The sequence below is a fragment of the Epibacterium sp. ABZ3_068 genome, from assembly GCF_056159265.1.
This window is the reverse complement of the sequence record NZ_JBSWUV010000001.1, coordinates 397,467-453,597: the sequence shown is the minus strand read 5'-3', so window position 1 is coordinate 453,597 and position 56,131 is coordinate 397,467. Positions and strand designations below refer to the sequence as shown.

Below are 56,131 nucleotides of genomic sequence, written 5' to 3'. Positions count from 1 at the left end.
ACCGCGTCCAGGAACAGAACCGGGCCAATACAGGCTGGGAAATCGGAAGTTTGATCAGTCATATCGCGCTTATACCTATGTTCTGTGGCAGCTTCTCTTCAAGATGTGCGGGGCGTTCAGCCCTGAAATTCAATTCATCAACGCTGGTTTTACGATTTTCTGACGCAGGTCGGGCCGTTGTTCTTCGGCTTTTGTATTCTGAAATATATTTGTTTTCAAATGGTTGAGGTGAGTTTGCTCGCAGGCAAACAATTTGCGTGGGCAGTTTTGTTAACTGTTTTACGAATGAAAAACAGAACAATCTGCCGTATAAGCCACTCGGGGACGATTCGAGGGATGCACGGTCTTCACATGTGGGGAGGTTCACATGGCGAGCAAAAGGCGGGGCATACCTAAATTTAACTGCTGTTGAATAGGCTCGGAACCAGCGCGTTTCGTGCTGGGACCAATTTGTATGTCTCAGCACTTTGTGTTGAGTTTTCGCCCTTGTGTTGCGGCGTGCCTGTCTTGCACGTCTTTCTGGGCTGTTTGGGTAACGAGTGACCGATGATGTGCCAACGGGGATGGCACCGGAGGGCACAAAGGGAAGAGAAATGCGCGGTGCGATCATGATGGCAGCCAAGACAGGCAATGGAATCCCGTAATGGGGTATGCGGATGGGGATCGTGACTGGTCAAAGCCATCTGTTGTTCTGGGGCTGGTCCAGCTCTGGCGCGGATTGCAGGCGATACCGGCTTTTGTTCAGGCCCGACTACGCGCTGCAGCGCCGGACCAACTGAGCCTGCGGCTGGTGGTCGCCTCTTTGTGCGTCAGCTCTGTCCTGTCGGTCTTTGCGACATGTGTGCAGGTCTATAGCGCCTATGAACGCCAGAAACGTGACACGTTGAATGTGTTCGTGCATGTGGAACAGATCTTGCAGCGCCAGCTTGAACATGCGCTCTGGAAGTTCGATTTCGATCAGGTAGAGGTCATTCTGGATGCGCTTATGGCGCATAATGAAATCAGCCATGTGGCGGTGGTGTCTCAGACCGGACACAGCTGGATGCGGGGGGCGCAAAACGTAAACTCCGAAGTCGGAAAATTCGAGCTTTCGGTGACCAATTCCAACGGGAGCAAGGTTTCAGTTGGCCGGATGATTGTCCATGTGACGCTGGACGCCGTGTGGGGCCGGGTACAGGCGCAGTTCTGGACGCTTTTGATTTCGAACATGACTAAAGCCTATATCGGGGCGGGGATCATGCTGATTGTGGTACACCGGTTGTTCATTCGTCATTTGCGCCAGATTGCAGCGCATGTTTCACGCTCCAAACCGGTTGATGCGGGCCACCAATTGCGTCTGGACCGCAAAACCCGGCCCCGCCAGGACGCGCTGGATCAGATCGTGGACGCTTTCCACGGTCACGAGGCGCGGGTGGCGGAGTATGTTCAGAAGCTGGATCAGGAAATTGCACATCGTGAGGATGCCCAGCGTCAGGCCGAAATCGCCGCGCAGGCCCGGACCCAGTTTTTGGCGGATATGAGCCAGGATATCCGCACCCCTATGAATTCAGTTCTGGGGCTGTTTCAGATGATTAAGTCCAGTGAGGACGTACCCCTGCGTCACCGCGAGCAGGCGGATTTTGGCCATCGCGCGGCGCATCAGCTGAGCGGGCAGCTGGTCAATATGCTGGATCTGTCGCGTCTGGACAGCAATGATATTGTGCCACGTGAAGCGTCGACCGAGGTGCGCAGCCTGGCGGCCGACTGGCTGGCGGTGGCGCGGGCGGCCGTGCACCGGCGTGAGAAGCAGATCGAAGTCTGTCTGGAGGTGGATCCGTCTTTGGCGGCGCGTTACTTGATGGATGGGGAACGGGTCAGCCGGATCGTGGAATGTTTGACCGATAACGCGGTGAAATTCAGTGACAGAGGCTGTATCACCCTGGAGCTGCGCCCCGTTCAGGAGGCCGGTCTTTGCGCTGGGGAGGTCCCGGGTGCGGGGCTGGAACTTCTGGTGCGTGATTGTGGTCCTGTTATTTCCTACGAAGACCGCGAAGTCATCTTTCAACGGTTCACCCGGATCGAAGATCACCTGTCGCGCAAGGCGGGGGGCGCGGGGCTTGGCCTTGCGCTGGCACGGGAACTGGCAGTTTTGATGGGTGGCACCTTGACTGTCCGGGACTGTGAACAGGCGGGTTTCAATAATGAGTTCCGTCTGAGCTTTCCAAATCTGTCTATTGTATAACCGGGTAGTCGCCGCAGGCAGTGCCGGTGATCTTCTGCGGTGTTGGTGCGGTCGTACAACAGACTTGTTTTCTGTGGTGTTGCCACTTTTGTTTCGGAGGTCCGGGGTGACGTCCCTTTGCCAAGCGCAAGGGGGCGAGCCTGTTTTTGGGACCGTGCAAACCTCAGAATAGACCCAAAGGGACAAAAGCTGGGCCTCGGTGAGAATCGTCTGGCGTAGCGCGGCTGCGGCCCTGCGAGGCAACTCGTTAAAATGCAGGGGTATACTGACGCTAAAACACTGAACTCATGCAATTTTACCAAAACATGAGAGATAAAGTTAAGCCTACATAAATGTCTTGTTTTTAATGCGTTCCGGCGGAGTTGCGGCAAGAATAAGGCAGCTTTGCCGCAATTGCCCCTTTTCCGCCGCATTTCCGTCACAGGTCTTGCCGAGCCTTTGAGGGCCCAGATGCGCTGCGCTTCACTCGCGGCGATGAGTCAGAACGACGCTTTTCTGTATCAACCACCTGCCAAGGGATCGACATCCGTGCTGCCCCAAACCTGTGCCACTCCGTCTCAGCCAGAGACCGCCCGCATAACCGACGATGTCGTGGCGCTGCCCTATGGCCACAGTCTACTGCAGGGGCAGTACCGGATTGAGCGAGAACTTATGGCTGGTGGTTTTGGCATCACCTATCTGGCCCGCGACAGCCTAGATCGGCAGATGGTGATCAAAGAGTGCTTTCCCGCAGGGTTTTGTATCCGGGAGGGCGCCAAGGTGGCCACGCATTCGCCGTATCGGGCCAAGTCCTTCAAGAATGTGCTGCGTCATTTCCTGCGCGAAGCGCAGTGGCTGGCGCGGGCCAAGCACGACAATATCGTCACCGTGCATCAGGTGTTCAAGGAAAACGGCACGGCCTATATCGCGATGGACTACATTGACGGCTGCGATCTGGTGACCCTGCGGGATGAGAACCCCGCGCGGCTGGATCAGCGGTTGATATCGCATCTTCTGGAACAGGCTTTTCAGGCTCTGTCGATGTTGCACGATCAGGGCATGTTGCACCGGGATATCTCCCCCGACAATTTCCTGATTGACGGGCAGGATCATCTGACTCTGATCGATTTTGGTGCGGCCAGCGGAATGGATGGGGAGGCGGACACCGCTCTGGGCGCGATGCTTTCGGTCAAAGACGGCTATTCCCCGCACGAGTTCTATCAACCTGATATGCCGCAACGGTTTTCCAGTGATCTTTACGCGCTGGGGGCCAGTTTCCATTTTTTGGTAACGGGGAGGCCGCCGGTTCCTGCGCAGGAGCGTCTCAAGGCGGTGACAGCGGGATATGAAGACCCGTGCCCGCTCCTGGAAGCGGGAGACTGGCCCTTTGCGCCGGAGTTCTTGCGCGCCATCGACAAGGCGATGTCGATCTTGCCGGGCATGCGGTTTCAATCGGTTTCGGAATGGGCCGAATGCCTGCCGCAGAACCTGGGGGCAGCAGCTGCAGATGCGCCTGTTGATACGGGACTGTCGGCCGATGGGGTACAGGGGACAGAGCCGCAGCCCGTTCAGGTGCCAGAGGCCGCGATCTCAGATCTGGTTGCCGCGACCAACCGGAATTTGACCCCTCGGCCCGCGCCCGCAGAGCGGCGGGCTGCGGCACCTGCAAAGCGGCGCAAACATCCGTCCCAGATGGTGGATATTTTCGGGAACCCGATTGGCGATGTGGACCGCTGGCTGGAGGCGCAGGACACTTTGGCGCGCGGACAGAACAAGGACGCGGACGCCCATTTTGAGCCGGGATCGGTATTGGGGGCCAAGCCTGCGGGGCAAGCCACGCCCAAGGGAGAGAGCAAAGCCCAGGCACAGGGTCAAACCGCCGGATGGGCGGATCGCGTGGCGCGGATCTGGGGCAGTGACAACCGGCTGAGTGCCGTGACAGCGAATGGAAAGACCACATGAAGTTCATCAAAGACATTATTGGCGAGAAACGAGAGCAAGGTCCGATGAGCCTGCCACAGAGTGGTGCTGCGGCACCGGAACGGGACATGTTGACCACAATTCTGGCGGAGACCCGTGCCAACACTCAGCCGCCTGCGCCATTGCAGCTGGATGCGGCTGCGCGGGTTCATGAGGCAGGAGAGCCGACCCCAGCGCGAGAACCTGTGCGGGAACCTGCGCCAGAACCAGTTACAGCGCCCGAATCCTTGGCCCCGTCAACGGCGGGGCATGATGCGTTAGAGTCGTTTTTAGCAAAACAGGACAGTGCGGTGGCAAAACAGGACGGTGCCGCGGCGGAAGCGGCGGCGGCTCGTATGTCGCGTCCTGTCAACGCGCGCCCCCGGTCAGCGCCCGCGCCGATGCCTGAACCCCAGCCCGTGGACATGCAGGCTCCCGAAGAGACCGCGGATCAACGGGGCCTGCCTGAAGCTGAGGCGGCGCGGCCGGATGGGGTGGAGCGCCCCTACCGGATCTTTACGCGTCGCAACCGCACCAAGATGTTGCAACTGGAGGCCGCGGCCAAGGCGGCACATGTCGCCCGAGAAGAGCGCGCGTTCCCGGACGCGGACAGGTTCTCGGACGCGGACAGTGGGGAGCCGGAAGAGGCCGATCCTTGGGATGCTGGCCCGGATGAGTTTTTGCATGTGCGCAGCGTTGCAGCTGCTGCCGAAGAACCGATGGTTCCAGAAGAGGAACTGAATGATCTCGAAGATGTCCTGTCACCAGAGCTTGCGACGTTTCCCTCGGATTTTAGCTCGCGCCGAGGGCAACGCGACCCGCATCAGGCCTCGGGACAGGCCTTGGCGCCGGATCCGCAAATGCTGGTCACGGATCCGGCGTCCACATCCATGACGCAGGATGTCGCCAAAGTCGCGGCAGCCGAAAATCCGCAATCCTGCGATCTTGAACCTGTGACGCGGGGAGACCCTGATAGGGGGCCATCCAAGCCTGATCCTTCCAAGCCTGATCCTTCACTGGGCGCGCCTTTCCCGGAGCCCGCTTTTGCGGATACCGCGGCGGCGGCCGGGGTGGATCTGGGCGAGGCGGATCTGGGCCTGCCGACGGGCCTTCCAACGGGGAGGGCAGGACGTGTGAAAACCCGCCTTCTGGGGTTCGATGGCGATGCGGAGGTCGGCGATCCATTTGCCCAGAACGGCCCATCCGGAGAGTGCGGGGTATCGCAATTTCCGGTGGGCTGGCTGGTTGTCGTCGAAGGGCCGGGGCGCGGCGCGGGGTTTACCCTGTTTGCCGGTGTCAGTGTCATTGGCCGGGGAGAGGGGCAGACCATACGGCTGGATTTTGGGGACGGCAGTATTTCGCGCGATCAGCATGCGGCAATTGCCTTTGACCCGGAACAGCAGGGATTTTTCATCGGCCACGGTGGCAAAGCCAATCTGGTGCGTCGCAACGGGCGCCCGGTTCTGAGCACCGAAGCTCTGGCTGCCGGTGACCTGATCCGCGTCGGAGAAACCACATTACGGTTTGTGCCGCTGTGCGGGCCTGACTTCTCTTGGCAGGGCGGGGCGCATCTTGATTGATCTGGTGTATGATACGGCCACAGCGCTGAGCCAGGGGCGGCGGGACCGGCAGGAGGATGCCGTGGTGGCCGATTTTCAGGCGGGATCCAATCTGGGGTTTGCGGTGCTGTCGGATGGTATGGGCGGCCACGCAGGCGGAGATGTCGCCAGCAAGATCGTGGTGACCGAGGTATTCGCCGAGCTGAAGCTGCGCAGCGGAGATCGGGAGGCGTTGGAGGCGGGTATCGCGCCGGTCCTGCATGAGGCAGCCGAGGGCGCCAATGCGTGCCTTGCGCAATATGCCGAAGCGGATCCTGCCCGCACAGGGATGGGGGCCACGCTTTTGGCTCCGGTTATTCTGGGGCGCAAGCTCTACTGGATCTCTGTTGGTGACTCGCCCCTGTTTTTACTGCGGGACGGCCGTTTGCGCCGTCTGAATGCCGATCACTCTATGGCCGCGCGACTGGATCAGATGGTGGCTGCGGGGCGGATCAACCCGGAAACCGCACGCAGGCATCCGGATCGTGCCTGTGTGACGTCGGTTCTGGCAGGGCGTGATATTTCCGAGGTCGATTGTCCGGCAAAGCCGCTGACCCTGCGCCCGCGCGACGTTATTGTGGCGGCCAGTGATGGGCTGATGTCTCTGGACACCATCGCATTGGAGCGGATTTTGACACGCCATGCGGACTGCCCGGCCGCCCAGATCGCCCAGCATCTTCTGGCCGAGGTCGCGGCCATCGGGCTGGCGGAACAGGACAATCTGGCGTTCTGTGTCATTCGGGTTCTGCCGCCTCTGGTGCCCATCTCCATGAGCCCGCCGGATGAGACCCTGCAGTTGCCCCATGCGCCGCGCAAGACCTTCCGCCGCCGCAAGACCACGCTGGTCGCCGCTGCCCACCATCAGGGCGGTCAGTTGAATTTTCACAGCCTATCCAAGAGGTCTCAGTGACCCAGACCGCATTACCATTACCCGCTGCCGCTGTTTCCCTCGAACCGCCGCAGTTTCCACAGGACGAAGAACCGGGGCTGGACGCTCAGCTACAGGCTGCTTTGGCCACGCCTGGCCATTCTCCGGATCTCTTGCGTACGGGAAAGCGCGTGCTGGAGAGGCTGCAGCGCCCCGTTCAGGTTGTGGTGATCGGCCCCTCAGGCAGCGGCAAGTCCACCGTGATCGACATGCTCCTGGGCACACGGGTTCAGGGCGGTGTGTCGGGGCTTGCGCTGGTGGAAGTGGCCTATGGCGCGGCTGCCGAGGCCATTTTCGAGGACCGCGCAGGCGAAGGAGCTTCGGTGCCCGGTTATTTGGGGGACTATGAGGTTCCCACAGGCACGGTCAGCGGGCGGCAATTGTTGCCCCATCCGCTGCTCAGATCCATCACCCTGACAGAGATCACATTGGCGGGGGATCTGGCCCAGCAAAAGGCGATCCTGCAGCATGCTGCCGATTATGGCGATGTGATCCTGTGGTGCAGCCAGGCGTTTGAGGCCGGGGAACAGGCGCTGTGGGCCAGCGTGCCGGAGGGGAAGCGCGACAGTGGATTTCTGGTTTTGACGCTGGCCGATCAGCAGATCATGCGGGGAACGTTGAAAGAGAGCGTGACCCGGCTGGTCCCGATTGTAGAGGACAGCTTTCTGGGCCTTTATCCGGTGGCTGCGCGGCAGGGGCTTCAGGCCAAGGCTGGTGTTGGAGACGGCGATGCGCAGCTGTGGCGCGCCAGTGGTGGACAACGTCTGGCCGAGGATCTGCGCCGCCGCGTGGCGCAGGGAAGGGCCGCGACGCAGGATCAGGCGGAGGCTTTGGTGTGGCAGCTCTCGATCCCTGCACAGCAAACCGCGCCATCTGACGCGACCACAGCTCCGGCGGCGGGACAGCCGCCGCGTCCCACCGAGAAACCGTCTTCGGCGCGGGCTGTAAGCGATCCGAACAGCGCAGTTCTGGGGCGGGCCCTGGCGCAGTTGCAGGGGCAGGCCGAGGCCATGTTGAAAGAGGCCGGTGACGCTCCCAAAAGCGCGGCGGTTCTGGATCAATGTCTGTTGGCGGTGCGGGACATGGCGGAAACCCTGCTGACCGCCCCCCAAGACAGCCCCGGCCTGCAGGCCGCACGCGACGCCAGTCAGGACGGCGAAGAGATGTTGATGCTGCTGCAGCTGGAACAGGATGAAGACGCGGCGGTTGATGCGGTGACCTTGCTGCTGCAACTCAGAAAAGAGCTCGCCGATCCGCCCGTCGGCACTGCGCAGGAGGGGCGCGCATGACTGTGGCACGTCCGTTTCCAACCGATACCGCAGCCCCACAGACCGGCGCGGCGCCCCATGTGGCAGACCCGGGCCCGCAGGAACCTGCAGACATTCGCGCGGCCTCGGCTCCCGGAAATCTTGGCGCAGGTCTGGAGCCTTTGGCCAATCTGGCGCGGCAACGCCAGAAGCTGATGGGCGCCTTGGCCGATATTCATGCGGTCTCAGGCGAGAGCACGCAGCGCGCGCTGGGGCGGTTACAGGCCGAGCTTGCCGCCTATGAACCCGCTGTCACCGTGTTGGGGCAGGTGAAATCAGGCAAGACTGCGCTGGTCAATGCCATGGCGGGCTGGTCGGATCTTCTGCCCAGTGATGTGAACCCCTGGACCTCTGTTGTGACCTCGCTGCATTTGTCGCCAGACGCTGCGCGGGCGGACACCAGTGCGCGGTTCCAATTTATGACCGAGGGTGAATGGGATCGTCTTCTGACCAAGGGTGGCCGTATCGGAGAAATGGCCGGTCGCGCCGGTGCCGAGAGCGAATTGCAGAAGATCCGGGAACAGATCGAAGCCATGCGCGACCGGTCACGCAAGCGTCTGGGGCGCAAGTTTGAACTGCTGATGGGGCAGGCGCATGATTATGGCTATTTCGACAAGAACCTGATCGAACGCTACATCTGCCTGGGTGATGATTTCGAAGATGAGGATCAGCCGGGGGAGGAGCAGGGGCGTTTTGCCGATATTACCCGTGCGGCGGATCTGTATCTGAACAGCGGCATCATTCCGCACCCTTTGTGTCTGCGGGATACGCCTGGGGTCAATGATACCTTTATGATGCGCGAACAGATCACCATCCAGGCGGTGCGGGACAGCCGGATGTGTGTGGTGGTTCTGTCAGCGGGGCAGGCGCTCACCTCGGTGGATCTGGGGCTTATTCGGATGATCGCAAGCCTGGACAGCCGCGAAGTGGTGATCTTTGTAAACCGTATCGACGAGCTCTCCGATCCGGCCAACCAGATCCCCGAGATCGAGGCCGCCATTCGCGAAACTCTGCGCACACATCATGGACCGCAAGAGGCCGAGATCCTCTTTGGCAGCGCTTTCTGGGCCAATGCCGCGCTGATGGGACAGCTGGAAAACCTGCCCAAGGCCAGCTCGGCTGCGCTCCTGAACTGGGCCGAGGCCAGCGTGAAATCCGGCACTGCGCAGATCTCAAAAGGCCCGGCACAGGATATGGTCTGGCAGCTGTCCGGCCTGCCGGGACTGCACCATGCGTTGGGCAGCCGGATCCAGCGCGGAGAGGGGGAGGCGGTACTGACCCGGATTGCCACTTCGGCCCTGACGGTGGCCAGCGGACAGGAGGCCGCCCATGCCATCCGTGTACAGGCCCAACGTGGCAAGGGGGCGCAGACCGCGCAGCTGTCCGGGTTGACCCCGGATGCGGTGCGGATGACCTTTGAAACCCTTGCGGACCGTCATATGGACGCGCTCGAAGAAGAGCTGGACGCGGTGCTGGCCTCGTATCGTGACCGGGCTGATCGGGCGCATGCCACTTTTGTGGACCGGGCAACACGTGCCTTGATCGAGCATCTGGAACAATGGGGCGAGGACAGCGTTTGGGAATATGACCCGGCGGGCCTGCGTCTTTTGCTGCGCACCGCCTATTCGGTGATGTCGAGCCGCCTGCAGGCGGCGGCAGAGGCGCGGTATCAGGCCGCGGTGCGCGATGTGGCAGGCCTTTTGCACCAAGGGTTCGGCAGCGCGGTTGAAGGCGTGCAATTGGCCCTGCCGCAGGTCCCGGATGTGGCGGCTCCGGTTGCATTGGGGCAGACGATTGCGCTGGATTTCAACGATGGCTGGTGGTCCAGTTGGTGGCGGCGCACACGGGGGTATCGGGCATTTGCCAATCGCTTCCGCAGTTTGATCGTGGCCGAGACCGAAGATTTCATGGTTCAGCTGAAATCCGTGCAGGTTGCGGACACACGGGCGCATTTTCTCGCAAGACTGCAAGGATTTTTTGACGAACAGCGCGATATTCTGGCGGAGATTACCGACGCACAGGGTGCTGACCTGCGGGCGCGCTTTGCCGATGAGGGGCTGGAAGCGCAAAGCCGGGCCAGCCGGGCGGCGTTGGATGTGTTGAAAACCTATGCCACCTGATCTGTCCGGTGTGCTGACAATTGGAGCTGATATGCCTGTATCCCAACCTACCGGACGAAAACCGCGTTTGGCATTGATGGGCGAATTTAGCGCCGGCAAAAGCACGCTGACCCATCTGTTGGTGGGGCTGGAACCTTTGCCGGTCAAGGTCACAGCCACCCGTCTGCCGCCGGTCTGGATCAGCCACGGGCCTGTTTCGGCAACGGTTGTTGGTATGGACGGCGGTGAAACTGCCATCGACCTGTCCGAGATCGAAGACGTGCCGCTGGATACCACCGCGCTGATCCGCCTGACCCTGCCTGCCGAGGCTTTGGAGCTGTGTGATCTGATCGATATGCCGGGGATTTCCGATCCCAATATGCCGACCGAAGTCTGGCGCGCCCTGATGCCCGAGGTGGATGCGGTCATCTGGTGTACCCATGCCACCCAGGCCTGGCGCCAGTCCGAGGCTGCTGCCTGGGACAGCATTCGTGAAGGGCTCTCGGGGCCTTCGACCTTGTTGGTGACCCATTTCGACAAGCTCCAGAATGAACGCGATCAGGCGCGGGTTCTGAAACGTGTCATGCGCGAGGCGGGGGAGCGGTTCCAGTCGGTTTTCCCAATCTCCCTGATGCAGGCGATTGAGGCGGGCGACGATGTAGAGGCCTGGCAGGCCAGCGGTGCGGATGCCTTTGTCGAAAGCCTGATTGAGCTTTTGGTGCGCTGGAGCGATCCGGACCCCGCAGGCGCAGCCGCCAAGCCGCAACCCAGCAAGGCCGAGGCGCTCGCCCTGGAAGCGGCCCGCGATCGCGGCAAGACGCAAGCCCCGCAGCCTGAGGCCTTGATCGAAGGTCGGGTGGTGCCGCGACGGGTCAAACGGGAACGGCGCAGCGAGCGCCCCGAGCGCAACGCAGTTGCTGCAAACCGGCGTGCGCCAATGGTTCCGCGCTAAGGCGCTGAGGTTTGAATGGAGAAGACGGATCAGGTTCCAAACGTAGAGTCCAGCCCCGGCGCAGGTGCTGAGGAAAGGGTCGCCCCTGCGCCTTTGAAGGGGTTGGCGGACGCCTTGTCGGCGTTGCGTGCCAGTGATCCGGGCTGCCTGTTGGCGGGGTATGGGGATCTGGGGGCGCAATTGGTATTGCGTGTGGACCCGGCGGGCGCGCGTCCGCAGGAGGCTTTGGATGAGTTATGCGCCCAGGCATGTGTGGCCTATAGGATGGTGGCAGATGCCGGATTGGGTGCGGGACATGAGCCAGTCATCGCGCTGGTCCCCGGAGAAACCCGGTTGTTTCTGCGCAATGGTACAGGTGAAGCCGCGGATGAGGCGGCCCTTGTGGTCTGTGATGGAATTGGCGCGGCAGAGCGTTTGGGACCGGCGGTGCAGGACATCTTGCAACAGTTGTCTGAGGACGGCGGTGCCCCAGACCCGCTGGCCCGGCCGCCGAGGGGGCGTTGATGCGGTTCAACCCTAAAACGGCAGCGCTGCGCCCCACTGAGCAGTTGCAGATGGGGGGCGGACTACCTGATGAGCCTCCCCCCGCCTTGTTGTCCCGGTTGGAGCGTCTGGCCGGGCGTTCCGCGGGGGCAGGCCAGGATGTGGCCGCGGGCGGATCCGCGCTGGAGCAGATCCTCGCTGAAATTGATGACATTATGTTGCCGCGCGAACTGGTGGTCTATGGGGAGGGCGGGGCTTTGGCGCGTCTTGTGATTTCCCAGCGCCGTTTGGTGGGGCTGGCGCTGATTGAAGGCTGGCGCGGGGATCTTCTGGACGGTTTGAGGCGGCTTTTGGTGCTGTGCGGCGGGGCTCCTGTGCAGTTTCAGCGTTACGTTACCCAGGCACCAATTGGCGCGGAGAGCCTTTCGACTGATGCCATCAGGCGCCGACTTGCGCCCTCGGCGGAGCCTTGCGGCACTCCGATGGAGCGGTTTGCGGCGACGGTTGCTCCTTTGGCGGCGGCCTGGCTTCAGAATGGTGAAACGGGCCAGGAGGCGCTTTGCGGAGAAAAGGATGCGCAGGAGATGTTGCGCGTTTGGGCAGCGCAGGTGCCGCACCTGCAAGGGCTTGGCGCGCGCCCGGATGCCATGATCCTGCCTGCATCCGGCGTCTTTCCTGATCACAGGCTGTTGGTTGCGCGGGCGGCACAGGCGCGTTTTCTGGCCCTGTTTCCCGCGCCCGCGTTGGCAGAGGTTGGAACGCTCTGGCAGGTGGCATTTGGGGGCGCATGTGACCACCCTCCAAGGGGGCGTTAAACAGCGCTGTGGCTTGACCCTGCTTGACCCTGGGGGCCAGATACGGCAGAGGGGCCACCAGCCCGAAAATTCAGCCAACCCCAGGATGTTTGCCCGATGTCAGACGATCAAAAGCCCACCGCCGCAGAGAAACACGCCAGTGGTGCGCCCTGGCGTAATTTCTATGGGCGCATCAAGGGCAAGCAGCTGAAACCGGCACAGCAGCGCTATCTGGAAGAAGATCTGGCGAGCCTCAGCCCGGGGCCTGTGGGATGGGATGAGAACCCGGATCGCGCGCCGCTGGATCTGAAGACCCTGTTCGGAGAGCGGGACGTTTGGCTTGAGGTCGGATTTGGCGGTGGTGAGCACCTGGTACATCAGGCCCGTTCAAACCCGGATGTGGGTATCATCGGCGCGGAACCCTATATCAACGGGGTTGCGATGTTGCTGGGTAAGATCCGAGGGGTGAAGGCTGACAATATCGCTGTGCATCCGGGGGATGCACGGGATCTGATGGACGTGTTGCCAGCACAGTCTATTTCGCGGGCGTTTCTGCTTTACCCTGATCCGTGGCCAAAGGCGCGCCACCACCGGCGGCGGTTTGTAACACAAGAGCATCTGGAGCCTCTGGCACAGGTCCTGAAGCCGGGCGCGATTTTCCGAGTGGCCACAGATATCCCCGACTATGTGCGTCAAACCTTGGAAGAGGTTCCGCAGGCCGGGTTTGAATGGCTGGCTGAGGGACCGAGTGATTGGCGGGAGCCATGGGCGGACTGGATTTCGACCCGCTATGAGCAAAAGGCCCTGCGCGAAGGGCGGACCCCTCATTATCTAACGTTCCGCCGCCTCGGCTGACGCTGTTTGCCCATGGACGTGGCCTGCTTTCAAAACCTGGTTATGGAAAAGTCAGGCAGGTGCTCCCGTGCGTCTGATCTGCTTTTGTAAAAGCATCTCATCCCCTTGGGCCGGGCAGGGCCGCGCCGAAGGCGCGGCCCTGCCCGCATCGCGACGCGCAACGCGCGGCGCAAAACCTCTGGAATAGGATGGATTTCAAACCTGCGCTGCACGGGGGCGTGGACGCGCCGCTTGTCATGCGGTAACAGCAGATCAACGCAGTTCACGAGGAAGACCCAATGTCCGGACACGGCACTCCCATCCCGATGACCTCCCGCCGCGCAGGCCCTCTCAAAGGTGTGGCCGAGGTGCCCGGGGATAAGTCGATTTCCCACCGCGCCTTGATCTTGGGCGCTTTGGCGATCGGAGAGACTCGCATCACAGGTCTTCTGGAAGGGGAAGATGTGCTGGACACAGCCAAGGCAATGCGTGCCTTTGGGGCAGAGGTCACGGATCACGGTGGCGGCGAGTGGTCGGTCACTGGTGTGGGCGTGGGCGGTTTTCAGGAGCCGGAGACTGTGATCGATTGCGGCAACTCCGGCACAGGCGTGCGGCTGATCATGGGGGTCATGGCGACCCAGCCGATCACCGCCACTTTCACCGGGGATGCGTCCCTGAACAAGCGCCCGATGGCACGTGTGACGGATCCCCTTGCCCTTTTTGGAACCAAGGCCGTGGGCCGCGAGGGGGGGCGTCTGCCGATGACGCTTGTTGGCGCGGCTGATCCGGTCCCTGTGCGCTACGAGGTTCCCGTTCCCTCTGCGCAGGTGAAATCCGCGGTGTTGCTGGCAGGTCTGAATGCGCCCGGCAAAACAATCGTGGTCGAGAAAGAAGCCACGCGTGATCACAGTGAGCGGATGCTGGCAGGCTTTGGTGCTGAGCTCACCGTGGAAGATACGGATGAGGGGCGTGTTATCACGCTGACCGGTCAGCCTGAACTGAAACCGCAAGTGATTGCCGTTCCGCGTGATCCGTCATCGGCGGCGTTTCCGGTATGCGCCGCTCTGGTCACTCCGGGTTCAGACGTTCTGGTGCCGGGCATCGGGCTCAACCCGACCCGCGCCGGGCTGTTTACAACATTGCGCGACATGGGGGCTGATCTGACCTATGAAAATGAACGCGAAGAAGGTGGCGAGCCAGTTGCAGACCTGCGTGCGAAATTCTCTCCCAATATGAAGGGGATCGAGGTTCCGCCGGAACGTGCCGCCTCGATGATTGACGAATATCCGGTGTTGTCGGTGGTCGCGGCCTTTGCGACGGGAACCACCATGATGGCGGGGGTAAAGGAGCTGCGTGTCAAGGAAAGCGACCGCATTGACGCGATGGCGCGCGGCTTGCGGGCCAATGGCGTGACCGTCGAAGAGGGCGAGGACTGGTGGAGCGTCGAAGGCTTGGGCGCGGACGGGGTGCCGGGTGGTGCGACCTGCGAAAGCTTCCTGGATCACCGGATCGCCATGTCCTTTATGGTGATGGGCATGGGCGCGCAAAAGCCCGTTTCGGTGGATGACGGCAGCCCGATCGCAACGTCCTTCCCGATCTTTGAGCCCTTGATGGCCAAGCTGGGCGCGCAGATCGTGCGCAGCAATAGCTGATCGCGGCTGACCCTTAATTCTGGACGAACTACTGACTGTGAACGGCAGGGCCGGGCGATATTCAACGCCCAGCCCAAGCGCGTTTTTGTTGACTGGGTTACGGAGGGTCATGTGGCCTGCAAGGCTTGACGTCCTGGGAATGATGTGGATTCTCTTGGGGAGAGGGGTTGGTTATGCGTATTCTTATTGGTTGAATATCGTTAACGCTCCGGAGGACCGTGCTATTCAGCCCAGGATCACAGTTTTGTAACTTGGCAACATGCTGGATTTATGGATTTTGAAGTGAATACACGTGACAACCCGATCTCACTCACACAACCGGGTGTCACGTGTATTCTGTCTGCGTTAAAGAGTGGGTACAGACACTTGGAAAACGACAGGTTAAACCCGCCTTAACTCTGTATTCCATGCCCCGACTGGTGAGTTTAGCTAGGGAAAACCCTAGTTTTTCTTCGGAGGTTCGTAGCTTGCGGGAAAGCCGTTCCGGTTTGAAGGGGAAAATTGGATGATTTTCCCAACGTAAATTGCGTTCACACGTTCCGGTGGATTTTGAGCGTCCCGTTTCGCGATTTGCGAAGAATCACACGCTAGGGCGAAATCAACCCATACACCAGCGCACGGGCCACCGCATGGGTCCGGTTGCGCGCATTTAGACGCTTGGTGGCATTGCGCAGGTGGAACTCGACTGTCTTGTCTGAAAGAGACAGGCGGAAGGCGATTTCCTTGGTCAAAAGCCCAACAGCCGCCCACTTCAGGCATTCAATTTCACGGGCGGACAAGCTGATCACGTCTTTGGGGGTTAGCTCATCATGGAAACGCGCATGAAAGAGCAATGCCGCCATTTCGATATCTCGCCCATTGGCGCGCAGCGTGTCTTCGGCTTCGCGCTCGGTCTTGAGGTCAAGCGCCATGCCAATGCCGCCAACCGCCTGTCCAGACCCGTCGCGCAAGGGGACGCTGATCCCATGCTGCAGGCCGTAATCGGCTGCAAGTTCAAGGACTTTGTTGGAATGTGCGGTGGCATAAAGCGCGGCACGCGGGTCATGCCACCCCATAGCGCCGCCTTCTGTTGTGGCACAGAACCGCGCAAATGGATCGTGGTCTATAAGCGCGTCGACCATATAGGCCCCCGCATATTCTTCGGGGTAACTGAAAAAGGTGTTGGCCTTTGCAAGTTCCTTTGTGCCGGTGAGGGGCTCTTCCTCTGGTGAGCTTGGGGTCGCGGGGCTGCCGCTGACCGGCATCATCCCATATACGGCGCTTTTTGCTCCAAAAGATTTGAGCTCAGCGTCCAGTAACGTAAAGGCTGCTTCCGGCGCTGTCAGCGTGCTTTGGTTTTCCGCGAAATCCAGCATCTTGTTGTTGAAGAACCTGCTCGCCACCTCATTTTCCCTAAGATTACAGTTATGCTCACATTATGGTGGAATTTTCCGTGCTTCTGCAACTCGGTTTTGGCCCCATCGTCATTCTGTGGTTTTTCGGGGGGGCAAACCGACAGCGCAGAAATGCCGTTCTGGTAAGCAAAAAGTAACACGTGACGGGCAAGCTGCTGCTTGATGTGACGCAATCAACACTAGTAAAGATAAATTATCGTAAAATAATGTTGGGCGTGTCGCATTTGACTGAATATTGTTATTTCTTTGTGCTACCACGTTCTCACTTACGTCCGCCAAAGGTGGAGTCGGCAAAATGAGCTAATCTAATTTTAAACGGTACAATGGAACCTTCAAAATGTTAAAGACAGCTTTAACTACTTTGGCCCTTCTGGCCGCCGGAACGACTGCGCAGGCCGTAACGTTTACATTTGATGCTGGCACTGGAAACGGGATTGGCTTTCAACTTGTGGATGGGGTCGACGATTTCGCCCTTTCGTTTACCGGGTCGAATAGCCCAAGTGTCGGTACAGGGGATGTCAGCACGTTTTCTGCAACCGCAACCGAAAATACAACGTATTCGATCTTCTGGTCCTACACGACGTTTGATTTAGACGGTTCGGGTTATGATCCATTCGGCTTTTTTGTCGGCGGTACATTTACTCAGCTGACAGAAGATGGGGCTCCTTACGGCACATCACAGACAGGTGAACTTTCCCTGAGTGTCCAAACCGGAGACAGTTTCGGTTTCTACATCGATTCAACAGACGACGTCTTCGGGCCGGGCTTCGCCTCTGTAAGCGGTTCGGTTACGGCGGTGCCTTTGCCTGCTTCGGGTCTGCTTTTGCTGGCCGGTCTCGGTGGTCTGGCGCTGCGTCGTCGCAAGAAGGCACTTCCCGCGTAAGCGCGCGAACCTGTTCTTGTTCAAATACAAGAGGCCCCCGCTACCGGTGGCCTTTTCTTTTTTGTAGTGGTTTGAAGGCTGGATCCGAGAGTTGTGTTTTTTGCGCCGACGTATTAGCGCAATGGAACGAGATCGAAGAACCAGAGCTTTCAAGGACAGAAACGCATGTTTTGTGTGGCAATTGACGGGCCTGCTGCTGCGGGCAAGGGGACCATTTCGCGCGCGGTGGCCGAGCATTTTGGCTTTGCCCACCTTGATACAGGTCTTCTTTACCGTGCTGTTGGGGCCAAGATGATGGCAGGTGTCCCACCGGTAGAGGCTGCGCAAAACTTGCTGCCCGATGATCTGAACAACCCGGACCTGCGGGGGCCAGAAGTGGCGCAGGCCGCGTCCAAAGTGGCGGTTATACCCGAAGTGCGTGCGGCGCTGGTTGATTTTCAGCGCGCTTTTGCCCGGCGATCAGGCGGGGCGGTCATGGATGGTCGTGACATCGGCACTGTGATCTGCCCGCGCGCTGAGGCCAAACTGTTTGTCACAGCCAGCGCAGAAGTGCGGGCCAAGCGACGGTTTCAGGAACTGGCGGCCAAAGGCTTGGCAGAATCGCTGGAAGAGGTTCTGGCTGACGTCAAAAGCCGTGATGATCGAGACATGAACCGGGCTGAGGCTCCGCTGCGCCCGGCAGACGACGCGGTTTTGATCGACACCAGCGAGCTGAATATCGAAGAGGCGATTGCCACCGCCATCGCGGCTGTCGGGGCGCGTGGCGCGGCCTGACGCACAGTTCCCAGTCGCCTCACCAATCCGTGCATCGCCAACGGCCCCTTTGCGGCTTACCTTTGATGAATGCCATCAAAGGAGAGCTCAATGCCCGCATGTGTATCATCGTCCAGTCTGCCGTCTCGTTTGATCTTGTCCTTGGTTCTGGCGGGGTGGGGGCTTCTGGGATGGGGCGCGAGTCTTTCTGCGCAAGAAGCCCCTGAGCCACCGGTCGCAGAGGTGCCCGCGGCTGAACCGCCAATGGACTATGAACGGTTGGGGCGCATTCTTGCTGCGCTTGATCCGGAAATGCAGCCCAATGGTCCTGCATTTCAGTTGAAGATTCAGGATATCCCGGTTTTTGTTATCACGGATGCAACTGCGGACCGAATGCGTGCAATGGTGGCGATCCGGTCGGCGGCGGATCTGTCGGCCGAGGATCTGATGCGAATGATGCAGGCCAATTTCGACTCGGCGCTTGATGCACGATATGCGGTGGCCAATGGCACGCTTTGGGCGACATTTATTCACCCGCTGTCCCCTTTGAAAAAAGATCAGCTGATCTCGGGGCTTGGGCAGACCGTAAATGTGGCGCGCACCTATGGCTCGCTTTATTCCGGGGGTGGTGTCCAGTTTGGTGCTGGGGACAGCGGCAATCTGCAACAGCAGTTGATTGAGGAACTTTTGAAAAAAGGCGAAGAAATCTAGAGCGTCAATGCCATGCGGAAATAGGCGACACCCCGTTTGAAAAAACGCGCGCCTTCGGTTTCGAACCCAAACCGCGCATAAAAGGGCAGGGCGGTTTCGCGGGCATCGAACCAGAAGAGCGAATGATTGCGGGCTTTGGCCTTGGTCAGTAAATGGCGCAACATCAGACTGCCGGCGCCTTGGCCTTGAAAATCGGGGTGAGTTGCAAATTTTCGCAGACGGATCGCTTCACCGTTCGGGAAAAGCGAGGCGACAGAGATCAGCTGGCCATTGGCGAAACAGCCGAAATGCAGCGCGTCTTGATCTCCGTCCACCTGGCTGGCGGTGATAGGGTGATCCGGCCAAAGCACCATCTGGCGCAAAGGCAGCGTGTCGTTTGCTGATATATCAAGGATCTGCATCTGGGGCCCATGTGGTAAGCGGCAGCTTGGGGATATGCAGACAGGCCGCCGACGGCAAGGGGGCAGCGGACGTTTGATAGCTGAGCCAGAAGACTGCAGGATCAGAGCGGTCCCTGCGCCGCCACAGGCCAAGTCCTGCCCCGCGCCGGTGATTATCTTGTCAACACCATCGCGGTCACTTTCGATTAGTGTACGGTTGTGAACGCAGCTCTCACTTAAAGGGATAACCAACCCCAGTATGATCATGGCGCGCTTTGCAATTGCCGTACGTGTTATTAACTGTTTACGAAGGTCGCATCGCCGGTGGGGAGGGGCAGGTGCAAAGCGAAGGCCTCTTGCCAGCTTGGCCGTTTGAGCCTATAAGGCGGCTGTCTATAAAGATGCGGGAATCGCACGGACATCGGTTTGAGCAGGGTCGGGGCAACCTCCGGCCCTTTGTGTTATGTGTGTGTTTGGCACGTTTGAACCTTTGACCCGTTCTGCACCATCCGGTGCCTTGCAACGAAAACGACCAACCCCAAGACCGGCGGAGACAACCGTTCGGCCAGAAAACGTTTTAAAGGAAAACACTGCCACATGGCTGATACATCCATGGAGGAATTCGAAGCCCTCCTGCAAGAAAGCTTCGAAATGGACACACCCGATGAGGGTTCTGTTGTCAAAGGCAAGGTTCTGGCGATTGAAGCCGGCCAAGCAATCATCGACGTTGGCTACAAAATGGAAGGCCGCGTTGATCTGAAAGAATTCGCAAATCCTGGCGAAGCACCTGAAATCGCAGTTGGCGATGAGGTCGAAGTCTACCTGCGCGCGGCTGAAAACGCCCGTGGCGAAGCTGTTATCTCTCGTGAGATGGCGCGCCGCGAAGAAGCATGGGACCGCCTGGAAAAAGCATACGCAGACGACGCACGTGTCGAAGGCGCGATCTTTGGCCGTGTCAAAGGTGGCTTCACCGTCGACCTCGGCGGCGCCGTGGCCTTCCTGCCCGGCTCGCAAGTTGACGTCCGCCCGGTACGTGACGCTGGCCCGCTGATGGGTCTGAAGCAGCCGTTCCAGATCCTGAAAATGGACCGTCGTCGTGGTAACATCGTTGTATCGCGCCGTGCGATCCTCGAAGAATCCCGCGCCGAGCAGCGTGCAGAAGTCATCGGCAAGCTGGCCGAAGGCGACTCGGTTGAAGGTGTGGTCAAGAACATCACCGAATATGGTGCATTTGTTGACCTGGGCGGCGTTGACGGCCTGCTGCACGTCACCGACATGGCATGGCGCCGTGTGAACCACCCGAACGAGATCCTGAACATCGGCGAAACCGTCAAAGTTCAAGTGATCAAGATCAACAAAGAGACCCACCGTATCTCCCTGGGCATGAAACAGCTGCAGGACGATCCTTGGGATGTTGTTGCGGTTAAATACCCGCTGGAGTCCGTCCACAAAGGCCGCGTTACCAACATCACCGATTACGGTGCATTTGTTGAGCTGGAAGCCGGTGTTGAAGGTCTGGTCCACGTCTCCGAGATGTCCTGGACCAAGAAGAACGTACACCCGGGCAAAATCGTCTCCACGTCGCAGGAAGTCGACGTCATGGTTCTGGAAATCGACGGCGCCAAGCGTCGCGTGTCTCTGGGCCTGAAGCAGACCATGCGCAACCCGTGGGAAGTCTTTGCTGAGACTCACCCGGAAGGCACCCCGGTCGAAGGCGAAGTCAAGAACATCACCGAATTCGGTCTGTTCATTGGTCTCGAAGGCGACATCGACGGCATGGTTCACCTGTCCGACCTGTCCTGGGACGAGCGTGGCGAAGATGCGATCCAGAACTACCGCAAAGGCGACATGGTTTCGGCCGTTGTGTCCGAAGTGGACGTCGAGAAAGAGCGTATCTCGCTCTCGATCAAGGCGCTGGGTGGTGACAAATTCGCAGACGCGGTTGGCGGCGTGAAGCGCGGCTCTATTGTGACTGTTGAAGTGACCGCAATCGAAGACGGTGGCATCGAAGTGGAATACGAAGGCATGAAGTCCTTCATCCGCCGCTCCGACCTGTCCCGTGATCGTGCCGATCAGCGTCCTGAGCGTTTCAACGTGGGCGACAAGGTCGACGTACGCGTCACCAACATCGACTCCAAAACCCGCCGTCTGGGTCTGTCGATCAAAGCACGCGAGATCGCAGAAGAGAAAGAGGCCGTCGAACAGTATGGCTCCTCCGACTCCGGTGCATCACTGGGCGACATCCTTGGTGCAGCTCTGAACAACGACTAAGGTCACGTTCAACTGTAAGAAATTGGACCTCGCAGACGTCGTTCTGCGGGGTCTCTTTGTATCTGAGCGGACGTTTGATTGACCGTTTCAGGAGATCGAATCAATTCGGCACATGGTCCCGATACATCTGGAAACTGTGATGCATCGGCGGATTTTGTCCTCCGCAATAGGCTTTGACCTGTGTATTCCCGCGTAAACCACGCATTTTTGCCCTTTGGGCTTGCGCGTAACTATTCCCGGATAAAGGTTTTTTTCCTATAGTCATTGAAAAGCATAAAACTTGAAAACCGGCCTGGGAGGTATGAGGCGCAATGATCCGCTCGGAATTGATTCAGAAGATTGCAGACGAAAACCCGCATCTGTATCAACGTGATGTTGAGCGGATTGTGAACACCGTCTTTGACGAAGTGACAGAAGCCATGGCGCGCGGTGACCGGGTTGAGCTGCGTGGATTTGGCGCGTTCTCGGTAAAACAGCGAGATGCGCGGACGGGTCGCAATCCCCGCACCGGCGAAACGGTGCAAGTTGAGGAAAAACATGTTCCCTTTTTCAAGACTGGCAAGCTCTTGCGGGATCGTCTGAACGGAAAAGAATAAATGCGCTACATTCGCTATGCAGTTCTGGGCACGCTGGCCCTGGTTCTGGCTTCGGTTGCCTTGGCCAACCGCTCTTTTGTTGATCTGAAACTGATGCCGGATGCGCTGGCCGAACTGGTTGGTTTCAACTTTGGCATTTCGCTGCCTCTGTTTGCGGTTGTGCTGGCAGGTGTCGGCGCAGGGCTTCTGGTGGGCTTCTTTGCGGAATATCTGCGCGAAGGTAAACACCGTCGCGAAGCGGGGGCCCAGAAGCGCGAAGTGCGCAAGCTCTCGCGTGAGGTGAATAAGCTGAAGAAGCAGAAGAATGAAGGCAAGGACGAGGTTCTGGCCCTTCTGGAGGACGCAGGCTGACATCCCAGACATGGATGGGTGACGCCGGATCTGACATGGCAGAGATCAGAAGCAAAATCTGCGGCTTGAAGACCGCAGACGACATTCAGGCGGCGGCAGACGCAGGCGCCGCCTATATTGGTTTCAACTTCTTCCCGAAATCCCCGCGCTCTGTGACCATTAAACAGGCGGCAGCGCTGGCGGTCGCGGCTCCGGTCGGCCTGTGCAAAGTTGCGCTGGTGGTGGATATGGACGATGATTCGTTGGATGCCATCGTGGCCGCTGTGCCGCTGGATATGCTGCAGCTGCATGGGGCCGAGAGCCCTGAGCGTGTGGCGGACCTGAAGGCGCGCCACGGTCTTCCGGTTATGAAGGTTCTGGGGATCGCGGAGCCTGCCGATCTGGCGCGTATTTCCGAATACGAGCAGGTGGCAGACCAGATTCTGGTGGATGCCAAGGCCCCCAAGGGGGCGGTTCTGCCCGGCGGCAATGGCGTGCCCTTTGACTGGTCGATCCTGGCTCAGAAGAAATACTGGCAGTGCCCCTGGATGCTGGCTGGCGGGCTGACGCCGGAGAACGTCGCCGAAGCGATCCGCCGTACGGGCGCCCGTCAGGTTGATGTCGCTTCGGGGGTGGAAAGCGCGCCGGGTGTCAAAGATCCGGAGCTGATCCGCGCTTTTGTCGCGGCCGCAAGTGGCGTGTGATCCTGCCCGCTTTTTCCTATGAAATTTCGTCAGGGCTCCCGCCCGTCTTTGTGGCCCGTTGGGCCCCGTCATCCCGTTGGGCCAAGCGCTGCGCCGCCGAAGGCGGCGCAGCGTGGGTCGCTTCGGGTTTAAACCCGAAGCGAAATCATCTTGCTTGGGGGAGGTTCCGACTGAAGTTTGGCAGGGTGGTTGTGGCACAGCTTCTCTGGGGACTGCTCAATCGGGGTTGAGGGTAATAGGGGCTGATAAGTGAATGTTAGTTAATGTGCAAACGCTTGAAGACATGTCACCTTGCCTGAAGAAGGCAATTGAAACCCTTTGGTCGTTTCATGCGAAAAGTGATGTTCTGAGCCCGGCTGACGCTATTGTTGGGCTTGGCTCCTATGACTTACGCGTTGCGGAGCGATGTGGCGAGCTGTTCGAGGCCGGTCTTGCGCCGCAGGTTTTGTTTTCCGGCGCTTCGGGGAATTGGACAGGCGCGATGTTTCCCAGATCCGAAGCGGAAAGTTTTGCGGATTGCGCCGTGTCCTGCGGGGTGCCAAAGGATGCGCTTCGTTTGGAGCTTCGGGCGCGGAACTTGGGGGAAAACATACGGTTTTCTGCTGAATTGTTACCAGATGCAAAAACTGTAATCCTTGTGACAAAACCACAGACGCAACAAAGATGCCGGGCCACAGCGACACGACAATGGCCGCATGTTCAATGCATGACCACTGCTCCCCTTACACCACTTGTCCGGCAACCTTTACCGCATCATGGTCTGCGGGCCTTGATTTGTGAGATGGTCGGCGACTTTGAGAGGATCCGGATTTACCCTGACCTTGGGTATCAGGCGGAGATTGATATTCCTCTGGCGGTACAGCACGCTTTTGATCAGCTTGTGGAGGCGGGGTTTGTTGACCATCTGCCGTGACGCCTGCGGATGTCTCTCAGGAGGGGCGTTTGTCTGCCCCATGAACGGAGGCCTATGTTCTGTGGCGCGCAAAAATCTTTCGAAAACAGGTTTCCCCGCTCAGCAATGCGCACTAGAACCTCTTGGGTACGACGATGGAGAGACCAATGGCCGACGATCTAGTCAACAGCTTCATGAACGGTCCCGATGAAAAGGGACGGTTTGGGATCTTTGGCGGGCGTTTCGTGAGCGAGACCCTGATGCCGCTGATCCTCAGCCTTGAGGAAGAATACAATAAGGCCAAGGACGATCCTGAGTTCTGGGCGCAGATGGATGATCTGTGGAAGCATTATGTCGGCCGTCCAAGCCCGCTTTATTATGCCGAACGCCTGACCAAGGATCTGGGCGGGGCCAAGGTCTATATGAAGCGCGATGAGCTGAACCATACCGGCGCGCATAAGGTGAACAACGTGCTGGGTCAGATCTTGCTGGCGCGGCGCATGGGCAAGACACGGATTATTGCTGAAACGGGTGCGGGTCAGCACGGCGTGGCGACTGCAACGGTCTGTGCCAAATTTGGCCTGAAATGTGTGGTCTATATGGGCGCGCATGATGTGCAGCGCCAGGCCCCTAATGTGTTCCGCATGCGGTTGCTGGGCGCCGAGGTGATTCCGGTGACCTCGGGGCGTGGCACGCTGAAAGACGCAATGAATGACGCGCTGCGCGACTGGGTGACCAATGTACGCGACACGTTCTATTGCATCGGTACGGTTGCAGGTCCGCATCCTTACCCGGCAATGGTACGTGATTTCCAGGCCATTATCGGCAAGGAGGTCCGCTGGCAACTGCCCGAGCAGGAAGGCGAAGGTCGCCTGCCGGATACGGTCATCGCCGCAATCGGCGGAGGCTCCAACGCGATGGGGCTGTTCTACCCATTCCTGGACGATAAATCCGTGAACATCATCGGCGTGGAAGCCGGTGGCAAGGGCGTGGATGATACGATGCAGCACTGCGCGTCCCTCACCGGTGGACGTCCCGGTGTTCTGCACGGCAACCGGACCTATTTGTTGCAGGATGACGACGGCCAGATCATGGAAGGGTTCTCGATTTCGGCGGGTCTGGACTATCCGGGGATCGGACCGGAACATGCCTGGCTGCACGAAACGGGCCGCGCCAAATATGTTTCGGTGACGGATAAGGAAGCGCTGGAGGCGTTCCAGGTCTGCTGTGCATCGGAAGGTATCATTCCGGCACTGGAGCCCAGCCATGCGCTGGCTCATGTGCTGAAACTGGCCCCAACGCTGCCCAAAGAACATATCATCGTGATGAATATGTGTGGTCGCGGCGACAAGGACATCTTTACCGTGGCGCGCCATCTGGGCTTTGACATGTCCGACACCGAAGGCCGCGATTTGGAAGAGTAATAGGGCACAGTCTCTGGTATAAATTGGTGCGGCCCCGCAAGGGGCCGCATTTTTTATGTGGTGCTGATGGCGAGAAGACAGGCGTAGTGCTCCCGCGCCCGCAGGTGTTCTGGCCCTTTGGGCCAGCCACCCCTTGGCGGCCTTGGGCCTGGCGCCGGGCATCGCCCGGCGCCAGGCCCAAGGGGCGAGGTTCGCTTGAAAAGTGAGCCGAGACGCGCGGGAGCACCACCGAACCGATGCCAGCTAAGCTGACAGGACAGGGCGGGGGAGTGCATTAGGCGTCCGAGAACCGATGCGCCTTCAGAATATCCAGTGTAACAAGATCAAGCGCGCGCTGATGGGTGGCCTCCAGATGCACCTGTGGGGCGCAGCCTTCGTCCGCCGCCTGAAGGAAGCGGCTTGCGCAAAGGCACCAGCTGTTTCCGGGTTTCAGCCCTGGGAAACCGTATTCGGCTCGTGGCGTCGACAGATCGTTGCCCACGTATTTCGAATAGGCCAGAAACTCGGCTGTCATCACGGCGCAGACTGTGTGGCTGCCCTGATCCGCTGCGCAGGTATTGCAGTGCCCGTCGCGAAAGAAGCCGGTCATCGGCTTGGTCGAACAGGGAGCCAAAGCGCCCCCCAGAACATTTATGCTGTCATCTTTGTCCATAGGCCAAGCCTAAGCGCCCGTGGGAAGAAAGGCAAAACCCAAATGACTTCTGCGGCGGAGGAGCTTGGTTTAGCGGAACTTGTCCATTAGCCGCTCCATCGGGGAGCGGGTGTCCGTAGCGTCAGCACCTTCGGCCGACTTGGAGGCAGCTTGGGACGGGTGGTCTTGTCCGGCTTTTGCCTTTGCCCCGTCCCCTTTTTCCTTGGAGGTCGAGCTGCGGGGCGGGGCCACACGTAGCGCAACCGCATTCATGAACTTGCCGCCGTCTCCCCTGGCCAATTCGGCTGCGCCGTCCGAAATGCCGCGCATCAGGTCATCCAGCCAGACCTCATCCGCCTTGGGGAAATCGCGCAGAACATAGCCCGCAACGGCATCCTTGTGTCCGGGGTGACCAACGCCCAGACGGACGCGGGCATAATCGGCTCCGATATGGGCATGGATCGAGCGCAGCCCGTTGTGGCCTGCGTGGCCTCCGCCCTGTTTGACACGACATTTGCCCGGTGCCAGATCCAGCTCATCATGCAGGACCACAACATCGCCCGGCGTCAGCTTGAAAAACCGCATGGCTTCGCCGACGGATTGACCGGAATTGTTCATAAAGGTCTGAGGCTTCAGCAACATGACCTTTTCGCCGCCCAGTTTGCCCTCGCTCAGCTCTGCCTGAAACTTACCCTTCCAGGGCGAAAACCCATGATCGCTGGCAATCTGATCCAGAGCCATAAACCCGATATTATGGCGATTGCGGGCGTATTTGCCGCCAGGATTTCCAAGACCGACAAAAAGCTTCATGGCCAGACCTCATTGCTGTTCGGCCCGGTTCATGCCCGGTTTTGACAGGAAAATCCAGTCTCGCACTGCATCACGGGTTCAATGAAAACGGGCATCGCCTTACGCATGCCCGTTCAAACGCCGCCCTGTCCCGGCTGTTTATTCGGCGGCAACCTGTGCAGAGGGGCTCCAGGCAAAGGATGCAAACTGCGGGTCTGACGTCGTTTTGGCGATGTGGTTGGTGTAGTTCGTGATCACCTTCTGAGCGAGACCGGTGATGATTTCCAGCACCTGTGTCTCACCATATCCGGCGGCGTAAAATGCTGCGGTGTCTTCCGCTGTGACATGACCACGTTTCATAACCATTGCGCTGACAAACGCCCGCAGGCTCTCCAGTTTTGCATCGGCCAAAGGCGTTCGGTTGCGCAGCGCATCGGTGATCGCATCATCGACGTTCATAGATTTGGCGATAGCCGTATGGGCCGGTACACAATAGGTGCATTCGTGCAGCACGTTAATTGTCTGCCAGACAACGGTTTTTTCCTCTGCTGTCAGGGAGGTGTTCACAAAGTTTGTATGGGCCTGAATATAGGTCTGTAACAGTTCGGGTGAACCTGCCAGCACCTTCATCAGCTCGGGCAGAAACCCATATTCCGCTTCGACGGCCTTCAGAATATCCCGTGAGGCGTCGGGTGCTGTCTCGGCCGTGTAGGTGGTGAATTCGGTCATCTCTTGATCCTTTTGTGTCACGCCAGAACTGCGTTCGATAGGCGGGATTTATGAGCGCTTGAACAATTGCTCAAGTGGCGCCTTGAATGATCACTCAACCGTGATCTAGGCTGTTTTTATGGATCGCAACCGCGCGGCAAGATATAGAACGCTATGACCCAAAAACATGACCGTCGTACTGCCCTTGACAATGCGCTTGGGATTTTCTGGAAGAATGGCTTTCACGGCACCTCGCTCAAGGATCTTGAGCAAGGCCTGTCGATGCATCCGGGATCAATCTATGCGGCCTTTGGGTCCAAAGCCGGGCTCTACGGGCAGGTTTTGGAGCATTATGCGGATCAGACCGCCCAGATGCTTGCCGAACGGTTGGAAGCCGCGCAAAGCCCGCTGGAGGCTCTGACGCACTGGATTGAGGAGTGCCACCCGATTTCGGTCCATGACGGGGCGCAGGCGGCTTGTTTTGTCAGCAAGTCGATCATGGATACGGGGATTGATGATCCCACGATCAAAGCGATCCAGACCCGGGTTCTGAAAGATATGGAAGCCCATTTCGCAGATGCATTTAAACAGGCGTGCGACAGGGGGGAACTTTCTGCAGAAACGGATTGCAAAGCTCTGGCACGGTCTCTGCTGGCGGCTTTGTCCGGGATTGCACTCTTTTCTATACGTGCAGAACGGCGGGAGGTTTCGTCTGACATGATCAAACGTCTGGTCGAAGAGCTGCGCAGCCTAAGGACGTCCAGGAAAGGCGCAGCCCGGCTTGGCTTGGTCTGATTGGGTTCGATTGGGTTTGATTGGCGGGCGATCAGGGGGGCTGTTGCGACAGGGCCCGGTCCAGGCATTCAAAAAAGCGCAGCTTTGCATGGCGTTCCTGCCAGGGTTTGTGCCCGCATCGCAGCAGGAGATGAAAGGTGAAATCCGCTATCCGAGGCGATAGAGCAGGGGAGATATCGCCAAAGGGATGGGGGTCTTCGGCACCATGAATGGCGGTCACGGGGCAGGTCACGGTTTCTGCTGCCAGAAGCAAGGCACCTGACTCTCGCATCTCTTTAGCCTCGGCCCAGACCGATTTGTGAATTTGCGGATCAAAGGTGACCAAAGGGGCAGGGCTGTCGTCGCGTGCGACACTGTCGGCCCTGTCATAAAGCTCAAGATATCGGGCCAAAGCCTCGGGATCGGCCAGCTGCGTTTCGAGGTCGGCCAAAGCGTTTTGTTCCGCAGAGGTCAGCCGCGCCATGCGGGTGGCCCCAATCGTTCGCGCCTGTGCTGGATCAAACGGGGGACAGCCTATCAGGATCACCCGGTCGACAATGCTGCGGTGCCTGGAGGCGAACAACAGGGCCAACCAGGCTCCCCAGGACCAACCAATCAAAGTGACCGGCATTTGCGCGCCCTCTGTCAAAAGGGACCGCAGCTCCTCAATCTGTCCGCTGATGCTGGGCGCCGTCTGATAAGGCTCCAGCACCCCGTAACCCCGTGCGCCCAACGCCCGTGCCAAAGGCGCAACCTCACCTGCGCCGCCGGGACCACCGTGTAGGACAGCGATTCGGGCAGGGGCGGCGCCATGATGAAAAACAGGTGGACCAGAGCAGGGCATAGGCCGAGGTTAGCACGTATCAAAGCCCGGTTTGACAGCAAAAAGGGGCCACAGGGGCCCCTTTCTCAAAACCGTGCAAGCTGCACAGGTCTTATTATTCCGCGGCTTCTTCTTCGCCTTCGGCTTCGTCGCTGGCAGCTGCGGCCAGACCAGACGGTGCGGCGAGGTTTGCAACAACAAAGTCACGGTCGATCGTCGGCTTTGCGCCTGCAGGCAGTTCAACGTCGGAGATGTGGATCACATCGCCGATTTCTTTGCCGGTCAGGTCAACAACCAGTTTATCAGGGATGTCACCAGCGGTTACGATCAGCTCAACTTCGGAACGAACAACGGTTACAACACCGCCTTTTTTGACGCCGGGTGCTGCTTCCTCGTTGATGAACTCAACCGGGATGTACAGGTTGATCTTCGAGGTGCGGCGCAGGCGCATCAGGTCAAAGTGTGTCGGCAGGTCTTTGACCACGTCACGTTGAACGTCGCGGCAGATGACGCGAACGTCTTCCTGGCCTTCAACCTTCAGGTTCCACAAGGTGGATTTGAACTTGCCAGCTTTCAGCTTTTTCAGCAGTTCGTTGAACGGGATCTGGATTGCCAGCGGATCAACTTCACCACCGTAAACCACACCCGGAACCATGCCAGCACGACGTGCTGCGCGAGCGGCGCCCTTGCCTGTCCCCGCACGTTCCTGGGCGACGAGATCTGGAATCTCTTTTGCCATTTGAATTCTCCAATGTTTCTAGGGCAGGGTGCCTCCAAGGCTGTCACCCCGCGTGAAGCCCGCCGCTTACACCAGTTTCCCCGGTTTGGGAAGAGGGTGAACTGCAAAAGCCCGATGCTTTGGGAACCCTCTGTTAAATTCACCGAATTATGGTGGTCCTGACCGGCTTGATTGGCCGGTTCCTGCGATTTTTGACCCAAAGGATGACCCGTGCTGCCTGTGATTTTGCGCGTGATTTCACTGTTGCTGCCTGCGCTGATTCCCTCCTGGCGGTTTTTCAAATCCGTGGCCCCGTCACCTCGGGTGGAATACCGGGTGATTGGGGGGGCGGCTGCCTGTGACTGGGTCGAGGATCGCCCGCGTCCGGCAAGGCTTGCGCCCGCGACCTTTGTGCGCCGGATGGTCTGGAACCCCGACTGGAACGAGCAGCTGTTTCTGGTCGCCTGCGCCGAGCGGATGATCGAAGAGCCGAGCCAGCACAGTCTGGATGAGCTCCTGATCCGTGTGGCCCGGGTTCTGGATGCAGACGAAGGGCTGCTTCAGATCCGGCTGGTGTTCATCGCGCGCGAGGGCGACGCGCTTGTGAAGTCCGTGGAATATGAAAGCCCGCCCACCGCGCTTTCCGGTCTCAGGAGGCGGGCGGCATGACGTTTGAATTTACTCTGCGTCTGATGCAGGTCCTGCTGGGCCTCGCCATTGCTCAGCAAAGCCTGGAACATATGAAGCCCGGACATCTGGCGGCGCAGCATCGGATGATCTTTGCCCTGCGGCTGGCACTTGCGTTGGCGGTGGCGGCGGGGCAGGGCGCGCCGTGGGCCATGTATGGGTTATGGGGTGTGGGGCTGTGGATGCTGCACCGGTTCCAGGGGCCTTATAATGGCGGCAGTGACAAGATGACCCTGCTGATCCTCACCTGCCTATGTCTGGTGCAGCTGGCCCCGGATCGGTTCTGGCAGGAGATGGCGCTGTCCTACCTCGCGGTGCAGCTGGTGCTGTCCTATTTTGTCTCGGGCTGGGTCAAGGTCTGGAACCCCGCCTGGCGGTCAGGCTCTGCGCTTAATGATGTGTTCCGCTACTCCGCCTATCCCGTCAGCGAAGGTCTGCGCAGCTGGGCAGACCGGCCACGGGTCCTGTGGGCCATGGGCTGGGCCGTCATGCTGCTTGAGATCCTGTTTCCGCTGGCTCTTCTGGATCCGCTTGCCCTGAAACTGGCGCTGGCCTGCACCGCCGCGTTTCACCTGTCCAATGCCTGCTTCTTTGGCCTGAACCGGTTTTTCTGGATCTGGCTGTGTGCCTATCCGGCCCTGTTCTGGTTTCAGGACCGAATTGTCACAGGGCTTTGAACCTGCAAACATGAGGAGGCCGGGCAGCGAGTTGCCGCCCGACTTGAAGCGGGAAGTGCGTTACTGATCCTGCCAGCGTCCGCTAAAATCCTCGGGGATCAGCAGGTTGTGACGGCCCAGATTGGCCACGTTCTTCTCGCCGCACAGCGCCATGGTGGTGTCCAGCTCTTTGTGGATCACTTCCAGAGCGCGGGTTACGCCCTGTTGCCCCATTGCCCCCAAACCATAGACAAAAGCCCGGCCGATCATCGTGCCCTTGGCACCCATGGCCACCGCCTTCAGAACGTCTTGGCCCGAGCGGATACCGCTGTCCAGATGAACCTCTACCTGATCGCCGACCGCATCCATAATTGCAGGCAACATGCGGATCGATGACAGGGCACCGTCCAGCTGGCGTCCGCCATGGTTTGATACCACAATGGCATCCGCGCCCAGTTTGGCGGCCATCTTGGCGTCTTCGGCATCCAGAATCCCTTTCAGGATCACTTTGCCGCCCCACATCTCCATCAACCGCTCAATCTTGCTCCAATCCAGCGTCGGATCAAACTGTTCCGCAGTCCAGGAGCTGAGTGATGATGTGTCCGAAATCCCGTCGACGTGGCCAACAATATTACCAAAGTCACGACGTTTCGCGCCGAGCATCTCAATCCCCCAGCGCCATTTTGTCATCAGGTTGGCGATGGTTTTGGGGGTCAGCTTTGGTGGGGCGGACAACCCGTTTTTCAGATCCTTGTGCCGTTGGCCGAGGATCTGCAGATCCAGCGTGATCACCAGAGCCGAGCAGCCCGCATCCTTGGCCCGCTGGATCAGGCGCGCGGTATAATCCATGTCCTTCATCGTATAGAGCTGGAACCAAAAGGGTTTGTTCGTCGCCTCTGCGACCTCTTCGATTGAATTGATGGACATGGTGGACAGGGTAAAAGGCACGCCAAAGCTTTCGGCAGCCCGCGCCGCCTTGATCTCTCCATCGGCGCTTTGCATACCCGTCATCCCCACCGGAGCCAGTGCCACGGGCATCGCCACATCCTGTCCGATCATCTGGCTGGTCGTCGACCGCCCGGCCATATCCACGGCGACGCGCTGGCGCAGACGGATCTGGTCAAAATCCGAGGTGTTCTCTCGAAAGGTCTGTTCGGTCCAGCTGCCGCTTTCGGCATAGTCAAAGAACATCCGCGGCACACGGCGCTCATAGATGCGTTTGAGGTCCTGGATATTTGTAATCACGGGCATGATGCACCCCTTCTGGCAACTGGTAAACTTTCTTTACCAATGTGCGCGTGGCCTTGCAATGCCCAGAAACCCTGAGTGCAGCACCCCTCAAACGCAAAACAGCCCACCATATGGCGGGCTGCATCGCGAACCGATCGAATGAAAAGGCTTAGGCCAGTTCGATCTGATCTGCGCTTTCGCGACCATCACGGCCAGCGCGCAGTTCAAAGGTTACTTTCTGGTTGTCTGCCAGACCGGTCAGGCCTGCGCGCTCAACAGCAGAAATATGTACAAAGATGTCTTTGCCGCCATCATCGGGTGCGATGAAGCCATAGCCTTTGGTGGTGTTGAACCATTTTACGGTGCCTGTAGGCATCGGGTCTCTCCAATTTGTTGTTGCTGTCCGCGGGGATGCGACAGCCCGGCATTCAAGTCTTGATCGAAAGACTGAACGCCGCCCAAGGGGGACAACAGCTGGTCGATAAAGAAGCAGTAGCACCTATAGATATGGCAGCGGAATTTCGTTGCGGCAAGAGATTCCAGCGGGGAGAAACGTGGAATTTAGGCCCTTTAAATGGTTTCTCCCAAGGATTTTACGGTTCTGTGGCGACCCTTTGCCGATGCACATGTGTGCAGGGCTGAAAGGTTAACGTTCAGTGTATGTTCGCCCGATGAGCCGAGCGGGAGAGCCACTGGAATCGGCGGCGAGCTTGACCTGTGCGGTGATCTACAAATCGGACGTGGCGCGGCGCCATACGTTCCGCGACTGACCTTTCCTTCGAGACGGGCGACCCGAGGCCACCATCGCTTATCCCCGCCAGAGGATCACACAGAGCCGCTAAGCTCTCGCTAGATTTTGGGGTGCTCGCATCGCGAGGCCTTCGGTCGAGCTGTAAACGTTAGGCAAACATCTTGAATTAAACGGAAACCAAAATGGAAAAAGCCCCAGGCGGGGCTTTTTCTTTGAATAAGCGATGAAGCGTAGGTTTACCGCACAAATTTCTTGTGCTTCAGGCGCTTGGGCTCCAGCGCATCGGGGCCGAGGCGGCGCTTTTTGTCTTCCTCGTAATCCTCAAAGTTGCCCTCGAACCACTCCACATGCGCGTCACCTTCAAACGCCAGGATGTGGGTACAGATCCGGTCGAGGAAGAAACGATCGTGCGAGATGACCACGGCGCAGCCCGCGAAATCCACCAGCGCGTCCTCCAAGGCCCGCAGCGTCTCCACGTCCAGATCGTTGGTCGGTTCGTCAAGCAGCAGGACGTTGCCGCCTTCTTTCAACAAACGCGCCATATGGACACGGTTGCGTTCACCACCGGACAGCAGGTTGAGCGGTTTTTGCTGGTCGCCGCCCTTGAAATTGAATGAGGAACAATAGGCGCGCGAGTTCACCTGTGCGTCGCCCAGTTCAATAATCTCAGCCCCGCCGGAAATCGCTTCCCAGACGGTTTCATTGTCGTTCAGATCATCACGGGACTGATCCACATAGGACAGTTTGACGGTGTCCCCATATTCCACGGTGCCCTCGTCAGGTTGTTCCTGACCGGTCAGCATCTTGAACAGGGTCGACTTACCGGCGCCGTTGGGGCCGATCACACCGACGATGCCACCCGGCGGCAGCGAGAACTCCAGCCCCTCAACCAGCACCGTGTCGCCAAAGCCCTTTTTCAGACCGGACACTTCGATCACTTTGGAGCCCAGGCGCGGACCGTTTGGAATGACGATCTGGGCGCGGCCGACCTTCTCACGTTCGGACTGCGAGGCCATCTCGTTATAGGCCGCAATACGCGCTTTGGATTTCGCCTGACGGGCCTTTTGACCCTGACGCATCCACTCCAATTCGCGTTCCAGCGTCTTTTGCTTGGATTTGTCTTCGCGCGCTTCCTGCTCCAGACGTTTGGCCTTCTGCTCCAGCCAGCTGGAGTAGTTGCCCTCGTAAGGAATGCCGCGCCCACGATCCAGTTCCAGAATCCAGCTGGTGATATCGTCCAGGAAATAGCGGTCGTGGGTCACGCAGAGGATGGTGCCCTTGTAGTCGATCAGGTGCTGTTGCAGCCAGGCGATGGTCTCGGCGTCCAGGTGGTTGGTCGGTTCGTCGAGCAGCAGCATGTCCGGCGCTTCCAGAAGCAGCTTGCACAAGGCCACACGGCGGCGTTCACCCCCTGACAGATCCTTGATCGGAGCATCATCCGGCGGGCAGCGCAGCGCCTCCATCGAGACGTCAATCTGGCTGTCCAGATCCCACAGATTGTCCGCGTCGATTGCATCCTGCAGCTTGGTCATCTCCTCCATCAGCTCATCAGTGTAGTTCTCGGCCATCTCAACCGCGATCTGGTTGAACCGATCCACTTTGGCTTTTTTCTCGGCCACGCCCAGCATGACGTTTTCGCGCACGGTCAGGCTTTCATCCAGCTGCGGCTCTTGCGGCAGATAGCCAACCTTGGCCCCTTCCGCCGCCCAGGCCTCGCCGGTGAAATCCTTATCGAGACCGGCCATGATCTTCATCAGAGTCGATTTACCGGCACCGTTGACACCGACCACACCGATTTTCACGCCGGGCAGGAAGGACAGGTGGATGTTTTCAAAGCATTTCTTGCCACCGGGGTAGGTCTTAGAGACCCCCTGCATGTGGTAGACATATTGATAGGCCGCCATGGCAAAGCTCCGTCAAAGAGGGGAATGAGTTTGCCGGACGTGATAGCGGATGGCAGGGGCGGGGGCAATTGGGGTTGTTTACGCAAGCGAACTTGGTGCTTGTGATATAGTTTTTAAGTATCTAATATTTAATAACTTTTGAAAGAAGACGTTTTTAACTGTCGGGCAATGTCTCGCGACGATTAGAACTTTGCGTACATAAGGTGGACACGAATGGAGGTTTCCGGATTTTATGTTTTTTGCGGCCTTTAAATTGTGTGCGCGTATACTCGCTATGCCGATGCTTCTGTTCGTCTACGCAGGTTTTTCCCTTCAGGGTATCTTCCGGTTTCAGGTTGGCCATTGGCACAAAGGCGAGGATTGTTCGCAATTGGTGCCGTTATCAGTTTCCTTTTTCATCGGCGCAATCATGAGTGCGGTTTTCTTGCTTGTTGTGCTGGTGCTCTTGCGCTTTTGCCTTCGCAGGGTTCTAATTCTTGTATTGGTGCTCTGCGGGCTCATAATGGCATCTGGTCCCATCCCGGGAGAGCAAACTCTACTCATAGTTTGTAACCCTTCTGGACTTTTGCAAATTTTGGGGGCCTGGGTTGGCGTTTTAGTTCTCGGTATCTTTTATTCTTCGCGCTTTGAGAGAGCGAAGGCGGGGTAGAAAGGTTCTTGAACGCCAGAGGTTAAAAAAAAGTGCAAGATCCGGGCTGCTCCGGCCGATTGCGCCCCATAAACCCACAAGCAGACCTCATTTAATTGGAGAGACGCTTATGACCTATCGCATCACCGGCCTGGCCCCCGCGCAGTTTGCGCCCCTCTTTGGCCTCTCGGACGCGGAGCTTGCCGAAAGACATATCCAGCGCCACCATGTGGATGAACCCGACGCCTGTCCCGATCGCATCACCATGACGGATATGAACCCCGGTGACACGGCGCTGCTCCTGAACTACGAACACCTGCCCGTCGACAGCCCCTATCGGTCGCGCCACGCGATTTATGTCAAAGAAGGTGCCGACGTCGCCTATGATCGCACCGGCATCGTGCCCGAAGTCATGCGACGTCGCACTCTGGCGCTGCGCGGGATCGACAATGCGGGAAACATCGTGGACGCAGCTCTGGCAACGGGGGAGGGGATCGAACCCCAGATCCTGCGGCTGTTTGAAAACCCCGAAATCGCCTATATCCACGCTCATTATGCGCAGCGTGGCTGTTTCTCGGCCCGGATCGACCGCGCGTAACGCTCGGGCTTTCATCTTTTCAAAAATACTTAATTCCCAACAGGGGCCGCGCAGACCATCAGGCGCGGCCCTTGCGCTTCAAAAAACACGCGTCAGAGCAACTTTTCAAAGAACAGATCGGGATAGGGGTCTTCGTTAAATCGTTCAATCTCTGTCCAGCCGAGTTTGCGGTAAAGGCGCGCCGCTTCCGGCAGGGCAGAGTTGGTGTCCAGCCGCAAGCACGTGATGCCGAGGTCTCGCGCGGCCGTCTCACAGGCGCTCATCAGCCGCTGCGCCAGCCCCAGTCCGCGGGCAGAGGGCGCGACCCACAGGCGCTTGATCTCGGCGTATCCTTTGTCCGTGCCCTTAAGACCCGCGCAGCCCTGCGGCAACCCATCGGAAAGGGCCACAAAGAATGCCCCACGCGGTGGCTGCATGTCAGTTGCCTCCGGATCCGCAGAAAGAGCCACGTCAAAGCCGCGCGACAGGCGGTTGGCCAGTTCACCGTAATATTCTTCAAGGCAATGCACCGCTTTTGGGGCGCGGGGATCCATCGGGCGCAGCTCCATTCGCTCTGCCGTCAGTGCCGAGGCGACCAGATCCATCGCCGCCAGCAGCGCATCAGGGCGCGGGTGACGGTCCAAAAGCGACCGGGCCTGACCGTCCGACAGGGCGTTATAGGCGGCGGCCTCATACCGGCCTGTTTCGGTCAGGATGGCACGGCGTTTGCGCGCATCCCCCCGGTCGGTCTCCAGTCGGATCAGCCCTTCTTGCTCCAGCGCCTTCAGGGACCGGCTCATGACCGCCTTATCCAGATCCAGATGTCGGCGGATCACGCCCAGATCACTGCCAAAATGGTCGATGGCATGAAGCACACGGGCATGGCCCAGCGGTCGGCCACGGCCCAGAAATGAGGTATCAAGTGCGCCAACCTCGGTTGTGACGGCGCGGTTAAAACGGCGGATGCGGGCAATCGGATCAAGTGTCATGTGGTTGCATTAAGTCAATAGTTGACCCACGTCAACTATTTGTTGCGAGCTGTGTCAGAAAATTCATCTCCTTCTGATTGATCTTGTCTGATTTTCTGTGCATCAGTGCCTTCGTGCCATATCGTTTCCCACATATTCGACCGGGCCAGACTGTTGGTCTTTTGGGAGGGTCTTTTGATCCGCCGCATGCTGGCCATGTCGCCATCAGTGAGGCGGCCTTGCGCCGTTTTGGTCTGGATCAGCTGATCTGGCTGGTGTCTCCGGGCAATCCGTTGAAGGAGCATGCGCCTGCAGCGATGGAGCGCCGTCTGGCTGCGGCGCGGCGCCTGGTCAAACACCCTCGGATACATGTCAGCGATATCGAATGCTGTCTGCGTACCCGGTATACAGCCGAAACACTGCGGTCTCTGCGCGCCGGTCATCCGGGGGTGCGGTTTGTCTGGTTGATGGGGGCGGACAATCTGGTTCACTTCCACCATTGGAAAGACTGGACCGATATTCTGGAAACCGTTCCCGTGGGAATTCTGGCCCGACCGGGGGATCGTATCCGCGCCCGATTGTCACCGGCTGCCAAGGTCTATCGCCGCGCATTGCTGAAAGGTCGGCAAAGCCAGCTTTTGGCACAAGCATCAGCTCCGGCCTGGTGTTTCATCAATGTGCCGATGGTCAATCAATCCTCCACCAAGATCCGCGCCCGCGGCGATTGGGCCACAGGGCGCCGCCAAGGCGGCGAAACCTGGAAAAAAACGCAAGAGTGACTTGCCAAATTTCGGCGGATCGTTTGTCGTTTCGCAAGTATTAGGAACAAAAATCGGCACGATGATGGACCGTCGTAATTTCCTTATTTCCGGCCTGATGTTTGGTCTTGGGGCGAGAACTGCCCATGCAAATGCACCGCTGGTGTCTTTGCGCCCGAAGGCCCGTGTCGGCGGACCGGTCAGCGCCTCGTTCAATGGCGGGCTCAAGGGGCTGTTGGCCCGCGCAGGTCTTCGGGGCACGGTGGCCTGTGCTGTTGGCGATGTGGCAACAGGAAAGCTGCTGGAAGCCGAAGGTGGGACGACGGCCTTGCCGCCGGCCAGTGTGGCCAAGGCCCTGACCGCGCTTTATGCGCTGGACACTTTGGGGCCGTCGCATCGGTTTTCCACCGAACTGGTGGCAACGGGCCCTGTTACAGGCGGTGTGCTGGACGGGGATCTCGTGCTCTCGGGCGGTGGCGACAGTATGCTGAACACGGACCATCTGGCCCAGTTGGCCCGCAGTCTGAAAACGGCCGGTATCCGCGAAGTACGCGGCGCGTTTCGGGTCTGGGACGGGGCGCTGCCCGCGATCAAGACGATAGACCCGGGACAGCCCGATCACGTGGGGTATAGCCCTGCGATTTCCGGCATTGCTTTGAATTTCAACCGGGTTCATTTCGAGTGGAAACGCGGGGGCAGCGGCTGGGACGTCTCTATGGATGCCCGGACCGAGAAATATCGCCCGGCTGTGTCGATGGCCCGGATGCAGGTCGCAGCACGCAGCCTGCCTGTTTATACCTATGCCAGCAAAGGCGATGTGGACCAATGGACCGTGGCCAATGCGGCCCTTGGCAAAGGGGGCGCGCGCTGGCTGCCGGTACGCAAACCGGCCGTCTACGCAGGAGATGTTTTTCGCACCTTGGCGCGGTCTCATGGGATCGCGCTGCGCGCCCCAAAGGAGGCCCCTCATGCTCCGCGTGGGCAGGTGGTTGCCGTTCATCAAAGCCCGCCTTTGTCGGTGATGCTCAAGGCGATGCTGAAATACTCCAACAATCTGATGGCTGAGATGATCGGCATGTCGGCCTCCCGCGCGCGTGGGGTTGCGGCCAAAACTCTGGCTCAATCCGCCGATGTCATGAACCGCTGGGCGCGGGATCGCTACGGGATGAAAGACATCGCGCTGGTGGATCACTCTGGACTGGGAGAGAAATCCCGGATGACGCCAAGCGATCTGGTGGGCGCGCTGATCACCGCGCATAAAGAGGGGCAGCTGAAACCTTTGCTGAAACCCTTTCCTTTACGGGATGGAAATGGCCGTGTGATAAAAGGGCACCCGATCAAAGTTGCAGCCAAGACGGGGACGTTGAATTTTGTCTCGGGTCTTGGCGGGTTTATGACCGCAGCTGACGGAACCGAACTGGCCTTTGCCATTTTTAGCGCAGATCAGAAAACCCGCAATGCGCTTAGCCGGGCAGAACGCGAACGTCCGGAAGGCGCGCGGGGGTGGAACCGTCAGGCAAAAACGCTGCAGCAGCAGCTGATTGAACGCTGGGACGCGGTTTATGGCCGCTGACCCAGCGCGGGTATTGCATCCTTAGGTAATGTGGCGTGCGCGGGCCCCGCGTTCGATCGCTGCGGCATGAAGCCGGTCGATGTTCAGCTCGTAGCGGATTTCCTCCAGCAGGCGCAGTTCCGGCTCTGCCAGATTGCCATCCGCCGCAGCGACGTCACAGGCCAGCGCATAGGCGGTTTCAAACAGGCGTTCCGGCAGGTTGTCCCGGATCAATCCAAACAGAGCGTCCAGGCCGTCTTCCTGTTCAAAAAGATCATAGACTGTCTGGCTTACGGCGGTTGTGCGATCTGCGTCATATTCTGCAAAAACCGGCAGCATATTGACCGAGTTTTGAATTTTGATCAGCTCCGCGGTTCGGATGTTCTCATCCGATGCAGACACAGCCACCATTAACGCCACCAGGCAATCCTGTGGGGTCAACAGATGTGCAACTTCGTCTGACATGATCAATGGGTCCTTTGGCTGTGGTTTCACCGTCAGAGTTTAATCACGAAACGGTTCCCTTACAACGGAAGAAGGATGCAACACGGCCAAGAAACGCCTGTGCCGACATCAGTCGGCGGATTGCGGCAGGAGCTGTGCTGCAAACTGCAATATCCGTTCCAGCGCGGTGTCCAGCACATGATCCGGAACTGTCAGGGCAACACGGATCAGGGTCTGCGCCTGCGCTCCAAAAGAGCTGCCCGGCATAACGGCAACGCCATGCGTTTCAAGCAGCTGCCAGGCAAATGCCTCTCCGGACAGGCCGGTGGCCGAGACGTCAATCATCACAAACATACCGCCTTTGGGCATGGTCGCGCTGAGGGTGGGGCGCTTTGCAACCTGCGCCAGAACCCGTTTGGCGCGGCGTTCAAAATCCTGCCGCATCTGTGCTGCTGTGTCGAAATCACCCAACAAGGCGGCCTCGGTCATATCGGCAATAAAGGGCTGGTTGCCAAATAGCATGGTTTCAGCCACGGGAAGCAGGCGTTCGGTGAAGGCTGTCGGGCCAATGGCCCAGCCGCTGCGAAACCCCGGCGCGGCAAAGGCCTTGGAGATTGAGGACACCACTACGGTTCTATCTTGCAGCGCGCTCTGCTCAAGAGGAGAGGCAAAACCATCGCCGAAGGTCAGCCTCTCATAGACCTCATCACAGACAATCCACAGGTCGTGGCGGATCGCCAAAGCACCTAGTTCTGCCAGCGTTTCCCGGTCGATGACAGCCCCGGTTGGGTTATGAGGCGTGTTCAGCAGCAGGACGCGGCTGGCGGGTGTGATGGCCTGTTCCAGATCTTCGGGCTGCAAGACAAACCCATGTGCGCTGCGCAAGGGAATTGGTTGTACATGGGCCCCTGTGGCATGCACGACCCCTTCATAGGTTGCGTAATAGGGATCGCCCACCAGCACGCCGTCACCGGACTGCACCAAGGTCTGCATCACTGCATAAAGCGCGGTCTGCGTGCCCGGCAGGCAGATCACATTGTCGCGGCTCATCCCGGCCATGCGGGGGGCGTAGGTCTGAACCAGAGCGTCAATCAAACCGGGCTCGCCCCGCCCGTTGGAATATTTGGTCCGTCCTGCGCGCAAGGACCGGATGCAAGCCTCGATCAACGCCGGGTCGGGGGTAATCTCCGGCTCACCTATGGTGAGTTCAACAATGTCTTCGCCGCGTGCAATGCGGTCGCGCGCTGCGGAATAGACTGCCCATTTGTCGCCGCCCAAATCACGCAGCCGCTCTGTCAGATCTGCATAACGCATCGGGTTACTCTCCTGTTTCTGTGCCAAGATGCCGGGTGAGCGTTCCCTTGGGGAGGTGCAACAGATCCTCGCAGGCGGAGACGCCGATTTCGGCCAGCCCCGAAGGGTCGTAAATCCCGTGCTCCAGCGATCCTTCCAGCCACAGCCCGTCAATGACACCGTTTACCACAATCGACAGGCGCTTGATCTCTGCTGCGGCAACACTGCGCCCGTGGGCGGCCAGAACCTCGGGGATCAGCCCTTCGAGAATTTCCAGAAACTCACCATAAGACTCCTTGTGAATACGATCAAATTCAGGATCTGACCGCACCACGCCAATAAATGTCGCCCATAAAGAGACCTTGAAACTCGACAGGTTTGGCTCGGACAGGTTGCGCGCGATAAAGGACGCCAGACGGCTTTCGGCCGAACGGTCCGGCGCATCCGCATCCCGTGCGGCCTGACCGGTGAGCATCCCGATCAGATAGGCATAGGCCTCGCGCACCATCTCATCCTTAGAGGCAAAATAGTGGCGGATCAGGCCGGCTGACACACCGGCCTCCGCCGCGATTTTCCGCGCGGTGGCCGCATGCAGCCCATGGTCGGCGACCACATTCAACGTGGCTTCGATCAGCTCACGGCGGCGCACGTCTTCCGACAGGCGTTGAAAAGTCTTGCGCGTCATCTGGGTGGGTGTCCTCATCCTGCCACGGGTTGGCCTGTCCCGGCCCTGCGCCTGTGTCGCGCGTTTTGTAGATCTACATTTGTTCAATAAACGCGCGGGTTCAAGCGGTTCCACTTTCAAACCTCTCGTTGGGGCGGGTGGGCTTCCTTTCTTGTTGTTCAATTGTACAATAAGTGGGCGCGCCAACATGACAAAGGTTTCTTTCATGCAGCTTGACAGTTTTGACCGCCGTATCCTTGACCTGTTGCAACGTGATGCCCAGACCAAGGTGGATGTGATCGCGGATCGGGTGGGCCTGTCCGCCTCTGCTGTGCAACGCCGCATTCGCAAGCTGAAGGCGGAAAATGTCATCACCGGAGAGGTCGTGGTGGTAAATCCCAAGGCCGCGGGCAATATGATGACCTTTGTCGCCGGGGTCGAGATCGAGCGTGAAAACTATGAGGCGCTGGGTCGGTTCCGCGAATGGGTGGCGCAGAATGACAATATCCAGCAGCTTTACTATGTGACCGGTTCGTTGGATCTCGTGGTGATTATCCTCGCACGGGACACGGAACATTACGATGACATCTCGGCTGAGATGATGAAAGCCCACCGCCAGATCCGTCGCGTCACCACCCATGTGGTGCTGAAGTCGCTGAAAACCGGACTGGCGCTGCCGCTGCTGGATGAAGACCGCTGACGCTCCATTTGGGGCGCTTTCAATTCACTTGCGCCCTGAAGTAGGCGCATCTGGTTCAATTTCGCTGCCAAGGGGTCGTTTTTTCGCTGCAAGATTTCTGCCAAGCCAGCCTGACGAAAGCGACAGACCCTCATGACCACCATCGACCCCAAAATGCAGATCCCGCAGCCACAGACCCTTGGTCGCGAGACTTTGGCGCTTGATGCCGGGTTGGTGATTGACCCCCGCACGCGGGCGATCCAGCCCAATATCTCCATGTCGGTGAACAATATGGTTACTCCGGGAGAGGGGGCCTTTTCGGCGGATGGGGTCGAGGATCTGACCGCGCTGCCCTATATGTATGCGCGCTGGACAAACCCGACGGTGATTGAGCTGGAACAGCGTGTCGCCGCCCTGGAAGAGGCCGAACAGGCCATGTGCACCGCCAGCGGTGTTGGGGCGATCTCGGCGACGTTTCTGGGGCTGTTGAAGGCGGGTGATCACCTGATTATCAGCGATGTATGCTATGCCGGTGCGGCCGAGCTGGCCCGCGGTGTACTGCCCGATTTCGGGATCGAGGTCAGCCAGGTCAATCTGTCCGATCCTGACGCGCTGGCAGCAGCGATGCGACCCAATACCAAACTGGTGCATTGCGAGAGCCCCTGTAATCCGCTTTTGCGGTTCACGGACCTCGCCCGGATCAGCGAAATTGCTCATCAGGGCGGCGCGCTGGTCAGTGTGGATTCGACTTTGGCAACGCCGGTTGCCTGTCGGCCGCTGAATTTTGGCTGCGATCTGGTGATTCATTCGCTGACCAAATTCATCAACGGTCACGGGGATGCCATGGGCGGGGCGGTCGCCGGAAGCCAGTCCCTGATTGCCAAAATCCGCGCCCGCAGCGGCGTCTACCTGGGATCTACGCTCAGCGCGATGAACGCCTGGCTGATCCTGCGTGGGATCGACACGCTTTATCCCCGCATGAAAACCATGAGCGACAGCGCCAGCCAAATCGCCCGGTTTCTGGAGGACCATCCGCGTGTCAAACGTGTGCTTCATCCAAGTCTGGACAGCCATCCGCAGGTGGATCTGATCGCCCAACAGATGGATCTGCCCGGCGCATTGATCAGCTTTGAAACCAATGACTTGGCCGCGACAGAACAGAGGTTTGCGGACCGTCTGAAGGTGATCCACTATGCCTTTTCCGTGGGCCATCAGCGCAGCCTTCTGACGCTGCTCGACACCGATGTGATGATGAAATCCACCTATAAACTGCAGGGAGAACAACTGGCCGATTACCGCGCCTATGCAGGCGATGGTCTGTTCCGGCTGAGCGTCGGGCTTGAGACCGTGGACGATCTGATCCGCGATCTTGACCAAGCGTTGAGAGATTAACACCCAAAGAGGCGCGCACGCCCGTCTGACACCGGCCAAACATGGTGCAGACACGCTATCGGCTTGCAGAAAACGCCCGAAATGTGCTTTCCCTGTTTTACAGTCGTACAACAGGGCGAGACTCGCACAGACCCGTGAAGAGCGCAAAAGCGCCGCCAAACGGGGCCAACAGGAGAGAAGATGACACAAGATCCCGCGATTGAAATCCGCGATCTGCACAAGAGCTATGGCGCGATAGAGGTGCTGAAAGGCGTTTCAATGACCGCTTATCCGGGCGACGTGGTTGCCGTGATCGGGGGCTCTGGATCCGGAAAATCAACAATGCTGCGCTGTATCAATATGCTCGAAAAGCCAAGCTCGGGTCGCATTGCGATCCAGGGCGAAGCCTATGAGATGCGCCAGTTGGGGACCAACGCAATGGAGCCCGCTTCGCCGAAACAGGTGCAGCGGATCCGGTCGCAGCTTGGGATGGTGTTTCAGAACTTTAACCTGTGGCCACATCGCACCGTTTTGCAGAATGTGATCGAAGTCCCGATCCATGTCCTTGGCGTACCCAAGGAGCAGGCGGTTGCACGTGGTCGCGACGTGCTCGCCCGTGTTGGACTGGCTGAAAAGGAAGACGTCTATCCGGCCTTTATGTCCGGTGGACAGCAGCAGCGCGCGGCCATTGCGCGGGTGCTGGCGGTGGACCCGCTGGCCATGCTGTTTGATGAACCGACCTCGGCGCTTGATCCGGAACTGGTGGGCGAAGTGCTCAACGTGATCCGGGATCTGGCGGCGGAAAAACGCACCATGGTGCTGGTCACCCATGAAATGGCCTTTGCCCGCGATGTGGCCAGCCACGTGATCTATTTGCGTGATGGCCGGATCGAGGAAGAAGGCCCGCCTGAGCAGATCTTTGGCGATCCGCAATCGCCGAACCTGCAACAGTTCATTCGCTCTGTCGCCTGACGCCTGTCGTCCTGCGCCCTTTTTACCCCATCACGTCACCCATAGGGAGAATACCATGCTTCGCAAACTGAGCTTTGCCATTCTTGCCACCAGTGCCGCTGCACTGGCCGCACCAGTTGCCGCCGAAACCTTGAAAGTTGGCGTTTCCGCCGAACCCTATCCGCCGTTCTATGCCCCGGATGCATCCGGCGAATGGAAAGGCTGGGAAATCGACTTCATGAACGAGCTGTGTGCGCGCATTGAAGCCGAATGCATTGTCACCCCGGTGGCATGGGAAGGCATCATCCCGGCGCTGAATTCGGAAAAGATCGATATGATCATCGGCTCCATGTCCATCACCCCGGCGCGGGCGGAACAGATCAACTTCTCTGACAAATATTATGATACGCCAACCGCGCTGGTCATGGCCAAGGGCAGCAAGTTCGAAAACAGCCCCGAAGGTCTGAAGGGCGCCTATATCGGTGCGCAGTCCGGTTCGATCCAGCAAGTCTATGCTGAGAAATATTTTGCCGAAACCGCCAGCGAAATCCGCTTTTACCAGACCCTGGACGAAGAACTGCAGGATCTGGCGGCGGGCCGTATCGACGTTGTGATCGGCGACTCTCTCGCGATGGAACCGTTCATCACCTCTGACGAAGGCAAAGCCTGCTGTGAATTCAAAGGGGCCGTAGCGGCTGACCAGGACGTTCTGGGCTATGGCGTTGGCGTTGGCATGCGCAAGGAAGACACCGAGCTTCTGGCCAAAGTAAACGCGGCCATCGCAGAGATCCGCACCGACGGCACCTACGAGAAGATCTCGGCCGATTACTTCGCCTTTGACATCTACGGCGAGTAATCGCTGACTGGGGCTGCCCCTGCCGGGCGGTCCCTTCCAACCCTCAGATCAGAAAGCGTGCCTGCGTGTTGCAATCCATTGACCTCAGCCTTCTAGCCTTCAACCCTCCGGGGTGGGGTGGTGCCCTGCTCAACGGGTTTGTGAAATCCATCCAGCTTGCCGCCGGCGGCTATGCCATTGGTATTCTGATCGGCATTCTGGGGGCCAGTGCCAAGCTCTATGGCAACCGGGTCGTCAAGGATCTGGCCGAGATCTACACGATGGTGATCCGCGCGGTGCCGGAACTGGTTCTGATGCTGGTGTTTTACTACGCAGGCACGGATCTGATGAATACGGTTCTCAAGGCGATGGGATATGACGGGTTCGACGTCAACGGGCTGTTGGCCGGTATCCTTGTGATTGGTCTTGTGCAGGGAGGTTACACAACCGAGGTCATCCGCGGCGCGATCCTTGCGGTGCCGCCGGGCCAGATCGAGGCCGCCGCCGCCTTTGGCATGTCGCCGGGCAAGGTGATGCGCCGGGTGACCCTGCCTGCCATGACCCCCCACGCGCTGCCGGGGATGGCCAACCTGTGGATGATCGCAACCAAGGATACGGCGCTTTTGGCGGTCATCGGGTTCAGCGAGCTGACTTTGGTCACCAAACAGGCCGCCGCAGCAACCCGCGAGTATTTCATGTTCTTTATCGCCGCCGGGATCCTCTATCTGATCTTGACCCTTGGCTCCAACGTGATCCTGCGCCGGTTTGAACGTCACGCCCGTCGCGGCATGGTCCCGGTGCAGCGGTAAGGGGGCAAAGAGATGACTGATATGAATATCCCCGCCACCGCCGACAGAGCACCCGGTGCACTGGTCCAGATCCGCGCATTCTTCCTGCCCCATCGCATCGTCATGCTGGCGCTGGCCCTGTCGGGCGTTGCCGCGATGGTGCTGACCATGGACTGGAGCTGGCTGCCGCAGTTCATGCCCCGCCTCTGGAGCGGTCTTCTGATGACGCTTTATATGCTGTTTGGCAGCGTGATCCTCGGCTTCCTTCTGGCCGTTCCTCTGGGGCTGGTGCAGGTGGTTGGCCCGCGTCCCCTGCGCTGGCTCGCAACCGGTTTCTGCACCGTCATCCGCGGCACGCCGCTCCTGTTGCAGCTTTGGCTGTTCTACTACGGGCTCGGGTCGCTTTTTGCCCAATACCCAGAAATCCGCGAGACCTGGATGTGGCCCTATTTGCGGCAGGCCTGGCCCTATGGGCTGTTGGCGCTGACCATCTCCTTTGCTGCCTATGAAGGCGAAGTGATGCGCGGCGCCTTTGCCGGCGTTCCCCATGGAGAGCTGGAAGCCGCCCATGCCTTTGGCATGCCCAGAACCAAGGTCTTTACCCGTGTCTGGTTGCCGCGCGCCGTGCACCGTGCCCTGCCAACCCTGACAGGTGAGATCATCCTGCAGCTCAAATCCACACCGCTGGTGGCCACGGTGGCGGTGGCGGATCTTTATGCCATTGTCACGCGGGTCCGGCAGGCCACATTGCTGACCTATGAACCGCTTCTGCTGCTGGTGGCGATCTACCTCTGCCTGAGCGCGATCCTGATTGCGGGTCTGCGCTGGCTGGAAAACCGGGTGCCCAGCGGCCACTGATCCGGTATCACATTCACCTGAACGGCCTCCACTGCGGGGCCGTTTCGCAGTTAAAGGTAACAGCCTCTATGATCACCCTTCTTGATGGCGGTATGAGCCGCGAATTGCAGCGTCAAGGCGCGACGCTGAAACAACCGGAATGGTCCGCGCTGGCCCTGATGAACGAACCCGACAAGGTTCTGGCCGCCCATGCAGCCTTTGTGGCGGCGGGCTCCACTGTGATCACGGCAAACAGCTATGCGGTTGTGCCCTTCCATCTGGGGGACGAGGTCTTTGCCGCGCGGGGCGCTGAACTTGCCGCTCGTGCGGCCCGTCTTGCCCGTCAGGCAGCTGAGACCGTTGAAAATACCCGTGTCGCGGGCTGTCTGCCACCTGCCTGCGGTTCTTATATGCCGGAAAAATTTGACGCCAAGGTGGCGGCTCGGATCCTTTCGGTCTTGGTCGACAATATGAACGCAGACGTGGACTTCTGGCTCTGCGAAACCATGAGCAGCCTCGAAGAAGCACGGGTAACATCCGCCGCCACCCGCGAAACAGGCAAACCGTTCTGGATCTCCTTCACCCTGCGCGATGACAGCGAAACTCTGGCCCGGGGCAGCAGCCTTTTGCGTTCGAAAGAACCGGTAGAGGAGGCGGTGAAACTGGCGCTGGAGGTCGGAGCCGAGGCCGTGCTGTTCAACTGCTCCATGCCCGAGGTCATGGAAACCGCCATCCGCAGCGCCAAATCGGTGATGGCGGAGGCAGGGTGCGAGCTGCCCATCGGGATCTACGCCAACGCTCTGGTCTCTCAGGATGAGGACGGCGACGCAAATGAGGTCATCTCGGTTGTGCGTGAGGATCTGGACCCTTTGGGATATTGCACATGGGTGGACCGCTGGGTGTCCGCGGGCGCCACGCTGATTGGCGGTTGCTGCGGCATCGACGCCCCCCACATCGCCGCCCTCAACGCGCATTTTAAACCCAAAGGGTGACTCAGCTGTGGCCGGGGCTGGGTTGGTCAAACCTCAACCGGTAGCCATGTGCCAGTTTCCGGGTCGGCGTTGATCTGCATAGGCGCGCCGTCGACCGCGCCGATCAACCAGGCAAAGCTGTAAAAGAGCTGTATCATCACACGGGGCACCACCGCGTGGTCAAAGCTGAACAGCGTCATGCCGACATAGGCGACCAGGGTCACACTGGTGGCCAACAACAGGCTGAGTACAAGCGCGCCCGCGCCGACGCCGGTTAATGTGCCGTCGGTTTCGCCAATCCGGTCGGCAATCCAACGGCGCAGAAATCCGGGATAGGTCAATGCAGTGGCGAAAACAGCCAGCACAAAATGCACCACTGTCGGCAGTAAGGTAGAGGCGAGCATAAAGAACAGCCAGCCATAATGGGTGCCCCCCGCCAGCAGATCCGCAAACAGCGCATCAAGATCCAGCAAGCCGCTGCCATCACCAAACCGCAGCACGTCCACCAGCGCAATCATCACACAGCCCAGTGCCAAAAACGTCGCACCACCCACCAAGATGTCCCACAGCACGCTGCGCAGCGGATGATGGCCCCCCACTGCAACCTGACGCAGAAAATACCGCGTCGCCCCGACAGAGGCAAAATCCGCCAGCGCATTGACCAGTGGAAACAGGCCAAGGCACAGGAGAACCATGCGGCCGCTGTCATTTGGCAGGTTGTCCACCGGAACAAATCGCAGGAGCAGGGCCAACCCGCCGAGCGGCAGTAGAACGTATAAGGTCCACAACCAGACAGGGTTGTGCCCGCGTACGGCCAAACGGTCGGCGTGCCGGTCAAGGAAAACTGCGGCTGCGAATGCGACTGCGAATGCGACTGCGGCTGCAACTGCGGCTGCGCCTGCGCCTGCGCCTGAGAATGCGGCTGCGACTGCGGCTGCAGCTGCGGCTGCGAATGCGCCTGCGCCTGCGCCTGCGCCTGCAAATGCGGCTGCGAATGCGACTGGGGCTGCGACTGCGGCTGGGGCTGCGACTGCGGCTGGGGCTGCGACTCCACTCGGAAAACTGATTTGACTGAGCAGCCAAAAAAAACCAAACCACCCGCCCATGGCGCAGATAAACAATGGCAGGCGCCATGGGGGGGTGGTCCGCACAACGCTCAACATCAACGCAGCACATACCGCAAGACCCGCAGCCAGCAGGATCCGTTGCCATGGCGCACCAACAGGGGCGATGTCACGCCCACCCAAAACCATTGGGCTGCCTGCAATCCACTGTCCCAACAGCATCAAAATCGGGTAAGCCACCGCGAGGACCATCGTGAACTGGATCAACCCCGGCGAAAATGCGGTGCCAAGCGCGGATTTCGCGCGAAACCCGTCTTGCGCTGCAACGCCGCGCCGGATGCGGTGCAACAACAGGCGCAGCCACAGCCGATACCGCCGATAGGCCGAATCCTGTCGCAACCAGGTTTGAATGCGCCGCCGATCAAGGTCAGATCCTTTTAACGCCGCACGCAGCAGGCCAAAAGAGACTGTGGTCAGAACGCAAAACAACGACCACCACGCGCCGTTTTTACCAAACTCCCAAATTTCGAAGAGCAAATCGCGCATTCAAATCACAGTGTTGATAATAGGAATTGCAGACAGCTTAGCGACGATTGCGCGGGCGGCATAGGGGCAGGGACGAGGTTCGATCCACAGTTCCGCGTTGTTAAGGGGAGGGTTCCGGTTGACTCACCCCCTGCGCAGGCCATAGAGGGTTACGCCGGTTTGCAATCGTGCAGTCGGCCTCCCCAAACAGACACCCTTTTGGAGACACGAAATGTCTGAACTGCGCGAAGAAGCTCTGAAGAGCAAAGCCTGGCCGTTTGAAGAAGCACGCCGCATCGTCAAACGTTACGCCAAGGGCGCGCCAGAGAAGGGATATGTGCTGTTTGAAACCGGCTATGGCCCCTCGGGCCTGCCGCATATCGGCACCTTTGGTGAGGTGGCGCGCACCACAATGATCAAACGCGCGTTCGAGGAGATCTCGGACATCCCAACCAAGCTGATCTGTTTCTCGGACGATCTGGATGGCTTGCGCAAAGTGCCGTCCAATGTGCCGAACCCGGAAGCCCTGGAAGAGCATTTGCAGCGTCCGCTGACCGCGGTGCCAGATCCCTTTGGCACGCATGAGAGCTTTGGGGATCACAACAACGCCATGCTGCGCCGCTTTTTGGATACCTTTGGCTTTGAGTATGAGTTCTATTCGGCCAAGGAATTCTACCAGTCTGGCCAGTTCGACGAGATCCTGAAGCGTGCCGTCGACAATTACGACGAGGTCATGAAGATCATGCTGAAGTCCCTGCGCGAAGAGCGTGCGGCGACCTATTCGATCTTCCTGCCGATCCACCCGGAAACCGGCCGTGTTCTGTATGTGCCCATGAAAAAGGTCTGCGCCGAGACCTATACCGTTACCTTTGACGATGAGGACGGCAAGGAATGGACCCTGCCGGTGACCGGTGGCAATGTGAAATTGCAGTGGAAGCCGGACTTTGGCGCGCGTTGGGCCGCGCTGGGTGTCGATTTTGAGATGTACGGCAAGGAACACGCCACCAACGAGAAGATCTATGACGCGATCTGTCGTGCACTGGGGGGGCGCCAGCCAGAGCATTTCTCCTATGAGCTGTTCCTGGATGAGAACGGGCAGAAGATTTCGAAGTCTTCGGGCAACGGTGTGTCGATTGACGAATGGCTGACCTATGCCTCGACCGAGAGCCTGTCCTATTTCATGTATCAAAAGCCCAAAACCGCCAAGCGGATGCATTTTGATGTGATCCCCAAGGCGGTTGACGAGTATCACCAGCAGTTGCGTGCCTATGCAACGCAGGATGCCAAGGGCAAGCTGAACAACCCGGTCTGGCACATCCATGGCGGCGACGTGCCGGAATCGGATATGGTGGTGCCATTCTCCATGCTGCTCAATCTGGCGTCGGCGTCGAGCGCTGAGGACAAGGAAACCATGTGGGGGTTCATCAACAAATATGCCCCCGATGCAACACCTGAAACCCATCCAGGTATGGACAAGGCGGCCGGTTTTGCAGTGGCCTATTTCAACGACAAGGTAAAGCCGACCAAAACCTTCCGCGCACCCAGCGAGCAGGAGCGTGCTGCGTTGCTGGATCTGGCCGATGCACTGCGCACGACCGAGGCGGCGCTGGCGGCGATTGCCAAGAAAAACGAGATCGTCGGCAATGAGGATCCGCTGCCGGAGGCGGATTTCGCATCTGAAGAATTCCTGCAGTCAGTTGTTTTTGCAATTGGCAAGATCCACGGGTTTGAGCCGCTGCGCAACTGGTTTACGGCAATCTATGAGGTTCTGTTGGGGGCCAGCCAGGGGCCGCGTTTTGGTGGTTTTATTGCCCTTTACGGGGTCGAGGAAACCATAGGGTTGATCGAAAAAGGCCTCGCGGGCGAGCTGGGCTGAACCAAATTTGCAATCAGATTGAAAAGGGCATCCGCTGGGTGCCCTTTTTGTTTTTGTGAAAGAGGGGGGGCTCGGGGACCCTCCAAAGCGAAGCTTGTGGTCCCACCCATCTCCGGCTCCCCTGCGTGACAGCGCCGCCCTCTGGCGCAAGGAGAATGACGGTTTCCGCGCCCCAAAGGGCGCGGAGCCTCCGCAATTTTCCTGGCCCCACAGGGCCTGTTCGCTGTCCTTTGGGGCGCAGGTGACGGGCGGCTCCACAAGCGAAGCAGGGGAGGGGTGTTGCGTATCCGGCGAACGCCCCGGATCGGAATTCTTAAGCGGGCAAGGATAGAACAGGGGCTGCACGTGATCTGAGCCAAAGCTGCAAAAAGGATGCCCCCGATGAACAAGGTCATTACCGAAGGTCTGCAACTGATGCCTGCCCCCTTTGCCGAAGGTCTGGGCCAATGGTCCAGCGGCAATGGAACGCCGGGATCTGACACCTATGATGGGGCGGGCAATGCGGCGTTGGTTGCGGCGGATGCGGACTTTGGCAGCTGCCTGGAACTGCAGAAAACAGAGAACACACAGCGCCTGCGGTTTATGGGGCAGACCCCGGTTGAACCCGGCTGTTATTTGCAGGTGCGGGCGCGTCTGAAGGTGCTGAGCGGTGCGCTGCCGTCTGCCCGTATTGCTGCCTGGGCCAGTTCCGGGGGCAGCACTCACCTGGATGGTGTTGTGGAAGAAGGCCCGTCGGTGGCGCTGACCCAGTATGGGCAGGTGTTTGAGGTCACGGCCATTATCGGTTCCGGCCGACGTGGCGGCGTGGATATGCCCTGGGGGCGCGCTGCGCAATATGGGCATGTCGGCTTGGATCTGACCGGGTCCAATGGGGCCGTGGTGCGTGTTGATGATCTGGTGATCGAAGATGTCACAAGCATCTACCTGCGCGATATGCTGAGCCTGGTGGATGTGACCGATTTTGGTGCGGTGGGCGACAATGCAACGGACAATACCGCTGCTTTTGAGGCTGCCGATCAGGCAGCAGATGGGCGCCGCATTCTGGTCCCTGAAGGGCAGTTTTATCTGGGGGATACGGTGCAGCTGAACCATGAGGTGGTGTTTGAGGGCACGTTGCGCATGCCTCGCGACCGGATGCTTCTGTTGAACAAGAGTTTTGATTTCCCAAGCTACGCCGCTGCCTTTGGTGATGAGGAGGAGGGGTTCAAAAAAGCATTTCAGGCATTGTTGAACAATGTTGACCATGATGCGTTGGATTTGGGGGGGCGTCTGATCACCGTATCAGAGCCGATCGACATGCAGGCGGCGGTGCCCAATCGCAGCACCTATTCCACCCGACGGGTGATCCGCAACGGGCAGTTCTCCGCCGCAGACAGCAGCGCCTGGGATACGGAAACCGTGACCTCTCAGGCGACGTATGATCCGGATGACAAACGCACGCTGCGCAATGTCAGCAATGCCGCCAATATTCGGGTTGGCGCTTTGGTTCAGGGCAACGGGGTCGGACGCGAGATCTATGTTGCGGCAGTGAATGTGGGCGCACAGGAAATCACGTTGAATGAAGGCCTTTATGACGCGGCAGGCACCCAGGTTTTTACCTTTCACCACTTCAAATGCGTACTGGATTTCTCGGGGTTCACCCGGTTGTCCAAGTTCGGCATGCATGGAGTAGACATCCAGTGCAATTCCTATTGCAGTGCCATTCGTCTGGCGCAGACCGGTGCGACGTTCTCTATGGAACATTGCTTTATTTCGCGTCCCAAAGACCGCGGGATCACGTCGTTCAGTACGGGCTGCCAGGGGATGCTTCTGGACAATTGCCAGTTTCTGTCTGCCGAGGAAAACCTTCCGGTGTCGGAGCGGAGGTCCATTGCCTTTAATGTCAATGCCAATGATCCCAAAATCCGCAGCTGCCGGGCCACAAGATTTCTTCACTTCTGCGTTCTGGGCGGGGAAAATAACACCATCACCGGCAACCACTTTTTCCAGGGTGATGATTCCGATATTGGGGTGCGCTCTGCCGGGATCATATTGACCTCGACCTATTGTTCGACAACGATTTCAGACAATTACGTGGATAACTGTTTTATTGAATGGACGAACGAAATGGACGAAGCCCCCGATTTCGACAGTGGGTTCTCGTTTTCGGCGCTGTCGATTGCCGACAATGTCTTTTTGTCGAGCCATGTTGTCCCGTGGTTTACGCCGATCGTTGTGAAACCCTATGGAACGGGTCATTATCTCAACGGTCTGGTGGTCACCGGCAATAAGTTCCGCTCCACCAATGGCAAGATCGAGCGGGTCGAGCGGGTGGATACCAGCTTCTCGGATCTGGACATGAACCGCGCCAATGATGTGTTCTTTGACGGCAATACCTTCCACAATGTGGAAGTGCATGTGGCCAACCCTTTGCGACTGCGCCACACTCAGGGAACTGCGGCGCGCACCTGGACAGTTGATACCGACGGCAAGCTCCCGTTTGCGGGCGAGGCGCGCGGGGTCGACAGTATTGTGCCGCTCGGGGTGATCGAAACCTCTGGCGGGGGAGATCAATTTGCCTTTCCCTATGTGGAGCTGCGACAGGGAAGCGATCGGGATCAGGTTGGTGTGACCTGGCAAGAGAACGTGCGCGGAGAGATCATGCTGCAGGTTCGGATGGATCGGTAGATTTCACAGCCCAAGGTCCGCAGGCGTCAGGTCATAAGCCTTTCCGAACCCGCCGTTCAGCGCAGCCTTGGTCACCGTGAACCGGACAAATGAGAAATCCGCAAGGCTGAGGTAGAGCTTGGCCTTGGGGTTTTGCGTCAGGTAATGGGCGGCGCGTGTCTGATGGTCGTCCCGGTCGCGGAGCAGGATCTCGGCGCGCGCCATCAGGCTGAGGCGCGGGTGCGACAGAGGATCGCCGCGCTCTCCGGGGTCTCCCAGCAGGAGCGAACAGGCGGGGCGGTCGCGCAACGCTTTGGTATGGGCCGACAGGCTGGAAATCAGGCTGAGCGGCGCGCCGTCCAGATCCAGACCAAAGGCAATCCGTGTGACCAGCGGCTGGTCCTCTGTGATCATGACGCCAAGGGCAGCGTGGCGGCTGTTCTGCAGAAAACCACATGCCTGTGTGCGGGCGTCCTCGTCAGTGTCACGGATCGGATTGGTCATGGGCTTTGCATCCTTTTGCCCCCAGACTGGCATGGGGTGGGGACAAGGCCAAGGCGATAAAACCGACGCGCAGTGCGAAAAAATACTCGGATCAGGGCAAAAACAGCCTAAGCTGAAGAGGTAAGGGAGGAACAGATGCCAAAGATCCAGACATCCAATGATATCCAGACCGTCATCACCACTTTTGAAGTCACGCCAGGCACTTGCCAGGACCTAATGGAGGCGCTGCAGGTGGCGCTGAGCGAATTTATCTCACATCAGCCGGGGTTTGTGGCGGCGGGGCTGCACGTCAATGACGCCCAGACCCGGATTGCCAATTATTCCCAATGGGAGCGGCGGGAAGATTTTATGGCGATGCTTCGCACCCCCGAAATGCGGGAGCGCACGCGAGGGTTTAATGCGCTCTGCCGCAGTTTTGAACCGGTCATGTATGAGGTCGCCGCGACCTTTGACTGATCGTCAGGTCGGGGTGCGGTTTGTGCCCCGATCAAAAAGGAATTGCCAGGTCACCCGGATCCCGGTTTCCATCGGGCGCGGCAGCAACAGCATGGCCGAGCGCATCAGAACCTTGTTGGAATTGATCGCTTCGACAATCTGGCCCATATGGCGTGCCTTATACTCCGGAGAACGCAGCAGAATGGTTTCAGCTTTTTCGATGGCGCGGATGGTCTCACGCCGGATTTCGGGGATGGCTTCTGGTTTTACCGGTCGATAGGACTGCACCAGGCGGCGGCGTTTCGGCTGCGTAGGGTCGAGGTTTTTGGTGACGGTTGCGTCGATGGTGTCTTCGATCAGCTCCATCGCCTCTTCCACCTCGTCATAGGCAGAGTTGTCGCGGATCTTGCGTTTGGCTTCGCGGTAGACCAGCCGGTAGCAGTCCCATTTGTAAATCTTCTTCTCCCGCTCGCAGCGGTCATGACCGCCACGCAGGATGCGTACGATTTCGCGGGTTGTGCTGCGGTTCAGATTGCTGTCGTTGCCGCTGTCCTTGCCGCCCTCACCTCCTTCGCCATAACCGGCCATGGCCCCCGTTGTGCCAAGGCTGAGGATGAGGGATGCGGTCGCGGCAATACGCGACAGATTTGCCAGAGAAAATCGTTTGCTCATTGATAAAACTCTCCTCGTTACCTTGTGGGAGCTTAACATGCGTCCCGCCGCCAGGGGAGGGTTTTGCGCGGAAATGATCGCTGGATTTGAAATGATGGCCCGAGTTTTGCGGGATCAGTTGGCCAATCCCATCGGTGCCGCCATAAAGGTCCGCAGGAACGCGCAGTTCGAACACATCAGCATGGCGGCCGGATAGGATGCGCGCCCGGGTTTGGAGCTGCCCGCCACATAGGAGCCGTTCTGGATCAGATAATCGCCAATCGCCCATGAGTTCTGGC

At 58.9% G+C, this 56,131-nt stretch carries 55 protein-coding genes (2 of these 55 only partly in view); 36 read left to right on the top strand and 19 right to left on the bottom strand.

Features of this window, described 5'->3' with window-relative positions:
- Positions 1-62, bottom strand: the start of a protein-coding gene (locus ACXAEW_RS02180; RefSeq protein ID WP_474939748.1) for an alkaline phosphatase D family protein. The gene continues 1,387 nt to the left of window position 1, outside the view; the window shows 62 of its 1,449 coding nt (coding positions 1-62); its start codon is at positions 60-62; its stop codon lies beyond the left edge, outside the window.
- Positions 63-643: 581 nt separating this feature from the next.
- Between ACXAEW_RS02180 and ACXAEW_RS02175 the strand changes: the two genes are divergently transcribed.
- From ACXAEW_RS02175 to aroA, 11 genes are all read left to right on the top strand, one after another.
- The gene (locus tag ACXAEW_RS02175; RefSeq protein ID WP_474939747.1) at positions 644-2,221 is read left to right on the top strand and encodes a sensor histidine kinase; all 1,578 of its coding nucleotides are present in this window, start codon (positions 644-646) and stop codon (positions 2,219-2,221) included.
- A gap of 450 nt (positions 2,222-2,671) precedes the next feature.
- Positions 2,672-4,162, top strand: coding sequence for a serine/threonine protein kinase (locus ACXAEW_RS02170; protein WP_474939746.1), 1,491 nt, complete (start codon positions 2,672-2,674; stop codon positions 4,160-4,162).
- The gene (locus ACXAEW_RS02165; protein WP_474939745.1) at positions 4,159-5,739 is read left to right on the top strand and encodes an FHA domain-containing protein; all 1,581 of its coding nucleotides are present in this window, start codon (positions 4,159-4,161) and stop codon (positions 5,737-5,739) included. The genes ACXAEW_RS02170 and ACXAEW_RS02165 overlap by 4 nt, the downstream gene beginning before the upstream one ends.
- The gene (locus tag ACXAEW_RS02160) at positions 5,732-6,667 is read left to right on the top strand and encodes a PP2C family protein-serine/threonine phosphatase (protein ID WP_474939744.1); all 936 of its coding nucleotides are present in this window, start codon (positions 5,732-5,734) and stop codon (positions 6,665-6,667) included. Before ACXAEW_RS02165 ends, ACXAEW_RS02160 begins: the two co-directional genes overlap by 8 nt.
- Positions 6,664-7,974 (top strand): hypothetical protein, encoded by a 1,311-nt coding sequence (locus ACXAEW_RS02155; protein ID WP_474939743.1) that lies wholly within the window; start codon positions 6,664-6,666, stop codon positions 7,972-7,974. Before ACXAEW_RS02160 ends, ACXAEW_RS02155 begins: the two co-directional genes overlap by 4 nt.
- A complete protein-coding gene (locus ACXAEW_RS02150; protein WP_474939742.1) occupies positions 7,971-10,112 on the top strand; it encodes a dynamin family protein in 2,142 nt (713 codons plus the stop codon). The genes ACXAEW_RS02155 and ACXAEW_RS02150 overlap by 4 nt, the downstream gene beginning before the upstream one ends.
- A 31-nt stretch (positions 10,113-10,143) precedes the next feature.
- Complete coding sequence (locus tag ACXAEW_RS02145; RefSeq protein ID WP_474939741.1) at positions 10,144-11,043, top strand: dynamin family protein; 900 nt, start codon at positions 10,144-10,146, stop codon at positions 11,041-11,043.
- A gap of 15 nt (positions 11,044-11,058) precedes the next feature.
- Positions 11,059-11,547 (top strand): hypothetical protein, encoded by a 489-nt coding sequence (locus ACXAEW_RS02140; RefSeq protein ID WP_474939740.1) that lies wholly within the window; start codon positions 11,059-11,061, stop codon positions 11,545-11,547.
- The gene (locus tag ACXAEW_RS02135; RefSeq protein ID WP_474939739.1) at positions 11,547-12,341 is read left to right on the top strand and encodes a hypothetical protein; all 795 of its coding nucleotides are present in this window, start codon (positions 11,547-11,549) and stop codon (positions 12,339-12,341) included. Before ACXAEW_RS02140 ends, ACXAEW_RS02135 begins: the two co-directional genes overlap by 1 nt.
- A gap of 96 nt (positions 12,342-12,437) precedes the next feature.
- Positions 12,438-13,175: a tRNA (guanine(46)-N(7))-methyltransferase TrmB gene (gene trmB, locus ACXAEW_RS02130; RefSeq protein WP_474939738.1), complete on the top strand. Its 738-nt coding sequence runs from the start codon at positions 12,438-12,440 to the stop codon at positions 13,173-13,175.
- A gap of 278 nt (positions 13,176-13,453) precedes the next feature.
- Positions 13,454-14,806 carry a 3-phosphoshikimate 1-carboxyvinyltransferase gene (aroA, locus tag ACXAEW_RS02125; protein WP_474939737.1) on the top strand — a complete coding sequence of 451 codons (1,353 nt, stop codon included), beginning with the start codon at positions 13,454-13,456 and terminating at the stop codon, positions 14,804-14,806.
- 587 nt (positions 14,807-15,393) lie between these two features.
- Here aroA and ACXAEW_RS02120 read toward each other — a convergent pair.
- On the bottom strand, positions 15,394-16,188 hold the full coding sequence (locus ACXAEW_RS02120; RefSeq protein ID WP_474939736.1) for a helix-turn-helix transcriptional regulator: 795 nt from the start codon (positions 16,186-16,188) through the stop codon (positions 15,394-15,396).
- Between the two features lie 349 nt (positions 16,189-16,537).
- Between ACXAEW_RS02120 and ACXAEW_RS02115 the strand changes: the two genes are divergently transcribed.
- The 3 genes from ACXAEW_RS02115 (at position 16,538) to ACXAEW_RS02105 (ending at position 18,547) form a co-directional block, all read left to right on the top strand.
- Positions 16,538-17,083, top strand: a complete 546-nt coding sequence (locus ACXAEW_RS02115) for a VPLPA-CTERM sorting domain-containing protein (RefSeq protein WP_474939735.1) — start codon at positions 16,538-16,540, stop codon at positions 17,081-17,083.
- Between the two features lie 165 nt (positions 17,084-17,248).
- Complete coding sequence (gene cmk, locus ACXAEW_RS02110) at positions 17,249-17,857, top strand: (d)CMP kinase (RefSeq protein ID WP_474939734.1); 609 nt, start codon at positions 17,249-17,251, stop codon at positions 17,855-17,857.
- A 90-nt stretch (positions 17,858-17,947) separates the two neighbouring features.
- A complete protein-coding gene (locus ACXAEW_RS02105; RefSeq protein WP_474939733.1) occupies positions 17,948-18,547 on the top strand; it encodes a hypothetical protein in 600 nt (199 codons plus the stop codon).
- Here ACXAEW_RS02105 and ACXAEW_RS02100 read toward each other — a convergent pair.
- Positions 18,544-18,948, bottom strand: coding sequence for a GNAT family N-acetyltransferase (locus ACXAEW_RS02100; protein WP_474939732.1), 405 nt, complete (start codon positions 18,946-18,948; stop codon positions 18,544-18,546). The two genes, ACXAEW_RS02105 and ACXAEW_RS02100, sit on opposite strands and share 4 nt — an antisense overlap.
- A gap of 576 nt (positions 18,949-19,524) precedes the next feature.
- On the opposite strand from ACXAEW_RS02100, the gene rpsA reads away from it, so the two are divergent.
- The 6 genes from rpsA (at position 19,525) to trpB (ending at position 25,144) form a co-directional block, all read left to right on the top strand.
- Positions 19,525-21,198, top strand: a complete 1,674-nt coding sequence (rpsA, locus tag ACXAEW_RS02095) for a 30S ribosomal protein S1 (protein WP_474939731.1) — start codon at positions 19,525-19,527, stop codon at positions 21,196-21,198.
- A gap of 311 nt (positions 21,199-21,509) precedes the next feature.
- Positions 21,510-21,794, top strand: coding sequence for an integration host factor subunit beta (gene ihfB / locus ACXAEW_RS02090; protein ID WP_474939730.1), 285 nt, complete (start codon positions 21,510-21,512; stop codon positions 21,792-21,794).
- Positions 21,795-22,145 (top strand): lipopolysaccharide assembly protein LapA domain-containing protein, encoded by a 351-nt coding sequence (locus ACXAEW_RS02085; RefSeq protein ID WP_474939729.1) that lies wholly within the window; start codon positions 21,795-21,797, stop codon positions 22,143-22,145.
- Between the two features lie 35 nt (positions 22,146-22,180).
- Positions 22,181-22,828 (top strand): phosphoribosylanthranilate isomerase, encoded by a 648-nt coding sequence (locus ACXAEW_RS02080; protein WP_474939728.1) that lies wholly within the window; start codon positions 22,181-22,183, stop codon positions 22,826-22,828.
- 253 nt (positions 22,829-23,081) lie between these two features.
- The gene (locus tag ACXAEW_RS02075; protein WP_474939727.1) at positions 23,082-23,741 is read left to right on the top strand and encodes a YdcF family protein; all 660 of its coding nucleotides are present in this window, start codon (positions 23,082-23,084) and stop codon (positions 23,739-23,741) included.
- Between the two features lie 146 nt (positions 23,742-23,887).
- Entirely contained in the window at positions 23,888-25,144 is a 1,257-nt protein-coding gene (gene trpB / locus ACXAEW_RS02070; protein ID WP_474939726.1) for a tryptophan synthase subunit beta, read from the top strand.
- A gap of 274 nt (positions 25,145-25,418) precedes the next feature.
- Here trpB and ACXAEW_RS02065 read toward each other — a convergent pair whose 3' ends face one another.
- The 3 genes from ACXAEW_RS02065 to ACXAEW_RS02055 all read right to left on the bottom strand — a co-directional run bounded on the left by ACXAEW_RS02065 (position 25,419) and on the right by ACXAEW_RS02055 (position 27,293).
- Positions 25,419-25,796, bottom strand: coding sequence for a DUF2237 family protein (locus ACXAEW_RS02065; protein ID WP_474939725.1), 378 nt, complete (start codon positions 25,794-25,796; stop codon positions 25,419-25,421).
- 69 nt (positions 25,797-25,865) lie between these two features.
- Entirely contained in the window at positions 25,866-26,585 is a 720-nt protein-coding gene (gene pth / locus ACXAEW_RS02060; protein WP_474939724.1) for an aminoacyl-tRNA hydrolase, read from the bottom strand.
- A gap of 138 nt (positions 26,586-26,723) precedes the next feature.
- On the bottom strand, positions 26,724-27,293 hold the full coding sequence (locus ACXAEW_RS02055; RefSeq protein WP_474939723.1) for a carboxymuconolactone decarboxylase family protein: 570 nt from the start codon (positions 27,291-27,293) through the stop codon (positions 26,724-26,726).
- Between the two features lie 153 nt (positions 27,294-27,446).
- On the opposite strand from ACXAEW_RS02055, the gene ACXAEW_RS02050 reads away from it, so the two are divergent.
- Positions 27,447-28,067, top strand: coding sequence for a TetR/AcrR family transcriptional regulator (locus ACXAEW_RS02050; protein ID WP_474939722.1), 621 nt, complete (start codon positions 27,447-27,449; stop codon positions 28,065-28,067).
- 31 nt (positions 28,068-28,098) lie between these two features.
- Here ACXAEW_RS02050 and ACXAEW_RS02045 read toward each other — a convergent pair whose 3' ends face one another.
- Both ACXAEW_RS02045 and ACXAEW_RS02040 read right to left on the bottom strand, forming a co-directional pair.
- Positions 28,099-28,791, bottom strand: a complete 693-nt coding sequence (locus tag ACXAEW_RS02045) for an alpha/beta fold hydrolase (protein WP_474939721.1) — start codon at positions 28,789-28,791, stop codon at positions 28,099-28,101.
- Positions 28,792-28,984: 193 nt separating this feature from the next.
- A complete protein-coding gene (locus ACXAEW_RS02040; RefSeq protein ID WP_474939720.1) occupies positions 28,985-29,608 on the bottom strand; it encodes a 50S ribosomal protein L25/general stress protein Ctc in 624 nt (207 codons plus the stop codon).
- A 210-nt stretch (positions 29,609-29,818) separates the two neighbouring features.
- On the opposite strand from ACXAEW_RS02040, the gene ACXAEW_RS02035 reads away from it, so the two are divergent.
- Entirely contained in the window at positions 29,819-30,256 is a 438-nt protein-coding gene (locus ACXAEW_RS02035; RefSeq protein ID WP_474939719.1) for a hypothetical protein, read from the top strand.
- Positions 30,253-30,951 (top strand): HTTM domain-containing protein, encoded by a 699-nt coding sequence (locus tag ACXAEW_RS02030; RefSeq protein ID WP_474939718.1) that lies wholly within the window; start codon positions 30,253-30,255, stop codon positions 30,949-30,951. Before ACXAEW_RS02035 ends, ACXAEW_RS02030 begins: the two co-directional genes overlap by 4 nt.
- A 60-nt stretch (positions 30,952-31,011) precedes the next feature.
- Here ACXAEW_RS02030 and ACXAEW_RS02025 read toward each other — a convergent pair whose 3' ends face one another.
- From ACXAEW_RS02025 to ettA, 3 genes are all read right to left on the bottom strand, one after another.
- The gene (locus ACXAEW_RS02025; RefSeq protein WP_474939717.1) at positions 31,012-32,181 is read right to left on the bottom strand and encodes an alpha-hydroxy acid oxidase; all 1,170 of its coding nucleotides are present in this window, start codon (positions 32,179-32,181) and stop codon (positions 31,012-31,014) included.
- A 148-nt stretch (positions 32,182-32,329) separates the two neighbouring features.
- Positions 32,330-32,536 carry a cold-shock protein gene (locus ACXAEW_RS02020; RefSeq protein WP_474939716.1) on the bottom strand — a complete coding sequence of 69 codons (207 nt, stop codon included), beginning with the start codon at positions 32,534-32,536 and terminating at the stop codon, positions 32,330-32,332.
- A gap of 611 nt (positions 32,537-33,147) precedes the next feature.
- Positions 33,148-34,815: an energy-dependent translational throttle protein EttA gene (ettA, locus tag ACXAEW_RS02015; RefSeq protein ID WP_474939715.1), complete on the bottom strand. Its 1,668-nt coding sequence runs from the start codon at positions 34,813-34,815 to the stop codon at positions 33,148-33,150.
- 758 nt (positions 34,816-35,573) lie between these two features.
- Between ettA and ACXAEW_RS02010 the strand changes: the two genes are divergently transcribed.
- On the top strand, positions 35,574-36,041 hold the full coding sequence (locus ACXAEW_RS02010; protein ID WP_474939714.1) for a DUF1203 domain-containing protein: 468 nt from the start codon (positions 35,574-35,576) through the stop codon (positions 36,039-36,041).
- Between the two features lie 92 nt (positions 36,042-36,133).
- Here the strand turns inward: ACXAEW_RS02010 and ACXAEW_RS02005 are convergent, their stop codons facing one another.
- On the bottom strand, positions 36,134-37,009 hold the full coding sequence (locus ACXAEW_RS02005) for a bifunctional helix-turn-helix transcriptional regulator/GNAT family N-acetyltransferase (protein WP_474939713.1): 876 nt from the start codon (positions 37,007-37,009) through the stop codon (positions 36,134-36,136).
- Positions 37,010-37,122: 113 nt separating this feature from the next.
- On the opposite strand from ACXAEW_RS02005, the gene ACXAEW_RS02000 reads away from it, so the two are divergent.
- Together ACXAEW_RS02000 and dacB are read left to right on the top strand one after the other, a co-directional pair.
- Entirely contained in the window at positions 37,123-37,767 is a 645-nt protein-coding gene (locus ACXAEW_RS02000; protein WP_474939712.1) for a nicotinate-nucleotide adenylyltransferase, read from the top strand.
- 61 nt (positions 37,768-37,828) lie between these two features.
- Positions 37,829-39,319, top strand: coding sequence for a D-alanyl-D-alanine carboxypeptidase/D-alanyl-D-alanine endopeptidase (dacB, locus tag ACXAEW_RS01995; protein WP_474939711.1), 1,491 nt, complete (start codon positions 37,829-37,831; stop codon positions 39,317-39,319).
- 21 nt (positions 39,320-39,340) lie between these two features.
- Here the strand turns inward: dacB and ACXAEW_RS01990 are convergent, their stop codons facing one another.
- The 3 genes from ACXAEW_RS01990 to ACXAEW_RS01980 form a co-directional block, all read right to left on the bottom strand.
- On the bottom strand, positions 39,341-39,763 hold the full coding sequence (locus tag ACXAEW_RS01990) for a tellurite resistance TerB family protein (protein WP_474939710.1): 423 nt from the start codon (positions 39,761-39,763) through the stop codon (positions 39,341-39,343).
- A gap of 108 nt (positions 39,764-39,871) precedes the next feature.
- Positions 39,872-41,056, bottom strand: a complete 1,185-nt coding sequence (locus ACXAEW_RS01985; protein WP_474939709.1) for a pyridoxal phosphate-dependent aminotransferase — start codon at positions 41,054-41,056, stop codon at positions 39,872-39,874.
- 4 nt (positions 41,057-41,060) lie between these two features.
- Positions 41,061-41,720, bottom strand: coding sequence for a TetR family transcriptional regulator (locus tag ACXAEW_RS01980; RefSeq protein ID WP_474939708.1), 660 nt, complete (start codon positions 41,718-41,720; stop codon positions 41,061-41,063).
- Positions 41,721-41,907: 187 nt separating this feature from the next.
- Here ACXAEW_RS01980 and ACXAEW_RS01975 point away from each other — a divergent pair, with 187 nt between their 5' ends.
- The 7 genes from ACXAEW_RS01975 (at position 41,908) to ACXAEW_RS01945 (ending at position 48,152) form a co-directional block, all read left to right on the top strand.
- Positions 41,908-42,399, top strand: a complete 492-nt coding sequence (locus ACXAEW_RS01975; RefSeq protein ID WP_474939707.1) for an Lrp/AsnC family transcriptional regulator — start codon at positions 41,908-41,910, stop codon at positions 42,397-42,399.
- Positions 42,400-42,531: 132 nt separating this feature from the next.
- Positions 42,532-43,770, top strand: a complete 1,239-nt coding sequence (locus ACXAEW_RS01970) for a trans-sulfuration enzyme family protein (RefSeq protein WP_474939706.1) — start codon at positions 42,532-42,534, stop codon at positions 43,768-43,770.
- Positions 43,771-43,950: 180 nt separating this feature from the next.
- On the top strand, positions 43,951-44,721 hold the full coding sequence (locus tag ACXAEW_RS01965) for an ABC transporter ATP-binding protein (protein WP_474939705.1): 771 nt from the start codon (positions 43,951-43,953) through the stop codon (positions 44,719-44,721).
- Between the two features lie 55 nt (positions 44,722-44,776).
- Positions 44,777-45,556: a transporter substrate-binding domain-containing protein gene (locus tag ACXAEW_RS01960; protein WP_474939704.1), complete on the top strand. Its 780-nt coding sequence runs from the start codon at positions 44,777-44,779 to the stop codon at positions 45,554-45,556.
- A 65-nt stretch (positions 45,557-45,621) separates the two neighbouring features.
- The gene (locus tag ACXAEW_RS01955; protein ID WP_343032518.1) at positions 45,622-46,344 is read left to right on the top strand and encodes an ABC transporter permease; all 723 of its coding nucleotides are present in this window, start codon (positions 45,622-45,624) and stop codon (positions 46,342-46,344) included.
- 12 nt (positions 46,345-46,356) lie between these two features.
- Positions 46,357-47,181, top strand: a complete 825-nt coding sequence (locus tag ACXAEW_RS01950) for an ABC transporter permease (protein WP_474939703.1) — start codon at positions 46,357-46,359, stop codon at positions 47,179-47,181.
- A gap of 68 nt (positions 47,182-47,249) precedes the next feature.
- Entirely contained in the window at positions 47,250-48,152 is a 903-nt protein-coding gene (locus tag ACXAEW_RS01945; protein WP_474939702.1) for a homocysteine S-methyltransferase family protein, read from the top strand.
- A gap of 26 nt (positions 48,153-48,178) precedes the next feature.
- On the opposite strand, the gene ACXAEW_RS01940 is transcribed toward ACXAEW_RS01945, so the two are convergent.
- Positions 48,179-49,741 (bottom strand): hypothetical protein, encoded by a 1,563-nt coding sequence (locus tag ACXAEW_RS01940; RefSeq protein ID WP_474939701.1) that lies wholly within the window; start codon positions 49,739-49,741, stop codon positions 48,179-48,181.
- 211 nt (positions 49,742-49,952) lie between these two features.
- On the opposite strand from ACXAEW_RS01940, the gene ACXAEW_RS01935 reads away from it, so the two are divergent.
- Together ACXAEW_RS01935 and ACXAEW_RS01930 are read left to right on the top strand one after the other, a co-directional pair.
- Positions 49,953-51,596 (top strand): lysine--tRNA ligase, encoded by a 1,644-nt coding sequence (locus tag ACXAEW_RS01935; RefSeq protein ID WP_474939700.1) that lies wholly within the window; start codon positions 49,953-49,955, stop codon positions 51,594-51,596.
- 381 nt (positions 51,597-51,977) lie between these two features.
- Positions 51,978-54,263 (top strand): right-handed parallel beta-helix repeat-containing protein, encoded by a 2,286-nt coding sequence (locus ACXAEW_RS01930; RefSeq protein ID WP_474939699.1) that lies wholly within the window; start codon positions 51,978-51,980, stop codon positions 54,261-54,263.
- 3 nt (positions 54,264-54,266) lie between these two features.
- On the opposite strand, the gene ACXAEW_RS01925 is transcribed toward ACXAEW_RS01930, so the two are convergent.
- A complete protein-coding gene (locus ACXAEW_RS01925) occupies positions 54,267-54,746 on the bottom strand; it encodes a HugZ family pyridoxamine 5'-phosphate oxidase (RefSeq protein WP_474939698.1) in 480 nt (159 codons plus the stop codon).
- Between the two features lie 135 nt (positions 54,747-54,881).
- Between ACXAEW_RS01925 and ACXAEW_RS01920 the strand changes: the two genes are divergently transcribed.
- Positions 54,882-55,202, top strand: coding sequence for an antibiotic biosynthesis monooxygenase family protein (locus ACXAEW_RS01920; RefSeq protein WP_474939697.1), 321 nt, complete (start codon positions 54,882-54,884; stop codon positions 55,200-55,202).
- A gap of 3 nt (positions 55,203-55,205) precedes the next feature.
- Here ACXAEW_RS01920 and ACXAEW_RS01915 read toward each other — a convergent pair whose 3' ends face one another.
- Both ACXAEW_RS01915 and ACXAEW_RS01910 read right to left on the bottom strand, forming a co-directional pair.
- Positions 55,206-55,853, bottom strand: coding sequence for a hypothetical protein (locus ACXAEW_RS01915; protein ID WP_474939696.1), 648 nt, complete (start codon positions 55,851-55,853; stop codon positions 55,206-55,208).
- Between the two features lie 114 nt (positions 55,854-55,967).
- A protein-coding gene (locus tag ACXAEW_RS01910) for a hypothetical protein (RefSeq protein WP_474939695.1) crosses the window boundary here: on the bottom strand, positions 55,968-56,131 show its 3' portion. The gene runs 148 nt beyond the window's last position; the window shows 164 of its 312 coding nt (coding positions 149-312); its start codon lies off the right edge, out of view; its stop codon occupies positions 55,968-55,970.

Bases quoted from the DNA above. Each gene is read 5' to 3' on its own strand.
- ACXAEW_RS02175 (WP_474939747.1), top strand. From the start codon at position 644: ATGGGGTATGCGGATGGGGATCGTGACTGGTCAAAGCCATCTGTTGTT.
- ACXAEW_RS02170 (WP_474939746.1), top strand. From the start codon at position 2,672: ATGCGCTGCGCTTCACTCGCGGCGATGAGTCAGAACGACGCTTTTCTG.
- ACXAEW_RS02165 (WP_474939745.1), top strand. From the start codon at position 4,159: ATGAAGTTCATCAAAGACATTATTGGCGAGAAACGAGAGCAAGGTCCG.
- ACXAEW_RS02150 (WP_474939742.1), top strand. From the start codon at position 7,971: ATGACTGTGGCACGTCCGTTTCCAACCGATACCGCAGCCCCACAGACC.
- ACXAEW_RS02145 (WP_474939741.1), top strand. From the start codon at position 10,144: ATGCCTGTATCCCAACCTACCGGACGAAAACCGCGTTTGGCATTGATG.
- ACXAEW_RS02140 (WP_474939740.1), top strand. From the start codon at position 11,059: ATGGAGAAGACGGATCAGGTTCCAAACGTAGAGTCCAGCCCCGGCGCA.
- ACXAEW_RS02135 (WP_474939739.1), top strand. From the start codon at position 11,547: ATGCGGTTCAACCCTAAAACGGCAGCGCTGCGCCCCACTGAGCAGTTG.
- trmB (WP_474939738.1), top strand. From the start codon at position 12,438: ATGTCAGACGATCAAAAGCCCACCGCCGCAGAGAAACACGCCAGTGGT.
- aroA (WP_474939737.1), top strand. From the start codon at position 13,454: ATGTCCGGACACGGCACTCCCATCCCGATGACCTCCCGCCGCGCAGGC.
- ACXAEW_RS02115 (WP_474939735.1), top strand. From the start codon at position 16,538: ATGTTAAAGACAGCTTTAACTACTTTGGCCCTTCTGGCCGCCGGAACG.
- cmk (WP_474939734.1), top strand. From the start codon at position 17,249: ATGTTTTGTGTGGCAATTGACGGGCCTGCTGCTGCGGGCAAGGGGACC.
- ACXAEW_RS02105 (WP_474939733.1), top strand. From the start codon at position 17,948: ATGCCCGCATGTGTATCATCGTCCAGTCTGCCGTCTCGTTTGATCTTG.
- ACXAEW_RS02100 (WP_474939732.1), bottom strand. From the start codon at position 18,948: ATGCAGATCCTTGATATATCAGCAAACGACACGCTGCCTTTGCGCCAG.
- rpsA (WP_474939731.1), top strand. From the start codon at position 19,525: ATGGCTGATACATCCATGGAGGAATTCGAAGCCCTCCTGCAAGAAAGC.
- ihfB (WP_474939730.1), top strand. From the start codon at position 21,510: ATGATCCGCTCGGAATTGATTCAGAAGATTGCAGACGAAAACCCGCAT.
- ACXAEW_RS02085 (WP_474939729.1), top strand. From the start codon at position 21,795: ATGCGCTACATTCGCTATGCAGTTCTGGGCACGCTGGCCCTGGTTCTG.
- ACXAEW_RS02080 (WP_474939728.1), top strand. From the start codon at position 22,181: ATGGCAGAGATCAGAAGCAAAATCTGCGGCTTGAAGACCGCAGACGAC.
- ACXAEW_RS02075 (WP_474939727.1), top strand. From the start codon at position 23,082: ATGTTAGTTAATGTGCAAACGCTTGAAGACATGTCACCTTGCCTGAAG.
- trpB (WP_474939726.1), top strand. From the start codon at position 23,888: ATGGCCGACGATCTAGTCAACAGCTTCATGAACGGTCCCGATGAAAAG.
- ACXAEW_RS02065 (WP_474939725.1), bottom strand. From the start codon at position 25,796: ATGGACAAAGATGACAGCATAAATGTTCTGGGGGGCGCTTTGGCTCCC.
- pth (WP_474939724.1), bottom strand. From the start codon at position 26,585: ATGAAGCTTTTTGTCGGTCTTGGAAATCCTGGCGGCAAATACGCCCGC.
- ACXAEW_RS02055 (WP_474939723.1), bottom strand. From the start codon at position 27,293: ATGACCGAATTCACCACCTACACGGCCGAGACAGCACCCGACGCCTCA.
- ACXAEW_RS02050 (WP_474939722.1), top strand. From the start codon at position 27,447: ATGACCCAAAAACATGACCGTCGTACTGCCCTTGACAATGCGCTTGGG.
- ACXAEW_RS02040 (WP_474939720.1), bottom strand. From the start codon at position 29,608: ATGGCAAAAGAGATTCCAGATCTCGTCGCCCAGGAACGTGCGGGGACA.
- ACXAEW_RS02030 (WP_474939718.1), top strand. From the start codon at position 30,253: ATGACGTTTGAATTTACTCTGCGTCTGATGCAGGTCCTGCTGGGCCTC.
- ACXAEW_RS02025 (WP_474939717.1), bottom strand. From the start codon at position 32,181: ATGCCCGTGATTACAAATATCCAGGACCTCAAACGCATCTATGAGCGC.
- ACXAEW_RS02020 (WP_474939716.1), bottom strand. From the start codon at position 32,536: ATGCCTACAGGCACCGTAAAATGGTTCAACACCACCAAAGGCTATGGC.
- ettA (WP_474939715.1), bottom strand. From the start codon at position 34,815: ATGGCGGCCTATCAATATGTCTACCACATGCAGGGGGTCTCTAAGACC.
- ACXAEW_RS02010 (WP_474939714.1), top strand. From the start codon at position 35,574: ATGACCTATCGCATCACCGGCCTGGCCCCCGCGCAGTTTGCGCCCCTC.
- ACXAEW_RS02005 (WP_474939713.1), bottom strand. From the start codon at position 37,009: ATGACACTTGATCCGATTGCCCGCATCCGCCGTTTTAACCGCGCCGTC.
- dacB (WP_474939711.1), top strand. From the start codon at position 37,829: ATGATGGACCGTCGTAATTTCCTTATTTCCGGCCTGATGTTTGGTCTT.
- ACXAEW_RS01990 (WP_474939710.1), bottom strand. From the start codon at position 39,763: ATGTCAGACGAAGTTGCACATCTGTTGACCCCACAGGATTGCCTGGTG.
- ACXAEW_RS01985 (WP_474939709.1), bottom strand. From the start codon at position 41,056: ATGCGTTATGCAGATCTGACAGAGCGGCTGCGTGATTTGGGCGGCGAC.
- ACXAEW_RS01980 (WP_474939708.1), bottom strand. From the start codon at position 41,720: ATGACGCGCAAGACTTTTCAACGCCTGTCGGAAGACGTGCGCCGCCGT.
- ACXAEW_RS01975 (WP_474939707.1), top strand. From the start codon at position 41,908: ATGACAAAGGTTTCTTTCATGCAGCTTGACAGTTTTGACCGCCGTATC.
- ACXAEW_RS01970 (WP_474939706.1), top strand. From the start codon at position 42,532: ATGACCACCATCGACCCCAAAATGCAGATCCCGCAGCCACAGACCCTT.
- ACXAEW_RS01965 (WP_474939705.1), top strand. From the start codon at position 43,951: ATGACACAAGATCCCGCGATTGAAATCCGCGATCTGCACAAGAGCTAT.
- ACXAEW_RS01960 (WP_474939704.1), top strand. From the start codon at position 44,777: ATGCTTCGCAAACTGAGCTTTGCCATTCTTGCCACCAGTGCCGCTGCA.
- ACXAEW_RS01950 (WP_474939703.1), top strand. From the start codon at position 46,357: ATGACTGATATGAATATCCCCGCCACCGCCGACAGAGCACCCGGTGCA.
- ACXAEW_RS01945 (WP_474939702.1), top strand. From the start codon at position 47,250: ATGATCACCCTTCTTGATGGCGGTATGAGCCGCGAATTGCAGCGTCAA.
- ACXAEW_RS01940 (WP_474939701.1), bottom strand. From the start codon at position 49,741: ATGCGCGATTTGCTCTTCGAAATTTGGGAGTTTGGTAAAAACGGCGCG.
- ACXAEW_RS01935 (WP_474939700.1), top strand. From the start codon at position 49,953: ATGTCTGAACTGCGCGAAGAAGCTCTGAAGAGCAAAGCCTGGCCGTTT.
- ACXAEW_RS01930 (WP_474939699.1), top strand. From the start codon at position 51,978: ATGAACAAGGTCATTACCGAAGGTCTGCAACTGATGCCTGCCCCCTTT.
- ACXAEW_RS01925 (WP_474939698.1), bottom strand. From the start codon at position 54,746: ATGACCAATCCGATCCGTGACACTGACGAGGACGCCCGCACACAGGCA.
- ACXAEW_RS01920 (WP_474939697.1), top strand. From the start codon at position 54,882: ATGCCAAAGATCCAGACATCCAATGATATCCAGACCGTCATCACCACT.
- ACXAEW_RS01915 (WP_474939696.1), bottom strand. From the start codon at position 55,853: ATGAGCAAACGATTTTCTCTGGCAAATCTGTCGCGTATTGCCGCGACC.